Genomic DNA, 57,671 nt, shown 5'->3' with positions numbered 1-57,671 from the left:
GCCATGGCGGTGTTACCGCCCAGCGGGATCGCCACCACCCGGGCCAGGAACGGGTAGAGCAGCGGGAAGCCGAAGCCCCCCTTCCACTCGCCGGTGAGCGGCTGCCGGCTCAGGCCGTCGTAGATCAGCGCGTCCCAGGCGAACCACATCGAGATCCAGCGGTGCGGCGAGATCTCCGTCTGGTCGAGGCGCGTGTTGATCTCGTCCGCCGGGGGCGCGGCGGGCGCCCCCGCCCAGGCGGTCAGGGCGATCACCCCGACCAGGGCGAGGACGACCTTCGCGCCGACGAACACGGCGAGCACGTACCGCCAGCGCTCGGGCACCCGGACGACGAGGTCGCCGGCGTGGCCGAGCACGCGGTCCCAGCGCCCGGGGAGACCGGTCGCGGGCGCGCGGCCGTCCGCTGCGGTGTCCCGCGGCCCGTCGGTCATCTGGCGCTTCCTCACGGAGTCGGTCCGACCCGCGACCCACCCACGGCGGCCGCGAACCTGCCGGCCGGGCATCCCCCGCCTACGCCGGCTGACACCTCCGCGCCCCCCACCGCCCGACCCCGAGCAGCATGATCAGGAGTTCCGGGCCGGCGGATGTGAGACAGCGCAGAGAACGGGTAACCGCGCCTGTCCGACGGACCCGAGGGCAGGGAGCGGCGTGAGGATGGACGAGCGTCACGGCACGGTGGTCATCGGCGCGGGCCCGGCGGGCCTGACCGCCGCGTACGAGCTGCTCAGGCACGGCGCGACGGTACGGGTGTTCGAGGCCGACGACGTGGTCGGCGGGATCAGTCGCACCGTCGAGCGGGACGGCTGGCGCTTCGACATCGGCGGGCACCGGTTCTTCACCAAGGTCGGCCGGGTCGAGGAGTTCTGGCACGAGATCCTGCCCGACGAGGAGTTCCTGCTCCGACCCCGGATGAGCCGCATCTTCTACCGGGGCGCGCTCTACGACTACCCGCTCAACGCCGGCAACGCCCTGCGCAACCTCGGCGTCCGGGAGGCGGCCCGCTGCATGGGCTCGTACGCCCGGGCGCGGCTGCGCCCGCCGAAGGACCAGTCGCACTTCGAGGGCTGGGTGTCGGCGCGCTTCGGCTGGCGGCTCTACTCGATCTTCTTCAAGACCTACACCGAGAAGGTCTGGGGGATGCCGGCCGACCAGTTGCAGGCCGACTGGGCCGCCCAGCGGATCAAGAACCTGTCGCTGGCCCGCGCGGTGCTCAACGCGCTGCTGCCCCGCCGCAACCGCAAGGACGTGACCAGCCTGATCGAGGAGTTCCAGTACCCGAAGTTCGGCCCCGGCATGATGTGGGAGCGCTGCACGGAAGAGGTCCGCAAGCGCGGCGGCGAGGTCAGCACCGGCACCTGGGTGAAGGCCGTGCACCACGAGGGCAGGCGGGCGGTGGCGGTCACCGTCGACGGGCCGGGCGGGGAACGCCGGCTCCCCGTCGACCACGTCATCTCGTCCATGCCGATCTCCGAGCTGGTGGCGGCGGTGCGCCCGGCCGCCCCGCCCGAGGTGCTCGAATGCGCCGCCGACCTGCGCTACCGGGATTTTTTGACCGTGGCGCTGGTGGTGCCGGAGGAGTTCTCCTTCCCGGACAACTGGATCTACGTGCACGACCCGGCGGTGAACGTGGGCCGGATCCAGAACTTCGGCTCCTGGTCGCCGTACCTGGTCAAGGACGGCCGCACCTGCCTGGGCCTGGAGTACTTCGTGTTCGAGGACGACGAGACCTGGCGGACCTCCGACGCCGACCTCATCGCGCGGGCCACCGCCGAGCTGCAGCAGCTCGGCCTGGTGCGGCCCGGCGCGGTGGAGAGCGGGTACGTGGTGCGGATGCCGAAGGCCTACCCGGTGTACGACGACCGCTACCAGCACAACGTCGACACCATCCGGGCGTGGCTGGCGCGGGAGCTGCCCAACGTGCACCCCGTCGGGCGCAACGGGATGCACCGCTACAACAACCAGGACCACTCCATGCTGACCGCCATGCTGACCGCCGAGAACATCGTGCACGGCGCCGGCCACGACGTCTGGACGGTCAACGTCGAGCAGGACTACCACGAGCAGAGCACCGACAAGGGCGGCGACGGGCGGCGGGGCACCGGCCGGGACGCGCCGACCGTGCCGGCACGCACCGTCGCCACGACGACCGCCGACCGCCCTGCGGAGCGTCGACCGACCGGGGTCAACTGAATCGTCAGCAGTCCACCCGGTCGGCGAGCCGGCGAAACACCTCCCGGGTGGGCGAGCCGGGCGCGGCGGTGTAGACGATCAGCCGCTGGTCGGTCTCCGGCACCAGCAGCACCCGGCACTCGAACTCCAGCAGCCCCAGCTCGGCGTGCGTCACCCGCTTCACCACCGGACGACGCTCGGCGACGTCGTGCTCGGCCCAGAGCGCGGCGAACCGGGGCGAGACGCCGAGCAGCTCGGTGACCAGCTCGGCCAGGCCCCGGTCGCCGGGATAGCGGCCATAGGCGGCGCGCAGATCCGCCACCGAGTCACGCACGAAGCGCAGCATCTCCGGGTCGTCCGGACGCGGGGCGGGCTGGCGGAACATCCAGCGGATCATGTTGCGCTCCCCCGCCGACAGGTCCCCGACGAACTGCGCGGCCAGCCGGTTCACGGCCAGCACGTCGTACTTGGCGTCCACCACGTACGCCGGGGTTTCGGTCATCGCGTCGATCAGGTGGCGCAGTCCGGGGGTGACCTCCCGGCTCGGCCCGGGCACCGGCGGCGGGCTCTGGCCGGCCACCCGGAACAGGTACTCCCGCTCGTCGCGGGTGAGCACCAGGGCCCGGGCCAGCGCGGCGAGCACCTGCCGGGACGGGTGCGGCCCCCGGCCCTGCTCCAGCCGCACGTAGTAGTCGACCGACAGCCCGGCGAGCTGGGCGACCTCCTGGCGGCGCAGGCCCGGCGTGCGGCGGCGTACCCCGTCGGGGAGGCCGACGTCGGCGGGGCGCAACCGGGCCCGACGGGTGCGCAGGAAGGTGGCCAGTTCGTCGCGGCGCAACCCGGGTGCGGTCATGCCCCCAGCCTGCCGCACGCGCGGACGCCGAGGGTGGTACCGCCGGTCCCAGTCCCGGCCGGTCTCTCCCGGCCGGCGCGGCCCGCCGGCAGGCTCGACGCCATGACCACGACGAACATCGCCCTGATCACCGGGGCCAACAAGGGAATCGGGTACGCCACGGCACGGGAGCTCGCCGCTCGCGGGATGACCGTGCTGGTCGGCGCGCGGGACGCCGGGCGCGGCCGGGAGGCGGTGGCGGCGCTGCGCGCCGGCGGCGCGGACGCCCACCCGGTGCCGCTGGAGGTGACCGACCCGGCGTCGGTCGCCGCCGCCGCGCGGCACGTCGAGGAAGCGTACGGCCGGCTGGACGTGCTGGTGAACAACGCCGGGATCGCCCGGGCGGACGGGTCGGCGCTGCCCAGCGAGACCACCCTGGCCAACCTGCGTGAGGTGTTCGAGACGAACGTCTTCGCGGTGGTGACGGTGACGAACGCGTTCCTGCCGCTGCTGCGCCGCGCCCCCGCCGCGCGGATCGTCAACGTCTCCAGCGAGGTCGGCTCGATCACCGCGATGACCGACCCGGAGAGCTTCCTCTGGCCGCTGACCTCGGTGCCCTACCCGTCGTCGAAGACGGCGCTGAACATGGTCACCGCCATGTACGCCAAGGAGCTGCGGGACACCCCGATCCTGGTCAACGCCGCGAACCCGGGCTACTGCGCGACGGACCTCAACGGTTCCTCCGGCTACCGCACACCGGCGCAGGGGGCCGAGGTGAGCGTGCACCTGGCGACGCTGCCGGCGGGCGGGCCGAGCGGTCAGCTCTGGGGGCACCTCGCCGCCGACGACTCGTACGGGGTGCTGCCCTGGTGAGCCCTTGACTTCGAGTGCGCTCGAACGTCCAGGGTGGAGGTTCCACGTCGAATGGGAGACCTCATGCGCTACCGCACGATCGGCACGGACCCGCGGACCCGGCGCGAGGTGAGCGTGCTCAGCCTCGGCGCGATGCTCTTCGGCACCGCCACCGACGAAGCCACCTCGTACGCCATCCTCGACCGGTACGTCGAGGCCGGTGGCACCTTCGTCGATACCTCGGACAACTACGCGTTCTGGATGAACGGCGGGCAGGGCGGCGAGAGCGAGGAGCTGCTCGGCCGCTGGCGGCGCAGCCGGGGCGTCGGGGACGAGATCGTCGTCGCCACCAAGCTGGGGGCGCGTCCGCTCACCCCCGGCACCAGCTACACCGACAACGCCGAGGGGCTGTCGGCCAAGGTGATCCGGGAGTCGGCGGAGCGCAGCCGCGAGCGGCTCGGAATGGCGAAGCTGGACCTGCTGTACGCGCACATCGAGGACCGCACGGTGCCGCTGGAGGAGACGGTGGCGGCCTTCGGCGAGCTGGTCGCCGAGGGCGCCGTGGGGCTGCTGGGGGCCAGCAACCACCGGGCGTGGCGGGTGGAGCGGGCCCGCGCGCTGGCCGCCGCCGCCGGCCTGCCCGGGTACGAGGTGCTCCAGTACCACCACACCTACCTCCAGCGCCGCACCGACCTGCCCAGCGAGCTGGACCCGGACGGCGACCCCGGCTCGGTCGGCGGTGACCTGGCCAGCTACCTGCGGGCGGAGCCGGCGCTGACGCTGGTCGCGTACTCGCCGCTGGTGAAGGGCGGCTACACCCGGCCGGACAAGCCGCTGGGCCCGGAGTACGACCTGCCGAGCGCGCCCGGCCGGCTGGCCGCGCTGCGGGAGGTGGCCGCCGAGACGGGCGCGACGGTCAACCAGGTGGTGCTGGCCTGGCTGATGGGCGGCGAGACGCCGTCGATCCCACTGGTCGGCGCCTCCTCGGTGGCCCAGCTCGACGAGAGCCTCGAAGCGGTGGAGCTGGAGCTGACCGCCGCGCAGCGGGAACGGCTGGACGCCGCGCGCTGACCGGCCTCGTCAGGCCTTCAGGTCGAGCCGCCAGTCGTTGGAGCGCATCAGGTGCCCGGGCGGATACTCGAACTCGGTCTCGCCCAGCAGGGTGAACCCGGCCTTGCGGCAGACCGCGTTCGAGGCCGGGTGGTCCACCGACGGGTACGCATGCGCCCACCGGTGCCGGCCGTGGGCGCGGGCCTCGGCCACCACAGCGCGTACGGCGGCGGTGGCCAGGCCCCGCCCCTGGTGCTCGGGGAGGATCGCCCAGCCCATCTCGTAGACCGGCTCGTCGTGCCAGACACGTTCCCAGTAGCCGACGCTGCCGACCTTCACCCCGTCGGGCAGCGCCACGGTGAACATCGAGCCGCTGCGGGGACCGGGCCCCTGCAGGTACCGCTCGTGCCGGGCGAGCACCTCCTCGTCGGTCTCCGGGCCGCCGGTGTGGTGTCGGACCTCCGGCGCGTTGAGGCGACGCAGCAGGTCCAGGTCGTCCTCGTCCCACCGCGCGATGCGCACCTCGGTCATCCGTCTCCCCCGTCCGTTGTGGGCGCTCATTGAAGCAACCCGCACCGACGTTCCGGGGTCACGAGCCGGCTGACGTGCGCGGCCGGCCGGCGGTGCGTGGTGCGGTCGCTCTGGAGCTGATGTCGCAAACGATTCAGCGCGACGATCGGTTCAGGGGGTGGGGTGCTGCCGGGGGACCTGCCGGTTGAAGCGCGGCTTCAGGGCCACCACCAGTGCGTCCTCGTCGGCCTCCGGGTGGTCGCTCTCCCGCCAGCGGACGATGCACCGGCCGAGCCAGCTCGCGATGTCGGCGGCCGACGCCACCGGCCCGGACCGGTCGAGCAGCTGGCCAACCTGGTCGTGCAGCACGGAGGAAGCGCGGCTGCCGGTCAGGTGCTGGCGCAGCCGGTCCTTCAGATTCGAGGTCTGCCCCACATAGATAACCGTGTCGCCGGCGACCACCACGTGCACGCCGGCGGCGCGGGGCGCATCCGCGACAACATCCATCGTGTACGGGCGGGAAACGGTGAAGCCCGTCAGCAGGTCCTCATGGGTGATCTCGGTCATCCCCGGACGGTACCGAGGCGGGGCCACGGTCGGCAGCCTCGGCGAAAGTTCGCGGGGACGCCGCAGGTCTCTTCATGCATCGGGCCGCCACGTCTTCGTGCAGGCGAGCCGGACCAGCCAGCGGGCGATCCGGCAGAACACGAGGTCCACACGCGGGTAATCTCACCCCAAGCCGCACCCCGGGGTGACGTGGTCGGAGACGGTACGGGCGAGTTGTCGAACCGTCTCGCTGCCGCTGCGGAACGGGCCGGTGGTGAGGAACGCGACGGCTGTCTCCGCGCCCGGGGTGAGGCAGTAGCCGACGTCGTGGGAGGCGTCGGTATCGTCGCCGGTCTTGTGCGCGAGGGGGGTACCGGGCGGCAGGGCGGCGGGGATCTTGGAGTTGCGGGTCTGGTTGCGCATGAAGCCGATCATCAGGTCACGGGACGGCTCGGTGAGGATCCTGGCGTCCCAGACCGCGCCGAGCAGCGAGATGACGTCGTCCGGGCTGGTGTAGTTCTCCTTGCCGGGGTCGGCGCCGCCGTCGAAGAGCTTGTGGGCCAGGACGGTGTCGCGCTGGTTCATCGAGTCGATCAGGGCGTTGACGGGCGCGAACCCGCCGAGCTGGTCGATCAGCACGTTGGCGGCGGTGTTGTCGCTGTACTCGATCATGTATTCGGCCAGCCGGTGAGTGGTCACGAGCTGCGGGATCGGCTCGGACTTCAGCTTGCCCGCGCCGCCGACCACGTCGGCGCGAGTGACCCGCACCCCCCGGTCGAGCGACAGCTGCCCGCAGTCGACCCGGCGCAGCAGCTCGACCAGGATCCACAGCTTGATCACGCTGGCCGCCTTCGGCCGGAACGTGCCGTTGACCGCGATCTGCTGGTTGCCGTACCGGCCGGAGAGGTCGCGCACGGTGACGCCGGCCCGGTTGTCGGTCGCGGCGGCCACGACCCGGGCGAGCTGCCCGGTCAGCGGGGGCAGCCGGCGGCCGGCGGCGGGGTCGGTGGGCGGCTGCGGGTCGGTGACCACCTCGCCGACCAGCCGGTGGGGTTGCTGATGTGGGCGGACCACTTCGACAAAGCCCCGGGTGCGGCCGACCAGTGGCACCCGGTAGGTGTAGGTCTTGCCTGCGGCGGTGACCAGGCCGCTCGCCGTGCCGCCGGCGACCCGCATCCTCGGGTCGGCGATCCGGCCGGTGTCGCCGTCGCAGGCCCGGTAGCGGACGGTGCGGTCGGCCGTGTCGACCGAGAAGACCCCGCTGGGGAAGGCCAGCCACGCCGCAGCGCTGCCCGGCGCCCGCACCGGCCCCCACGCGGGCGCCGGCCCGCTGCCGTCCACCGGGGTCGGCTCCAACGTGCCGAGCAGCGCGAGTAACGCGACGGCCCCGACCGCCGTCCATCGCCGCCTCTTCGGTGGTACGCGAACAGCCCCCTCCCGTGACCGCGAAGACGAGTGCCCGGGTCGCATCTTCGTCATTTCCGTACGATATGTAGCTCGCCATCCCGCCGGCGGCGGCGGTGCCGGTGTCACCCGTCCGGACCGAGGAGTTCCAGGAACGGGCCGGGGCGCTGGACCAGGCTACGTCGCGCCCAGGCGCGAGAGCATCGTCTGGTTCGCGGCCCAGCCGTCCGGGAACTTGACCGGAACGTCGAGGTGCACCGATTCCGTCGACGGATGGCCGTCCAGCAGCTCGCCGATACCCGCCCGCGCCACCACGATGCAGGCGTGCCGGTGCCGGGACGCCAACACGCAGAGCCGCCCCGACTCTAGGTGGAAGGCCGTGGCGTCCCGCCGCCCCGACAGCGGGTGCAGCACGATCGTCACGTCGTACTCGCGGCCCTGGAGCCGGTTGGCGGTGTCGACGGTGACGCCCGCCCCGGCCTCGCCGAGGTGGGCGCGGATGGCCGCGACCTGGTCGCGGTGCGCGGCCCCGACTGCGATCCGGTCGGCGGTGACCGGCGCGCCGGCCGGCGCGTGCTCGGAGACGGCGACCGCGCCGCGTTGCAACACGCGCAGCGCCAGCGCGGCGCACGCCGAGGCCGCCTCCGCGTCGGTGCGCAGGGTGTGCCGGGCCGGCAGTTCGTGCAGCGCCCACCCGGTGGTGGCGGCAAACTCGACGGCCGCGTCGAGCGCATCGCCCGGTCCGGATTCGGTGAACGACAGCGCCCGGTCGCCCGCGCCGGTGCCGGCGCGGAAGCCGGTGAACGGGTAGAACGCCGCCGCGACCACTGGTGCCGCGGAGGCAGGTAGCCGCCACGAGACGGGCAGGCGGTGGACGGGCAGCTCGGGGTTGTGCCGCAGCAGCACCGCCACCGCCGACTGCATGGGGTCCCAGGTCAGGCCGGTCCAGCGCGCGGTGTCGACGGTGGAGAACGGGTCGAGCTGGCCGGGATCGCCCACGAACAGCGCCCGCTCGAACCGGGCGGCCACGCGCAGCAGGGCGTCCGACCGCATCTGGTACGCCTCGTCGACGATCGCCCACGGCCAGGAGCCCTCGGTGACCGTGGCCCACTTCGCGGCCGTACCGATGATGACGGCCGGGCCGCCGAGGTCGGCGACCTTGGCGGCGACCTTGACCGTCTCGTGCTCCTTCACCCGGTCGGACGGTCGGTAGTCGGCGGCGGAAAGGCGGCCGATGCGCACCTCGGGGGCCTTGCGGGCGAGGCGGTCGATGAGGTCGTCGACCTGCTCGTTGGTCTGCGCGATGATGATCAGCGGCTCGCCGGCGGTGGCGAGTTCGGCGGCGGCGCGGACGACGAGGGTGGACTTGCCGGCGCCGGGCGGGGAGTCGACGACCACGCCGCGGTGGTCGCCGGAGCGAAGGTCGGCCAGCACGGCGGTGATCACCCGCTCCGCTTCGACGGCGGGCGGCACCTCCAGCCCAGCAAGCATCGAGCACACCTCCCGACAAGGGTCTCCGGGACCCTACCGGCAATCCTCCGGCTACCTCACGCCCGCTCCTGTTCTCGGCACGGCGCCGTCCGGGGCTCCACGGCGGCTGACCCCGCCCGTTGCCGCCGCCCCGCCGTGAGAATGCCGGAAGCGGGCACTGACCTGCAGGAGCGGGCACTAGCGTGGGCGTAGGCGAGTAGGTACGGCACCTCCGCCCGGTAGCCGGCCATGTCGATCATGGGGGTGTCCATGCGCGGGCCGAGACGTGGTCCGGTCTGGGCGGCCCAGCTGTGGTTACGCCAGCGCCGGCGCAGGTGGCGGACCCGACGGGAACGCCAGGCCGAACGGAGCCGCCGCCGGCGGACGGACGAGCGGTCCGACCACCGGATGAGCTGGCGGCACCATCGCGGGCTGCGGTGGGCGATCGTCGGCACCGCCGGGGTGCTCGTGGTGTGGACCCTCTTCTCCCTGGTCCTGACGGTCCTCAACACCGAGCCCGGTTTCCTGCCGATGTCGAAGTGGTGCGCGGCGCAAGCGCCCCGGTCGTACTACTGCGGGCAGGTGGAGGGCTTCGTCAAGGGCCCGCTGATCCTGGCGCTGGGCCTGGCGGTCTTCCTGTTCTGGCGGTACGTCCCGGTCCGTCGCTGGTACGACCGCAACGCCCTGCGCAACCTCCGGATGGTGCTACCCACCGCCGAACGCGACACCAGCGCCAGCTGTGTCGTCGGCCGGGACGAACTGTGCGAACTCATGATCCAGCGGCTCCGGAACGAACCAACCCGGCGCCCGCTGCTGCTGGTGGGAGGCATCGGCACCGGCAAGACCGCCACGCTGGTCCGGCTCGCGGAGATGCTGATGGCCACCGACGTCGTACCGATCGGGATCGACCTGCGAAGCGTCACGGACCCGGAGAAGCTGAACTTCCACCAGCTCGCCCTCGACCAGTTCACCCGCACCATCGACACCCAGTTGCACTCCGCCGGCGAGGCCGACAAGGTGTGGCGGCGGCTCTGGCTGGAAAACCGCATCGTGGTGCTCGCCGACGGCCTGGAGGAGGTCCTCGCCGACTCCGCCCAGCCCGCCGACCGGGACAGCGTGCTCCGCGAGGCCGTCCGGGGCGCGGTCCGCGAGCGGCTCCCCCTGGTGGTCGCGTCGCGGCCCGACGACCCGCTGCGTGGGCTGGACGCGCTGCTGCTGCAACTGGAGCCGCTCTCCCAGGGAGCCGCGTTGGAGTACGTGCAGGCCCGCAGCCGCCGCTCCGACGCCGGTCACCAGTGGGACCGGATCACCGGACTCGTCACGGCCGCCGACGTCGCCGACTCGCCGTTCTTCCTGCGGGTCATCAGCCAGCTCCACGAGGTGGACCGCCTGAACCGGGTCGGGCCGACGGACCAGGGCAGATCCGCGATGCGCTGGTCTCTGCTGGAGGAGTGGTGGGCCGCCATCGTCGCCGGGGACCTCTACGAGGACTATGGCATGCCGCAGATCGAGCGGTCCGACGCGATCGAGGTGCTTTCCGCGCTCGCCTGTATCGGACTGCGCGACAACCGGCTGTCGGTCCGTACCAGCGAACTCACCGGCGGCAACGGCGCGAAGGACGCCGGCCGCCAGTGGATCCTGGCCGAGCTCCGGGCCCGGCTGCACAAGCTCAGCGCCGACAACCCGCAGGACCTCGGGCTCGCCGAGACCACCGGGGACGCGCTGCACATCGTGGTGAAGCGGCAGGACGGGGTCCGTTTCCAGCACGGGGTGATCCAGGCATACCTCGGCTCCCGCTACCTCACCGCCGCCCTGCGCGACGACGACTTCCTGCAGCATGCCTTCACCCGCAACCACGGCCCCGGACGGGAACTGCTCTCCGCCCTCACGCTCTACACCCGCAGCGCGGGCGCGTTCGAACGGCTGGACGGGCGGCGGAAGCCACCCGTGCGGCGCGGGACCCTGCTCCGCCTCGGCGACGCCGTCCGGCAGACGGGGGGACTGTCCGTGACTGCCGGGGACGCGAAGGCCACCCGGGCCCGGTCGGTCGCTCTCGTACACCGGCTCTGCGACGCGGCGATCCGGACGCCCAACCGCACCCGGGCCCTGGAGATGTTCGGCGCCGCGCTGGAGATGGACGCCGCCAGCGGGCACACGACCCACAAGAAACTGGCCGACGCCATCCGCCAGGCCTGGCCGCAGTACCAGGGGGACGGCTCCGTCACCGACCGCCCCCTCGAGGACGCCAAGATCGCCCTCGTGCACCGGTACGGCGACGCCGCGCGGCAGCTGCGGGACCGACCCCCGGAACCCGCCGGACTGCGGGGACAGCAACCGACCCCGCAGTACCGGCAGCTGTTCCAGATGATGGCGTACGAGACGTCGTACCTGCCCCGACTGACCGCGGCCCGCCAGATAGCCAGCGGCGGCAACGCGGCCGTCCGCGCGCTGCGCGACCTCCTCGACCAGCCACCGCAGGCGGCCAACACGCAGGGCCGGGAGCGCCTGGAGGAGCTGCGGACCTGGATCGCGCCGTCGCTGTTCCTCTTCGCCGACGCCGCACCCGGCCCCGGCGAGCCGGACTGGCAGGGAGTAGCCCGGGAGACCCTGCGGCGCTGGGTCGACCGCCTGGCCACCGACTTCCGCGAGGGGGCTCGCGTCTACGAACTCACCCTGGCGCAGGGATTCCGGCTGGCGGCCAACTGCCGAACGTACCCGGCGCACCGCAGTGTGCTGATCGAGGAAGCCGAGAAGGCGCTGCGGCACTCCCGGTTCTGGTACTCCCACCTGGTGCTCATCCAGGCGCTCACCCTGCTCGCCCTTCCCCAGGATCCCGGGGAGACGCTGCGCGAGCGGGGTCACGGTTCGGACCCGCGCGGGCTGGTCGGCTTCTGGACCTCCATCGCCGGGGGTGGAAACCCCGCCCCGCAGCCCGGCAGCGGTACCGCCCACCCGCTCGTCCTGGAGGTCGCGGACCTGTGCGTCGAGGCGCTCATCGACCGCCATCCCGAGCGGCACTGCTGGCTGGACGAGCGGGAGATCGTCGGGCGGGTCGGGTCGGTCAGCCCCCAGCCGGGCATTCGCCGGCTCCAGAGATCCTGGCTGCCGCCCTCGCACGGCTGGGCCGTCCTGGAACCGCGGGCCCAACGGCTGCTGGCCGACGTGATGCTGCTGCTCAACCTCGCCGACCGGGGACGGGACAACGACCAGCGCGCGCGCCGGCTCAGCCGGGCCAGCCGCGCCGAGCTGCCGCCGTGCCTCACCATCGACCGCAGCGCCATGCGGGTCACCCTGAGCCGCCGCCAGGCCCACGACGTGCAACCGGGGGCCACGTGCATCGACGACTGCCCGTTCCGGCTGTGCCCGCTGCCGCCGAAGGGGGACGAGTTGCCGTACCAGATGGACGAGGCGTTCTGCGCCCACCAGGTCGACCTCGTCGGGCGCTGGCTGCGGTCCCCGGGGCGGGCGGACTGGCAGGCGGTCAACCGGAACGATTTGCGGACGTTCTGGCGGGAGATGTCCGAGCGGATGGCCCCCGCCTGGCGGAAGTGACCAGAAGCGGCGGGCAGGCCGGCCACGACCGGTCGACGGTCAGCCATCCTCCGCAGTAGCGCGGTCGCAGCCGTCGACGGGCTGGCCCGAGAGCACCGACAGCACCCCGGCCAGGGCATCGACCTCTGTGCAGAAGGCGCGGATGATCGACAGGTGCAGGTGCCAGAGATGGCTCGTGTCCCGGCCCGGGTCGGGGCCGGCATCGGCACCGACGCCCAGCGGACAGCCGCCCATGAGGACGTAGCAGTACACGACGCTCCCGTCCTTCGTGCCAATGAATTCGCGCAACACCGGCCCATCGGGGGTGTAGAGGCGCGGATCACGGGCGCGTGCGGCGTCGTCGAGGCGCTTGGTGTACTTCATCATGGCGGCGGTCGACATGGTCAGGTCGATCGCGCTGGCCTTGTCGCCCGGACCCCGCTTGTCGGCAGCCACGTCGCGGCCGGTGGAGTAGTCGGTGCTGGGCAGCCTGTCGCGGTAGGAGTGGTAGCCGGGCTTGACCGCGTAGACGCCCCCGAGCAGGACGGTGGGCTCGAGGGCCTTGAAGCCGAGCCAGAACCGCCAGATCGCGTCGGTGATCCGCTGCGGGTCCGGGTTGCCCGCCCCATCCGCCATCCCCGCGTCCGGCAGGGCCATCACGTCCCAACCCTCGCTCAGCGCCGTGGTGACGGCGCGGTCGGGGTCGAGCTGGCGGGCTTGCTGATCGCGTACGTGGAACTCGCCCTCGCGACGGTCGTAGAGCCACGCCCGGCCGGTGGGCCGGTCAGCCACCAGCACCCCGTCGGGGCAGCGGACGGTGATGGTGTGGCCGTCCAGCGGCCCACCAACGCAGGTGCCCTCGTACACCCTAGGTCTCCTTTCAGGATGCGGGAACGCACACCGCGCCCCCGCGGGTGCTGATGGTCGGATCGGCCGAGTCCTGCTGGGGCCCCTGCCGAGGTGTCTCGCCGCCGCCCGCCTGAACCGCGCCGGTCAGAAGACTGGGCCACCGGTAGCGGGCCCGAGGTGGAGATCGCCGTGCGGATCGAGGTTGGCTCGTAGCCGTACTCGACCGCCGCCGCTGGCATCCACGCGGAGGACCGCTGCCGCACCGCGTGCCCGGACCTCGACGGCGGGCGAGCCGGAGGCGGGCGCGGTTACCCGCACGACGTCGGCGATGCCCACCGACCAGTTGGTCGAGACGTTGTCTTGCCGCCAGAGCTCCTGCCCATCGACGAGAACCGTGACATCGTCGTCGGTAAATCCCTCGCCGAGCTCGATCTCCACCTCGCTCGGCCCATTCATCGAGGCCGTCATGGGTGACACCCCACTTTCATCCGCCGGCCGTCCCGCCGGGGGCATGGGGAAGCCGGGTGGGGGCGTCTTCCATCCTCCCCCCGTGACGGCCGAGAGCCCCATCACGCGCCGGGCGTCTCGGTCTGGATCGACTCCAGCACGGCGGCGGGGGCGTTCTTCTCACGCGCCAGCCCGAGAGCTTCCTGGCGCAGCGACCGGGCACCGAACTGGTCGTCCTCCGCGGCGTGCTGGTTGGCCAGGTAGGCCAGGGCTTGGAACACCGTGAGGTCGTCGAGGCCCTCGGTGCCGCGGGAGGCGTCAACCGCCTCGCGCAGCAACGTATCGGCCTCCTGGAGATTCCGGTTGCGGATGCCCACCGACCCGTCGGGCCGTACGCCCGTGAACAGGCGTGCCGCACTCATCCCGAGGGCGAGTCGCGCGTAGACGGCGTTCGAGTGGTCGGCGTACTCGGTCTGGATCGTCCGCAGGGCCTCGGTGCCCTCGCGCAGGTAGCCCGAGTCGCTGCCGAGCAGGGTGAGCACCATGCCGGTCTGGTCCTTGAGCATCAGGTCGGCCACCCGCTCGTCCCGGTCGTCGTGGGGCCCGCCGATCCGCACCTTGGCGATGTTGGACAGCACGATTGTGCCCTCTGGGGCGACGTAGGAGACGCGGATCCGGTAAGTCCCCACGTCCTCGAAGATCTGCCCCACCACCGCGTCGTATCCGATGTAGGCGCTGACCGGGTAGACCTGCTCTCGCCCGCCGGGTACAAGGTCGGGCACCGCGCAGTGGCGGACCGGCGGGCGGTGCACGACCACGTCGCCGCGCGGCCGGCCGATCACGACCTCGACGAAGCCGTACTTCGGGTGGAGCTGCTCGGGCCGGTGCACGAACTGCTGCCGATCGACGGCGAGCTCAATGGTCAGCACGACCGGCGTGCCCAGGATCGGCCGCTCGGGGGAAGTCGAGATGCGCAGCCTCAGCCCGCTGCGGTCCAACACCGGGTCGGAGAACGCGTCGGCTACTTTCAGTGCGGCGTCGGTGCCGAACGGGTTCCCGCCCATGACGATGGCGTCGCGGAACCCGTGCCGCAGGTGCGCCAGCTCAAGATCGTCGAACTGAAACGGGAACGCCTCCCAGAACGCCGCCTCGCCGCCTGGCGCCCCGCTACCGGGCTCATAGTTGCGGGGGTAGTTCATCCAGGACAGTGCGTCCAAGCGGTTGGGCATGGGCGGGGTCATGTGCGACTTGTGGAAGGAATGGAACAGGTTGAAGCAGTGGCCCAACTCGTGGACGTTGACGTACAGCTGGTTGCGCAGATCCACCGCCGACCCGGACGAGATTCTCTGGTAGAAACTGGCACACCCCTGCCGTTGCGGTCCCTTCCGGTCGAACATTATGCCGCGCAGGTCCGTGCCGAACTCGTGCGCATTCGCGTGCAGCAGCCACGCCTTGAACTGCGGCCGGTCGGCCCAGCGCGAAAAGTGGGCCTCCATCGCGTGGTGCAGGCTGTCATCCGTCCACACCCCGCCGGCCGGCGCCGGTACGACATTCCCCGCCCCGGTGTCGAGCATCTGGATGCCAGCTTCCCGGTATGCCGCACCGACGGTGAGCAACCGGCCCGGGCCGCCGCTGGGCAGCGACGACGTGTCGTACGAGTTGAACGCGGTGACCCCCTGGTCGAAGTCCTGCTCGAGTTCCACCGTGCGGTAGGCAGACGACGCGAAGGCGCACACGTAGGTGGCGCCCTGGGCGCCGCTCGGCGTGGACCACGTGATGGTGGCCGGCGCGGACGGCTGGGACGGCGACCGGCGACCCACAGTCACGGTGGCGACCGTGTAGGTGCTCAACCACGTGGTACGGGCGGTACCCACAATGATGATCTTCGTCGGCGTCCGCGTGACTGTCACCGCGTCCACGGTCCACGAACCGTAGTAGGTGGTCGTCCCGCCGACCACCGAGTAGTAGTCCCCGCTCAGCCGGCCCAGCGGTCGGCTGCCGTCGACATCCACCCGCAGCTCAAGCTGGAAGCCGATCGCGGGCGATCGGTAGCGGCCGCTCACCGTGCCCAGGCGGGTGGCGAAGACCCCCGGTACCGGTGTCGGTGGGGCCGCTGGCGGTGCGGCCTGCGGTGCCGCCCTCCCCCCGTCCCGCGCAGCCGGCTCCGCGGTGGCCATATACGCCGCCGTCGTCTCCATCGTCGCCGCCCCGGCCCTCGGTGCGCTCGGATCCATTCCCGGCGCGAACCCAGCCGACTCGAACGCGTATCCGCCTGCCTGGACCTCCGCCAGGACGTGCACCTCCGTGTCGATGCCGCCGTCGAGCCCGAGAACCGGCACGCCGGCGTTCGGTTCGGTGATGGTCATGCCTACTCAACCCTTCAACGAGGAGAACGTAGCGATTCTGTCACGCTGCGTAGTTGCCTTTGTCGTGAACGCGCGACATCGCCTCCCTCGACCGCCAGGTACATGGCGCCGGCCCTACGCGGCGCAACGGCGAGCTCAGCCGGGAGTCACGGAAGGACCAAGATGGCGCTCACCGGCATCCCGCCGATCCTCAAGGCGGGTTCGCACCAGGGTGCGTGAAGACCTCGGGTATCGCGCCGGCCTTTCGGACGTAGCGTCGGCGACCTGGACGGCCTACGGTCGGTCGGCATGACGAAGCTACGTGTGCTCGGGGTGGACGCGTGCAAGGACGGCTGGGTGGCCATCGAGCTGCATGACGGCGCCTTCTCGGCAGCGCACATCGCGGCCAGCCTGCCGGCGCTGCTCGCCGAGCGCTCGGACATCGATGTGGTGGGTCTCGACATGCCACTGGGCCTGGCCGAGACCGGATGGCGGCAGGCCGACATCGCAGCGGCCGGTGCTCTCGGCTCCGCACGCAGCACGGTGTTCCGCATACCGCCACAATCGGTCTGGCACGAGGAAGATCACGAGTCGGCGGTGGTGCGCTGCCGGGAGCTCACCGGCCAGGGCTTCAGCCGACAGGCGTGGGGGTTGCGCAACAAGTTGCTGGAGGCCAACGCATACCGGGAACACGGGCGACACCGACTGCACGAGGTCCACCCGGAAGTGTCGTTCCGCGCGATGGCACAGGGACGGACCGTGTTGTCGTCCAAGAAGACCTGGCGGGGCCAGATGCAGCGACGCGACCTGCTTCAAGAGGTCGGCATCGGGGTGCCGACCGAGCTTGGCGAGGCGGGACGAGCCGGTTCGGACGATGTGCTCGACGCCGCTGCCGCCGGCTGGACCGCCCACCGCATCGCGACGGACCGAGCCACCACCTACCCGAACCCGCCGGAGGAGTGCGCAGCCGGGGGCATCATGGCCATCTGGTGCTGATGATTGCGGGCCAGCCAGCGCTGAGCCCGATGAGGTACGGCGCCAGCTCGGCGTCCGCCGCGACGAGGCGCAACCAGCGGAGCACCACGCTGCATACCCGGCCGGGCCGCGCCAGTCGAACGTGAAGGCAGGCGAGCAGCCCCGTCGTCCGGACGCCCACGAGTGCGGATCGTCGACGATCATCAGTTCAGGGGATGCCGTTCGAGCTACCCACCACTCGCGCTGCATTGGGGACGGGTGACCAGCACCTGAGCCAATCGTCGTCGGGAGATGGCTCAGTGACCGCCCTGGACGGCCAGTAAGGGCGGGCGTCATTGCCGAGGACGGGATACCGATGCGGCTCACCGATTCGTCGTTCCGCGAACGCTGCACCACGCCCCGTAGCAGCACCCGTTCCGAGTACGGGCTCGCGCGACTGGTAGTCCGAAGGTTCAATCCAGGCAAGCGATTGGCCGAGCGACACCGGCCGTAACGCCTCATATCGTCAGGACACCTTGCAGTAGACAGCCGGATCGGCGTCGGCGGCCAGCCGTACCGACGCTGGCAGGCAGCGTCAGAAGAACGGCAACGGGGAGATCGACATGGACGTGCTCTCGGAGGAGCTCCGTCGCGAGCAGAAGTACTTCGACGCGGCGTGGGATCACCGGGAGCGGATGCGTACCAACCTGGGCCTCGCCGCCGGAGCCGCGGCCAACAGTGGTGCCGCTGCTCGTATTAAGCAGGACACTCAGGCTCGGCTCGATCGCATCGGCGGGTCGGACGAGCCCGTCGCGTTCGGCCGGATGGATGACGAGAGCGGCGAGCGCTTCTACATCGGCCACCATGCGATCTTTGACGACGACTCCGAGGTCCTCGTCATGAACTGGCAGGCACCGGCGGCGGCCCGCTACTACGAGGCCAGTCACGCCGACCCCCGGAGCCTGCGCCTCAAGCGCACCTACGACTGCTCGATGAACCGGATCGTCGCGTTCAGCGACACGGTCTTCGCCCAGCTCGCCGAGGCGGTCGAGGAGCTGGAGGCGTACGAGGAGATCAGCGACTCGCTGCTCAGCGACCTGGAGAGCAACCGCACCGGCACGATGCGGGACATCGTGCGGACGATCCAAGCGTCGCAGTTCGATCTCATCCGCGCCGACGCCGATCAGCTGACGGTCATCCAGGGTGGCCCCGGAACCGGCAAGACGGCCATCGCCCTGCACCGGGTCTCCTGGTTGCTGTTCAACAGCCTCGGAACCCTGACCGCCGACGACATCCTCGTGGTGGGACCGAGCCCGACCTTCACCCGCTACACCCGGCTGGTGTTGCCCAGCCTCGGCGACACCAGCGTCACCCAGATCGACGTGCACCAGTTGCACCCGCCGGTGAAGCGGGGCCGGCAGGACGATCCCGCAGTCGTCAAGCTCAAGGGGGACGGCCGGATGGCCGGGCTGGTGCGGCGAGCCCTGTATGGCCGGGTGGGCCCCGCGGAGGGCCAGCAGTGGGTCGAGGTGCAGATCGGGAATCGCACGTTGAGCCTTGCCGCCGAGGAGGTGAAGCGGATCGTCGGCCGCGCTCGCGCGAGCGCCGGAACCTACTCCGAACGACGGTTGCTCTTCCGGGATCTGTTGACCCAGCTCGTCGGTTCCCGGGTACGCATGGACCGCAGCCGTCTGCGCCTGGCTCTCGATCCGGTGATGGACCGGCTCTGGCCGTCCTACACTCCGGCATCATTCCTCCGGGAGCTCTACGGCTCCCGGGATCGGCTGATCACGGCGGCCGGGGACGAGTTCACGGCACGAGAAGTGTCCGTGCTGAACCGGCGCCCCGCCGAACGGCTTTCAGACGAAACGTGGAGCGACTCCGACCTCGCCGTGCTCGACGAACTCGACCACCTGATCAACGGCGTGGAGGCGGGTTACCTGCACGTCGTGGTGGACGAGGCACAGGACCTCTCCCCCATGCAACTCCGCGCGATCGCGCGCCGGTCCCGCAACGGCTCGATGACGGTGGTCGGGGACATCGCGCAGTCGACCGGGCATTGGGCGCGCGACGACTGGGATGACCTGCTGGATCACCTGCCGGCCGATCTCCCACACGTGATGGAAAAGCTGCACTACGGCTACCGGGTCCCCCGGCAGGTCTTCGACCTCGCGGCCAGGCTCCTGCCGATCGCCGCGCCCGACGTCGAAGCACCCCAGGTCGTGCGGGACGGGCCGGCGGATCCCGCCATCCACCGGGTGGAGGACGAGGATGAGCGGGCCTCGACGGCGGTCAGGGTGGCCATGGACCACGCCTCGCATGGTCGGTCCGTGGCCATCATCTGCCCCGAGTCCGGCCGGGCGGACATCGAGCGGCAGCTCACCGTCAGGGACGTCGTTTGGCGGGCGGCCTCCGCTGGCGACCTGGGTCCGGGCGTGAACGTCGTCAGCCCGCAGGAGTCCAAGGGGCTCGAGTTCGACGCGATCGTGGTCGTGGAGCCGGACGACATCATCGCCGAGGACGATCGCGGCCACCGACTTCTCTATGTCGCTCTCACCCGCACCACGAGGTACCTCGACATCGTCTGCGTCCGTCTGCCGGCGGAACTGAGCGACGGTTCCGACGACATCTCAGGGAATCCCGGCTCGGGCGAGGCTCCAGCGGAAGGCCGCACGTCCGCAGACGTGCCCGTCACTGTCGACGAGCCTCAGGGCCGACAACTTCCGGACCAGTCGGTCACCACCCTTAGCGGGCACAACATGGCCAGCGACCCACAGCCGTCACCGCGTCCGGCCTCCCGGCGCTTCGTCGACCTCGGGGCGGAGGAGGTCGTGGCGCTGCTCAGGGAGACGGTCGCACCGAGCCTATGGCACGCGGTGCTCAGCCGGGCCGGCGAGCTGCTCGATCAGGAGTAGCGGTGACGACGGGCCGGATCCCGGCTCCATGCTCCCGCCTGGTCGTCCTGCCATGCGCGGAGGCGCTGTTGATCCGCTGGCTCTCACGGGGATACCCGCCTTATTGCTTCGCTCCGGTGGCGAGCCAACGCTTCCTTGTCCGGTCGGTCGTCGGTGAGCGGAAGCGAAAGCCGCTGGCCGTCCAGCTTGGCGTAGTGGTCGAGCCCGGTCGCCACCCGCACCCGGTAGGACCCGTCGATCCAGAGATAGCCCCGGTCAAAGAGATTGTGCAGGTCGGCGCGGAGCAGTAGACCGTTCGTGACTCGGTTGGTGGCGGGTCCGTCGTACGGGGAGATGTGAGCCGCCTGGAGCACGGCCTCCACGTCGCAGCCGGTGATGGCGCACCGCCCGTCGTACGCCGTGAGGAGCCGCCGGCGGAAGTCGGCCTGGCCCTGCCGGGCGGTGACCTCTGCAAGTCGGCGCCGCCGACCCTCGGGCAGCCCCTCCGGCTCGGGGGCTCGGCGGCCGGTCAGGATCTTCGCCAGGTTGTCGGACTCCCCCGGCTGCATTGCCCGCACCCGCTGTACCCCCACCTGCAGCACGTCGGACGCGGAGACGACGGTCGACAGCAAAGAGCGGGTCAGTGGAAGATCCCACCGGATCTCCAACGCCCAGTAGACGCTGCCGCCGTCGACACGTTGGCACGGGTTCGACCAGGCGACACCGGCGGCGACGAGACGCTGGTGGGGTGCCGTGGCGTTAGACCCATATCCGGTCGCCAGCTTTGATCTGGTGGAAACAGGAGGACAGCTGCCACTCGGCGACGTCGCCCTCGCGGATGCCACGGAAGGTCTCTAGGACTCCCGGATCATCCCCCCATGCCGCACTCCGCTCGTTGGCCGGGTAGATCCATTCGGCGGGGTGAGAGGCCCGGCTCAGCACGTGGTCGACCAACGAATAACTGTGGCCGGCACCATGCATCGTCCGCACGGTGAGCAGTGGCGCAACAAGGTCACGCACCGCAGCGGCGAAGCGCTCGTCCGCGAGGGCGGCGATCAGCTCGTCGTGCCGGCCGTTGACCCGAACCTGGTCCGGTCCCGGATCCTCGTAGTCGCAATCCTCGAGGGTCAGCCCAGGGAACGCTTTTTCGAAGGCCCGACGCTTGGGCCAGTACCGATTCAAGACCGACTGCCGGACGATCACGAATCCCTCGGCCATCCCGTCTTCCGCCGGCCCGGTGGGCTCGTGCAGGACGAAGGTCTCCATCCTCTTCATGGAGACCGCCGAGAGGCGACGCGGGTTCGTTGTCGTGTTCGGCAAGCAGGAGAGCGTCCAGTACTCCCGTTCCGTGGCGGACGCGTCGGGAACGGCCACCTTGAGGTAAGCCCGGTTCGCAGCCACCACCGCGGAGTAGTACGGGCCGGCCATCAACCGTTCGAACTGGCCCTTGCCACCGTGCTCGTCAGGCATCTCACCGGCTCCTCATCCGACCCAGGGCTGCATGGCTCGCAATTTGCGCGTGGCCGAGGAAGCGTGATGTTAGTGAATCTTCGGGCCCGGCACCGCCCCGCCGGCTCCGGCTCGTGAGGATCGGTCCAATCGTCTGACCAGCGTCGGCCGGGGTAGGCAGTGTGATCGACCGGCCGGCCCGGCAGCAGCCCCGGCTGGGGGCAGCGCCCGCCCGCTGGAGCCCGATACGGTCTGCGACATGACGACAGTCGACGGGGCAAAAGGTCTACCGATGCTGGGCAAGCTCGACAACGTCGATGTCCGCGACGTCTGGAAGCACGAGGCGCACACCTTCACGCCGTGGCTGCTCGCCAACGCCGAGGTTCTCGGTGATGTACTGGGAATGGAGCTGGCGCTCTCGGCCGCCGAGCACCCGGTGGGCGGCTTTTCGCTGGACCTCATCGGCATCGACGAGGCGACCAACGAGACGGTGATTATCGAGAACCAGCTGGAGAGAACGGACCACAGCCACCTGGGCCAACTGCTCACCTACGCGGGCGGGACCGACCCGGTGAACGTGGTGTGGATCGCGACCAGCTTCCGGGAGGAGCATCGCGCGGCCCTGGACTGGTTGAACACCAGGACCGACGAGAACACCCGCTTTTTTGGCATCGAGATCAGCGCCGTACGGATCGGCCAGTCCGTTCCCGCACCGCTCATGCGCTTGGTCGTGCAGCCCAACGACTGGGGCAAGAGGGTAAGGGCGAGCACCCACGACGCCGCGACGAGCGGCCGCAACCAGGCCTACCAGTCGTTCTGGACGATGTTTCTGGCGGCTATCCAGCAGCGCCAGCTCCAGTGGACGACCTCAACCAAGGGGTACCCGCAGAACTGGTACTCGTTGCCGAGCGGCATGAGCGGGGTGTCCTACGCCTGCACGTTCGGTCGCGCCGGGTTGTCCAGCGAAATCTTCTTCCAGCATCCCGATCCGGCCGTCAATGACACTCGCTTCGCGGCGGCACAATCGAAGATCGAACCGGCCTACCCGGCGCCCCTGTCCTTCGAACCACTGACCGGCAGGAAGGGGTGCCGCATCGCCGAATACCGGGAAGGCGACATCGGGAACACCGACGAGTGGGACGACTACGTCGAGTGGTTCATCGCTGCTCAGCTCCGCCTCCGCCAGGCGGTCGCCGCCGCTGGCGGCCTGCCCTCCCTCATTTCCTAGCCACACCAAGGAGGACGCATGCCGTTGTACGAGATCCATGGGGACCGGCTACGCCGGCATGACACCGCGCGGTTCGCGGCTCTCGGCATCTACGAGCGCAACGATCTGCAGCGACTTCTCCGCGACGACATCGCTGTGCTCAGTCCGGATCTGCTCGTCATCGCCGAGGAGTTCGGGAACTGGGAGGACTCCCGGCGTCGCATCGACCTGCTCGCTGTGGACAAAGCCGGGCACCTGGTGGTCATCGAGCTGAAGCGCACCGACGACGGCGGCCACATGGAGCTGCAAGCTCTGCGGTACGCCGCGATGGTGTCCGCGATGAGCTTCGACGAGGTTGTCGCCGCCTTTGAGGTGCACCTGTCGAAGGTGCGACCGGATGCGGATGTCGACGCGCGGACCGAGCTCATCAGCTGGCTGGACCTGAGCGACAGCGACGACGCGCCGATCATCTCCTCCGACGTGCGGATCCTGCTCGTCTCGGCGGATTTCGGCCGGGAACTCACTACCGCGGTGCTGTGGCTGAACCGCTTCGAGGGCATGGACGTGCGCTGTGTCCGGCTGATTCCCTACGAGATCGACGAGCGGGTCCTGCTGGACATTCAGCAGGTCATCCCGCTCCCCGAGGCCGCCGATTATCAGATCCGGGTGGGCCGGAAGGTCACCGAACAGGAGCGGCGCAGCACCGACGGCCGGGACTGGACGCGCTACCACATCATTGTCGACGGTCAGGTACTGCCGGACGAGAACAAGCGCCGTACGGTGCGGCTGATGATCGAGAAGTTGGTAGATCGCGGGGTGACTGCCGCGGCCATCGGGAAGGTCCTCACTCCAGGGCGCTTCCGGCCTCTCGAGGGAGAGCATCACAGTGACGAGGAGGTCCAGGCCGCGTTAGCTGAGCAGTACCCCGGGGTGGAGGTCAGCCGGTGGTTCACCGGTCAGGCGATGGTCGAGGACGGCATGACCTGGGTGGTGCGCAAGATGTGGGGACGCAACACCGAGCCAACCCTCTCTGCCCTGCGGGACGCATTTCCCGCTGCCGGAGTCAGTTTCCAGCGATCATCGAAGATCCCCTGACCCCCTTCATCGCATATTGTCAGACGCCCTGGTCGCGGGTGTTAGGTGGCCCTCAGTCGCGCCGGCTGTCCCTGGGATCGCCATGCGCGGCCGGGGCGGGGTTGCAGGTTCAGGGGTGGCGAACTCCCCGACGCAGATCACCCGGCCGTCCGCGGGCGGGTGGTCGTAGAGGTCCAGGATCCGGCGCATCTTCGACGTGAAGTCGGGGTCCGTGCTGGCCTTCCAGGTCTTGGTGGCCTGCCAGGACACCCCGCGCTCGTGCAGGATCCGCGGCAAACGGATGGCCGCCGGAATACGAGTAAGAAGTAATCGCTAAGAACAGAGGGAATTCCCACAAAACCGGCGGATTTTGCAGGCGCAAAAATGCGCCTAAGGGCATGGGTCCGGCTGCGCTAGCCACCAAAGTTCTGACCCGCCCTCCCCCGTTCGGGTATGCAGATCGTTAGCTACGCTCCCGCCGTAGCAACCGGGGGGACCACGAAGGGAACGACCACCAAAGTGACCGAGCAGAGCCAGCCGCAGCCCTCGGGATTCGACCCGAATCCTGTTGTGCCACAACAGAACCAGCCCAACCCCGAAAACCCGACTCAGCCCGTAACCGGACCGCCCTACCCGACACAGCAACTCGATCCGGTGCAGCAGCCCTACGGACAGCCGCCCGTGACCGGACAGCCGTACCCGTACCCGCCTCAGCAGCCCTACGGACAGCAGCCCTACCCGCCCCAGCAGCAGCCCTACGGACAGTCGTACCCGTACCCGCCTCAGCAGCCCTATGGACAGCAGCCGAATCAGCCGTACGGGGCGCCTCAGCAGCCCTATGGGCAGCCGTTCGGGCAGCAGGCCCCTCAGATCGTTGTGAACACTTCCGCCGTCGCCTCCGCCTCCGGCGGCCTGGCTGTCGTCGGCCGAGGACTAGGCTTCTCGGGTCACCTTCTCCACGGGAGTCTGACCCTGTGCAGCGGGGGCCTGTGGGCCCCGGTTTGGATTTGGATGGCGTACCGCGCGAAGCGGGTAGTCATCCGCTGACCCCCGATGGCTGGACGGACCCTCCGGTTGATCCCGGAGGGCTTCGTTGTCCCCTCCCTTTGCTCCACTAATGGCATGGCATTACCATTCCGCTCAGCAGGGGCCCTCAAGGGCCCCTTCCCCCTTTCTTAGGGGTGGCAGAGCGTGTAAACGGAAGGGATCGCATGGGGTATTGGGTCGCCATCGACGCCGACGCGGTCAGCGGTAAGCCGCTTGATCTGGTGAAAGGTGACGGGGCCGGGGGTCGGTTGGCCGAAGCCGACCTATCTCCGGGCATGATTGCAAGCCAAACCCGGCCCCGCGTGACGGTCACCGTGTACGCCGAGACTGCCGTAGTAGCCGAGGCCGTCAGCGTTGCTCTCCCGGCCGTGCTGGACGCTTTCGCCTCCGCTGGTGAGCCGCTGGAGTTCCGAGGCGTCACGGTGCAGACCGAGGCCGAGTGGGAGCGGATCAACTTCCCCGAGGGCCTCCCGGAGGATTAGTCGGGGCGTCGGCCCAAGGGCCCGAGGTATGCCCTCATACCTCCGGGCCCTCTACCCGACCTGACAGGCTCACAGCGTCCTCCGACGCTTAGAGGTCGCGCAATTTGGCGGGTTCATGGTCGGCGGGTGGTGCGGGTGTCCCAGCGGTAGAGGGTCCAGGCCTGGCGGATGAGGCTACGGATGGTGATGATCGTGTCGGCGAGGTCGAAGTACGCGTGGATCACGTCTTCCTTGCGTTCGTAGCAGCGTTGGAGCCGGTTGAAGGCGTTGTGCCAGGCGTTCGTGCGCTCGACGTGCCACCGCTGGGTGGCCTGGACGGGGGCCTTGACGCCTTTGCGGGCGATCTGGCCAGTCAGGCCACGTTCGGCGAGTAGGTCGCGGGTCGCGGCGGAGTCATAGCCGGCGTCCAGGTGCACAGTGATGTCGTCGGGCAGCTGACCGAGGTCTTCGAGCCGGTCGAGGGTGGTTTCCATCAGCGGGGAATCGTGGCGGTTGGCGCCGGCCAGGACGCGTCCCAGCGGGATACCCCGGGCCTCGACCATCAACGAGCGTTTCATGCCTTGCTTGCCGCGGTCGACCGGAGACCTGCCGGCGACCTCGCCGCCGGGAAACCACCGCGGGTCGGTGTTCCGCCTCCATGTCGGTGCCGCACTGCTTGCCTCGCAGTCCTATCCGCCTGAGGCCCTTGCCGCCTGGCTGGCGCCAAAGCCATCAGATGGGAGCCTCGTAGTCGAGGCCGAAGTCGAGCGGGCGGTGAGCAGTCACATAGGCGGTATGCCTGTGCTTTGGGTGGAGGTGCCGACGCGCTCCGATGGCAGCAGCGACCGCGGGTACCTCGAGGCGAACGCTATTGCGCTCCTCTCTATTCGGGCTGGCGGCACCGACCCGCCGTCACGAGGTTGGCTGGGGCACTGGGCGAGAAGTGAAAAGATCCGGACCTCCGGATTGTGGAACGTGAACCACGTTGATGGGGGCTACGAGCCAAGGTTCTAGGACGTGCTCGACAGCTACGTCGTGAGGGGCTGACAATCGACGCGGCCGTCGCGAAGGTCACCGACGACCTGGATGTGCTGCTGAGGTTCTACGACTACCCGGCTGAGCACTGGTGCACCTGCGCACCTACTCGAATGCTCGCCCATCCCGACCCGGCAGTCCGCCGCACCGCGGCCGAGGCCCTAACCGAGCTGCCCTCGCACCGGCCCAGCCAGTCGGCGATGTCGGCGGCCGACGCCGCGTTGCCCGGGGTGTCGAGGAGCTGTCCGACCTGGTCGTGCAGCACCGATGAGCCGCGGTTGCCGGTCAGGTGCCGCCGGAGGCGATCCTGCAGACCCCGCCTGGTCCGACCGACGTAGATGACCACACCGCCGTCGAGGACCACGTGGACGCCGGGGGCGGCGGGGCGCGTCGGCGACGGCCTCCATGGTGTACGGACGGCTGGGGAGCCGTGAAGCCGGCCAGCAGATCGTCGTGCGCGGCGTCTGGCATGGCCGGGAGGCTACCGGCGTGGGCCCTCATCCCTGGCCCCGCACGAGCCGTCGTGGTCGTCGCGGCGTCGGCATCGGCCGGCCCCGTGGAGCTTGGCGTCGCACCAGATTCGGGTACGCAGGAACTGCTGATCCTCCTCGCTCAGGGTGGACTCGCCGAAGTCGATGGCGGTGACGTGGCCGAGCGAGTCGCGTAGGGCTGCGGCGAGGGCGATGGCCCCGTCGAGGCTGGTCAAGGTGGTGGGAAGGTGGATGATCCAGCGGGGTGCGGTCATCGCTGCCACCGGCTGTTCGGTGAACCTGGATCTGCGTGGCGGCAGCCGGTGTGCCGAGACTGCCACTGCCGCAGCGCCTGGCGGATGCGTTCGGCCTCGGTGTTCGCGGTGGTCAGCTCGCGGTGCAGTCGTTCGAGCTCGTCTGCTATCCGGTTGAGGTAGTCGTGCACCTGAGCGGGATCCAGGCCGCGCCAGCGGGTGTCGAAGGAGGCGACGCGGGCGTGGTGCGGGTGCAGGCGGTCCCCGGTCACGTAGATCATGGCTGCGGCGCATTCTGCTCGGCGATCAGCGCGCGGATCTGCCGGTCGGTGAGGCCGCGTTGGTCGAGGACCCGGCGGCCCCAGCGGTGCAGCCGGCAGGGGTGGGGGGCCCGGTCGTTGCGGCAGCGCGGGCCCCCGGGCCACTGCTCGGAGGCGTGCACGGTGATCGCCTTGACTGCGAAGGTGATGTCTTCGGCGGTGACGTAGGGCGGTAGAGGTAGTTCACCGAGGATCTCGTCGATGGAATCCATGATTCTTCCTGGTTGTCGGGTTCGGCGCCGAGGCGGGCGGGGACGGCGGCTCGCCGTTCGGGGTACGACGGGATACCGGAGCCCAGCACCCGCCCCGGGCCATGCCCCAAGCTTCGGCAAGAAGCTGACCAGGAACTACAGCGTCTCAGGGGCCTCGGTGACGCAGAAATGAGGCGTCTCCGTACCCGCCTGATCGACGAACTGTTACTACAGTGGCGGCAGACGGAGGGAGATTGGGTCGTGGCCTTGAAGCGACACCTGCTCTGCCAGCGGCGCAAGGCCCTCGGGTACAGCCAGGAGCGCCTGGCCGAGATTCTGGGCGTGGAGCGGTCGACCGTGGTGCGCTGGGAGAACGCCGAGACGGATCCTCAGCCCTGGCATCGAACCCGGATCGCCTCCGCGTTAGGAGTTACGCTCGAACATCTCGACGACATGCTCGTCGACGTGTCGGTGGCAGCGCATCGAGGGCAGGCCATGGGAGATGAGACTCGTAATCCCGTTTCCGGCGCCGCCCGGCCGGAGCTGCTGAACGACCTTCGGGCGTTCCTCACCGGCTACCTGACGCCGCCCGCCGCGCCAGCTCAGTCGCTCGTCGAGGTGCGGCGGAGCGTAGGCCGAATGCACAACCTCTACCAACGGGCGAGCTACACATCCGTCGCCCGCTTGCTGCCGGACGTGCTCGGCCAGGCGACGGATGTATCCAGCAGGTCCACCGGGATACTTCGCAGCAGGGCCTTCCGGCTACTCGCCGCCGCCTACATCGCGGCGTCAAAGCTGGCGGCCAAGGTGGGTGACGGCGGCACCGCCCTACTGACCGCCGACCGGGCTTCCACCGCCGCGCGACTCGCCGACGACCAGGCGGTGGCGGCCGTTGCGGCGTACCAGGCTGCATGCGGTCTCATGCGGCTGCCTGGGAGGGCGACCGAAGGCGAGCAGGTCGTGCGGACCAGCATCGAACGATTGACCTCCGCTGCCTCAGCGAGGGATCCCGGCCTGCTTTCCGCTCAGGGGGCATTGCTGCTACTGGCTGCCGTGATGACTGCCGGGCAGGGCAACTCAAAGGAAGCCGGTCAGCTCCTGGCACAGGCCGGAAGACTGGCAACGACGCTGGGCTCTGACCGCAACCGGTTGTGGACTGGTTTCGGCCCGACAAACGTCGTCATCCATGAAGTCTCCGCCGCGGTTCGGGCCGGCAACGCGGACCGGGCGCTGGAAATCGGAGCGCGGCTCGACACCTCGCGTCTGCCGTCGGTGCTGGTTGGGCGAAGGGCACAGGTGCACGTCGACCTGGCCGCAGCGGCGATGATGTCGTCCGGCGATAGGTCTGCCTCGGTGCTGCACCTGCTCGAGGCCGAGCGGATAGCCGCAGAGGTGGTCCACGCCAACGTCCAGGCCCGCACCCTCCTGCTCGACCTGCTGGCGAAGGAGCGACGAGCGGCGACACCGGGGCTGCGGCCGCTGGCTGAACGGGCCGGACTGCTCGCATGAAACAGCGGGGCGTGCTGTCTCTGGTCGCCTGCGCCGCTCCACCCGCGCTGCGCATCGCCGAGCTGATCGAGTTGCTACAGAATGACGGCTGGACTGTCTGCCTCACCGCTACGCCGACCGCTGCCGCCTGGATCGACAGGAAAGCACTCGCGCGGCAGACCAGGTATCCGGTCCGGGTCGAGTGGCGGATGCCCGGTGACCCGGAACCCCACCCTCCGGCGACCGCCGTTGCCGTCGTACCGGCCACGTTCAACGTCATCAACAAGTGGGCCCAGGGAATCAACGACACCCTCGCGCTCGGCATCCTCAACGAGGCGCTCGGTGCTGACATCCCGGTGTACGCGTTCCCGAACGTCAAGGCACAGCTTGCCGCCCACCCGAGCTACGACCGGCACCTGCGGTTACTTCAGGGGGCGAATGTCATCGTGTCGCCACTGCCCGCCGAGCTGGACTGGCGGATGGTCGCGGACCAACTCCAAGTGCCCGTGTAGCCCCTGCCGACATGTCCGCGGCCTCCTGCCAACGGCGACGTCCGGACCCGCTTGCCCCAAGAGCTCGGGCTGAACCGCTCGATCCTCGCCGAGGCGTCCTGACCTTGCGGGTGAAGTTGTGCATTTGCTTCACGCGGACAGCCACCTTCGTGCTGCCGATTAAAGCGCTGAACCACCATTGCCACTCACCAGCGGGACCGTTTCGGATGATGGGGCGGGCTGCAGCCTCCACGACAACGGATGCAGCACGATCGTCACGTCGCAATCCCGCCCCTGAAGGCAATTCCGGTACCGGCCGTAATGCCCGCACCGGGCGCGCTGCACGTGGGTGGCCGCAACCTGGTCGCGGTGAACCGCTCTGATAGCGATGCAGTCCGCCGTAATCGGCGCACCGGTCAGAGCATGCTGGGAGACAGCGACGCCCCGACGGAGGCAACGCCTGTCAACGACCAGTTGCAGCCCGACGGTCTCTCTTGGCATGTACTGGAACATCGCGGCAAAGCTCAGCCAGGTCACATTTCCCGCAATGTTCGCTCCACACCGGCAACCGAGGCAGATGGTTGTCTCGCAGCGAGTCTCCGGCCTCCTTGATTCTGGCTCGCACACGCACCAGGAGCGGGTCCTCCACCTCCTCTCGGATCGTCTTTCCTTCCTCGTCGAGGTTTAGGACCTCGATGAGATCAGCCCGGTTTCCGGTTAGTTCCTCGTATCCCACTGCGTACACATGCAGCTGATCACGCGTGACATCTTCGTCTTGGGCTCGCGCAGTCGACTTGAAGTCGACGATCGCTAGCTCGTCCGTGTCAAGCCGTCGAACAAGGTCGATGCGCCCGTCGACGGTGATCCCGGGGGCAACGTGGACTTGGATCTGCTTCTCACTGTGGACCGTCCGCTCGAGATCAGACTCGTGATCCTTGAGGTAGCGCTCGACCGCCTTCACAGCCGCCCGATGAAGCGTCGCCTTCAACTCTGGGTAAGCGTAGGGGGTGTGCAAGTGACGGGTGACGAGATCTCCAGCAGCCTCCTGCCCGACCAGGTCACCTGTAATTGCCCGCTTGTGCACCTCGGCGAGTGCGTCGTGCAGCCCCTTGCCGTAGCCCAACGCCTCGTGAAGTGGCGGGTTGAAGCCATACAGGAATCGCAACTTGAACTGGTACGGACACTCGAACAGGTACTTCAGCTCTGAGAATGACAGCGTGACGTTCGGAGTTTCGTGACGGGCGCGAGGCTCGAGACGGGCCGTATCCGTTGCGACACCGCTGTCGCGCGTCGAGAACCACTGCTGGGCTGCGCAGTGATCGAAGAAGGCCGATCGCCTGCGGTAGAGTTGACTCCTACCCGGGGAAAACGAGACGAACAGGTACTTCTGTGCGCGGGTGACCGCGACGTAGAACAGGCGAGTTTCGTCGTCCAACGTTCCCCTGTAGCGATCAGCGTCGGCCACCGCAGTTTGGGGGATGATGTGGAACAGGCCAAGTCCGCCTTGTCGTTTGGCCGGGAAGCGGTTCGCGCGAAGACAAGGCAGGAAGACTGCCGGCCACTGCATGCCTTTTGCTTGGTGGACCGTGGTTAGTGTGACCGCGTCGGGCATCGCGTAGCCCACGTCTGCGTCCGACTCCGCGTAGTAGCCAGGCGCCTGATGCTCGAGCCAAGCGGCGAACGTCTCGTACTTCTGCTTGGGCGCGGTGTTGAAGTAGATCTGCTCGAAATCCGAGATCGCCTGACTGAACTTGCCCAGCTGGTAAAAGACCAGTTCACGTCGAACCGGCTGCCCTGGAAGAGTCTCCTCCCGCAGACCGAGGGCCTCCATGAACTCAAGGTAGAGGCGCTGGATGTTGTACACGCCCCATCGCTTGCCGCGGTCGAAGTCGCGCCCTTCGTCCAGCACCGCCATCGCGCCATCCCAGTCTCCCGTTGACGGGAGAAGCTTCGCGTCCGCCCAGAGGTCGCGCAGGTCCGACGCATCCATCAGCCCGGCCATGTAGCGGAACACGCCGACGACTGCCTGAATCTCGGGGCTGTCGAAGAGCCGGTTCAGGCCCTTCACCACGTACGGGATCTCGCGCCGGCGCATCTCCTCCACGAGAGGACCAGCGTCATTCGCCACCGACCGATAGAGGACCGCGAAGTCCGACCACGAGAGCCCTCGTGCTTCCGCGTCGGCCGTGTCCTGGAAAGCGAGACCTCTCATGGCCTCGATGCGGTCGCAGATCCACGCAGCCTCGTCGTTCTCGTCTGCGAACTCGCGCGCGATCATGTCGCCTCGCTGCCACCGTTGATGCCCGGCACGGACCATTGCCTTGGGTAGCCGGTGCGCGTCGGGGATGCGCTCGGCGACGGACCGGCCGACCTCCACGACGCCTTCGCTAGACCGGAAGTTCTCGGCCAGCGTGACCTGGCGGACGCCTTCGTACCGGTCCTTGAAGGTGACGATGTTGGAGACTTCACTACCCCGCCACTGGTAGATCGTCTGGTCGTCGTCACCCACCACGCAAAGGTTGGCGCCGAACTGGGTCAGGCCGCGGACCAGCCGTTCCTGCAGCGGGTTCACGTCCTGGTACTCGTCGACCACGACGTATCGGATGTCGTCCCGAATGTGCTGCTGGACCACGCCGGCGCTCTCATCCTCGTCGACATCGCCCTCGAGGAACTGGACCGCCAGGTGGATCATCTCGGTGAAGTCGAAGTAGGCATGCGCGTAGAGGAGTTTCATGTAGTCCTCGAAGGATGCCACCACGCCGCCTGGGACAAGGTCCCAGTCGACGGTGTCTTCCCGCAGAACACTCGTGGCCTGCAGGAAGAGGCGCGAGTGCAGGAACCGCCGCAGGTGCGGCGTGCCGCTGCTGAGCGTTGGGCAGATGGTCAGGCCCGACTTGCGGCTGTTGCGATCGACGAACATCCGAGATGTGATCTCAGTGAGCACCGAGAACTTGAAGGTCTCGGGGACCAGCCGCTGAAGAAGGTCCAGCGCATACCCGTGCATCGTGCCGACGTACATCTCGGCAAGGCCGAGTGTGTCGAGGCCCTCCTTCTTCAGGATCGAGAGGATGCGTTCCTTCAGCTCAGCGGCCGCCTTTTCGGTGAACGTGAAGGCGATCAGGTTCCGAGGCGCCACGCCCGGTTGGGCCAGGATGGCAGCGATCCGCTGCGAGATGACCTGCGTCTTACCCGAGCCGGCACAAGCGATGATCTGCAGGGGCTCATCGAGGCAAACGATTGCTTCCTTCTGTGCCTCTGTGTAGGACGTCATGCGCGCCTTCCCAGCCTAGGGGAACCACCTTGGATAACCGCCCGGGTGCCCGACCTGGCGCCTCGGGCAACCCGCTTGCCTTTGCTCACCTTGGCCCGCTCGATGCCTGCCTCGGGTCAGTCGATAGCAAACAGAGTTCTGTGCACTGCACCGCTCTCTCTGGCGCGGATGGCCCCAGGGGCCTCAACCTCCCGGGCTCTGGGCCAGCTTGGGGAACGCGCGATTGACGTCGGGAAGCTCTGCCTGTTGGAGGGCGGCGCCGGGCTTCCTTCTCCCACCGCGAGAACCGTCAGACCTCGAAGACCTTCATGACCTCGTCGCCATAGTCGTTGATGACCTTGACCGCGATCTTGCCGGTCTCCGGTTTAGGGAACGGCCGCGACACAGTCTGGTAGAGCGAGCCCCACGCGCCGGGGTCGATGTCAGCCTTGAGCGCCGTCTTGAGTCGCTTGTACGGGTCGTTGTCGCCTGTGAAGTAGCAGTGGCGGACGAAGAACGACTCCTCGTTGTAGTCGGTGTCAATCATCCACAGTGCGACCCGACTGGTGTCGTTGCTGCGGACCTCGCCGGTTGTGGGGTCATAGACGTCCACACCGTTGAGGTTCACGACCAAGCCGTCGGTAGTCTCATCGATGTCGATGTCGGGCTCGCCGAAGACCGTGAACAGGTTGCCCGCTCCGGTCTTCTTGAGCTCCTCCCCCATTAGAAGGTCAGCGTTCATCCGGACCATGAGGACCGGGATGCGGCCGAGCTTTCGGGCGCCGGCGACCTTGGCGAAGCCCTCGTCGGAGGCCTCGACCGTGACGCCATCGTCCTCGGTCACCCCGGTGACCTGGGCGTCGAAGGCGAAGCCGAGGATGCAGAGCAGGTCAACATCCTCAGCGTTGATGGCCTCGCGAGCAGCCTTCTTGACGTACGACGCGCTAACCGTGCCGTACTGCGGTCCGACCGCGATCGCCACGCGCGTCGGCCCGTCACCGTCCGACTCGCCCGTTCGCTCGCCGATCGCCTGGAGGTACTCACCTGCGTAGGTCTCGAACGACGCGAAGGTGATCCGCTCCTTGCGTCGACCGTTCTGGATGCCGGCCTTCGCCAGGTTCTCCAGGATTGACTGCTCGAAGTTCGGCGCGTCCGCGTCCTTGGCGGCCTCGGTCTCGGTCCCGGACTCGGCGGCCGCTCCGTCTGGACCGCCGCTGAAGGCGAGCGAGCGGTGCGGGCTCAGGGACTCGACCGTGAACGGGCCGGCGACACGGACCTTCTTCGTGTCCTCGAACGGCTTGTCGTAGAGCAGCTCGAAGTCGGCATGCCGCTTGATGGCGGCGTCGATCTCGGGTCGTGACATGCCCCCCTTGATGTCGGGGTTGTTCGCGATGGACTTGAGCGTTACATGCTGCACTCGCTCATATACGAACCCTTGTCGGATATCGCCATTGAACTGCTGCCGCGGTAGCCCGAGCGCGGTCAGCGACTGCTCCTTCCTGTGACCTTCAGGAGTGTCGGCAAGCAGGTACCACGGGTAGCGGGCGCCCATCAGGCGCTGGCGGGCGAGGGCCAACGCCACGCGCGAGGTGTCGATCGTGATCCACCGCCGACCCCATAGCTCAGCCACGTAAGCCGTCGTCCCCGAGCCGCAGGTCGGGTCGACAACTAGATCACCCGGATCGGTGCACATCAACATGCAGCGTTCGATAACGCGGGCATTCGTCTGCACCACGTACACCTTCGGATCCGCGAAGCCGGACGTGACGGTGTCGTCCCAAAGGTTGTTGATCGGGAAGACAGCAAAATCGTCCAGATATCGCACGTACGTGAGCGTATTTCCGATCGGTGCAACGCGATTGGCCGCGAGAAGGCGTTGCATGCCCGATTCACCAGTCTTCCAAACACCCTTGGACGGAACGAATGTTTTTCCGCCGATCGTGACTGGGTATCTTGTCTTGTCTACGCCACTCTGAGACGTGAGTTGGTCGTAACGAAAGATCCTGTCTCGCTCACCCGCCACCTCTCCCTTGTGAGGCTCTCGTCGCCCGTCTTCGCGCTCGACGTATCGGTACTGGCCGCCGCCCGCTCCGTCGACGGACTTGGCGAAATAGAGCTGCCGGTACTTGATGCTCGCTCTGTCTCTGGCAAACCACACAATGTGATCTGTTACGCCTGCAAGCGTGTCGGTGCCACCACTTGGAGATCCCGCACCGCTGGTGGTCTTAAAGCTGACTTGGCTCACGAAGTTCTCACTCCCGAAGACCTCGTCCATCAGAGACCGCACGAGATGAACGTTTTCGTCCCCGATCTGAACGAAACAGGAGCCGGACTTGGTGAGCATCTCCCGCGCTACGAGCAACCGGTCGCGCAAGTAAGACAGGTACGAGTGAATCCCGCGTTCCCAGGTGTCACGGAAGGCCTTGATTTGCTCGGCTTCGCGTGCGGCATCCTCGAGTTTGCCGTCGCGCACGGTCCGGTTCCGAGCTGAGACCTGCCAGTTGGAGCCGAACTTGATGCCGTAGGGCGGGTCGATGTAGACCATCTGCACCTTGCCGCGCAGCCGTTCGCGCTCGGCAAGGGAGGCCATCACCTGGAGCGAGTCACCGAGGATCATCCGGTTCGACCAATTGGCGTTGTGCTTGTAGAAGTCGACCTGGTCGAGCTCATCGAGGCCGTCGAAGGTGTCGAAGAGGGTGAGTTCGGGCTCGTCCTCGGGCCGCCCCGCTGTGCGGCGAAGGTTCTCGATCAGCACCCGCGGGTCGATCTTCTCCTGAATGTAGATCGGCGGTGCGTCCGTCACGAGGTCGTTGTCGACCGACTCGGCCTCATCGGCCGAGGGGTACTTGCCCCGCCAGACAAGCTGGGGGTCGAGGCTTTCGTCGCGGGCGTAGCGAACCTTCCGAGCCTCTTCGATGCTCGGGTCGACGAACTCATGAGCATCTGCGGTGGGGATGTTGGTCCGCTTGTCGCCGTGCTTGATGGCGTCGACCGGGGTCCGGCCTTGCTGCGTGCTACGCGCCACGAGCGCTCCTCAAGTTTTCAGTCTGGAAATCGAGCAAGTCCGGGTCGCCGATGATCGGCGCGTCGTCGCACAGAAGCTGGATCGACTCGGCGAGCCGGGTCTTGAACGTCAGCGGGTTCGACATCTCGACGTAGCCCCAGCGGCCGAAGCCGCCGTGGTTATTCACCGAGGCACACCAGGAGTCCCTGGCCGTGGTGGCTTTCGCCTGCGTAGGGCCGGGGCTCTTCTGGCTACCGGACACCTCCACGATGAGGGTGCGGTCGAACTCCTCATCCCCGGAGCGCTTGAGGCGGACGAGGAAGTCAGGGATGTAGGAATGAGTACGGCCCTTGTGGACGTACGGGATCGTAAAGCCGAGGTGGTCGTTTTTGACGTACGCGGCAACGTTCGGGTTGAGCTCGAGTTCGGCGGCTAGCAGCTGCTCCCAGGTGTTGCCGTCCTTGCCGTCGAGGGTCACGTGGGAGACCTCGGACTTCTCCGTGGGCACGGTGGCTTTGCGGGTAGGAAAGTCGACGTCGCCCGTCGAGCCTTGCGGGTCGAAGCGGTTGAGCATCGGTCGGAGTCGGCCCCGCCGGTCGGCCAGGCGGGTGATGGCGTCCCAGACTCGCTCGGCTGCTTCGGCCTGGGCCTCTGTGATCGTCATGAGGTAACCGAGGTCGTACCCGTCGGCCAGGAAGACCCGCTGCTCGATCCAGTCCTTGCACATGCCGACGAGTCGCGGGAACAGCCAGGGCCGCTTGTCGTCGACGGTGTTGAAGTTGGTGTCGAGGACGCGCTTCGCGAGCGCGAACGCGACCTCCTTCGGGCGGTAGCCCCGGTCCTCGCCACGTTCGCGCTCTCCCGAGCCAACGACACCCTGCATCTCGACCCAGCGCGGGACCGTGTTCGGGCCAATCTCGAAGACAGTTGCGGCATCGAGGTCGAGCCAGATCTCCTCGTCTGGCAGCTCGACCCGATAGCCGGTCAACTTGGGGAAAGTGATCCGCAGGTGCTCGCGGCCCTCGAGGGCTGCCACCTGCTGAACCGGCTTGGGCGGCAGCGGGTCCTTGATCGGTTTGTCGGAGGAGATGAACTGGAAGGGGATGCCGTAGACGTTGGCGTACTCAGCCTCGAAGTGGCCATCGTCGTTGACGGCGTATGAGCGCCGTCGCAGGCCTCGTCCGACGACCTGCTCACAGAGCAGCTGGCTCCGGAAAGCACGGACACCGAGGATATGGGTAACGGTGTTGGCGTCCCAGCCCTCGGTGAGCATCGAGACGCTGACGACACAGCGGACCTGCTCGCCGAGCTTGTCCTTCTTGCCGACGGTGTTCATCACTTCGCGCAGCAGCTCGTCGTCGGTAATCTTCTCGACGTCGGCGCCCGGGTTGCGGCGGCGGTACTCCGCCTTGAACGCCGCGATTTCCGCTCCGGCGGCCTGTTTGAAGTCAGCCTTGATCCCCTCCCCCGACTCGAGCTGGGCGGAGTCGATGAGAATGGTGCGCGGCCGCGGCAGCGGCTGGCCATCGACGACATTGCTGAGGAGTGTCAGGTTGCCGGGCTTGTGGGCGATGACCTCGCCGTCCTCAGCGACCTGTTCGCCCGCGATCCAGTCGTAGACCAGCTTGCTGACGACCGTGTTGGGGCAAACCACGATGAAGACCGGCGGCGTCTCGCCGTACTGCTTGAGCTCGGACTCCCAATGCGCGAATGCCTTCTCGTAACTACGGTGCAGGCTGCGCAAGGCACCTTCGAGCTCCGGCGGCGGCAGCCAGTCGTCAACCTTGCCCTTCGCTGCGCGCTTCGGCAGCTTGTCACCGACGAAGTCCCAAAGGCGCAGGTACGTGACCAGCTCGTGATCGGCGTCATCGTTGACCGGCGTGCGGGGCACCTTCACGATGCCGGACTCGATCGCGTCCATCAGCGAGAAGTCGCTGACCGTCCACGGGAAGATGTAGCCCTCGTTGTATCCCGAACCCTTCAGGTAAAACGGCGTCGCCGAGAGGTCGAAGACCTGCTTGAGCCCGACGTGCTTCGCTATCGCCTGCAGGCCCTTGAACCAGACCCGGGCCTCCTCGTTGGCCTCCCTCTCCTCGGCGTCGAGCTTCTCGCCGGCTGGGATCGGGCGATCCTGGTAGCAGTGGTGCGCCTCGTCGTTGAAAACGACGATCTGCTGCTTGTCGGTGCCCAGGTCACGGAGCACCCGGCTGACCATCGCTTGCGGGGTCTCCCTAAAAGCGTCCTCCTTTCGGTCGCCCTTGAGGAGAAGCCGGGTGTTCTTTGCGACGCCCCTGATCTCCTTCGCGTCCTTGAGCTGGAAGGCGTGGTAGTTCGTGATCACGATGCGGGCGTGCTCAAGGCTGCCTTTGAGGTCAGTCGGGATCAGGTCACGCAGGTCGTAGTAGTTCTCCGGGTCCTCCGGCAGCAGGACCCGGAGACGGTCGCGGATCGTGATGCCGGGGGCGACGATGAGGAACCGGTTGGTGAACCTCGCGTCGCGCGGCGACTGGACCTTGTTGAGGGTCTGCCAAGCGATGAGCATCGCCATCACCACGGTCTTACCTGAGCCTGTTGCCATCTTTAGGGCAGCCCTGGGAAGGCCGTCATTGTGCGCCTTATTCTGCGGCTCGAGTCGCTGCCGCCAGTCGGCATAGCCGTGGGTGCGACCCGCCACCTCCGTCAGGAAGATGGCCGTCTCGGCTGCCTCGCGCTGAGCGAAGATGACGCGGTTCTCCCGCTGCGGATCCGCCCAGTGCTGAAGCAGTTTCCGGGTGATCGGAGTTACGCCCGCGTACTCGCCGCCGCGACGCCACTTCGCCACATCCCGGCGGATCTCGTTGATGAGAGTGTTCTTCTCCCGCCGCTCACCGGTGGCGTCGAAGTCGAACGCGCCCTGCTGAAACTGATCCTGCCCCTTCTTGCCCTTCCTGGTGATTGCGATCGGAATGAACGATTCGCTCGGCCGGCGTCCGTCCTTGATCTCCCCCGTCGGGCCCTGCGGACCAATCTCGTAGTAGCGGTCCGGCTGCTCATACGGGGAGTTCAGGATTGGGTTTTCGATCGTCCCCGTCATGCGCGTTCCCTCCGGCGTGCACCTATAGATGACGAGCAGTGTGAGGCATGCAACCGTGTAGCTGCGGTCACGGCTAGATTGGGCGGTCCCCCCGCCCACGGTCTTTCGCAACGGCTCGCCACCGTCAGCTCCTCACTCCGTGGGCCAGCAAATGAGCCAGGACTGACTGGTTGGCCTCCCAGCCGTCGGGGAATTTGACCGGCACGTTGAGGTGCACCGGCTCGGTGCTCGGGTGGGCGTCGAGCAGCTCGGCGATCCCCGCCCGCGCCACCACGATGCAGGCCTGCCGGTGTCGGGACGTCAGCACGCAGAGCCGTCCCGACTCTAGGTGGAACGCGGTCGCGTCCCGCCGCCCCGACAGCGGGTGCAGCACGATCGTCACGTCGTACTCCCGGCCCTGCAGCCGGTTAGCGGTATCCACGGTGATGCCCGCTCCGGCCTCGCCGAGCTGCGCGCGGATCGCCGCCACCTGGTCGCGGTGCGCGGCCCCAATGGCGATCCGGTCCGCGGTGACCTGCGCGCCACCCGGCTCGCGTTCCGAGACCGCAACCGCTCCCCGCTCCAACACCCGGCGGGCCAGGGCCGCGCATGCCGCAGCCGCCTCCGCGTCGGTCCGCAGCGTGTGCCGGGCCGGCAGCTCATACAGCGCCCATCCGGTCGCCGCCGCCGTCTCCACGGCCGCGTCGACCGGCCCATGCCCGAACCCGGCGGTGGTGAACGACAGCGACCGCTCGCCAGCGGTCGTGCCGGCCTGGAACCCGGTGAAGGGGTAGAACGCCTGGGCCACCACCGGCGCTGCCGAGGGAGGCAGTCGCCACGACACCGGCAGGCGGTGCACCGGCAGGTCGGGGTTGTGCCGCAGCAGTGCCGCCACCGCGGACTGCATCGGGTCCCAGGTCAGCCCGGTCCACCGCTCGGTGTCAACGGTGGAGAACGGGTCGAGCTGACCGGGATCACCGACGAACAGCGCCCGCTCGAACCGGCCGGCCACGCGCAGCAGGGCGTCCGACCGCATCTGATACGCCTCGTCGACGATGGCCCACTGCCAGCAGCCCTCGGACACCATCGCCCACTTGGCGGCCGTACCGATGATGACGGACGGACCACCGAGGTCGGCGACCTTGGCGGCGACCCGGACCGTGGCGTACTGCTTGATCCGCTCGGTCGCCGCGTAGTCGGTCGCCGAGAGACGCCCGATGTGCAGCTCGGGCGCCTTCTGCGCCAGTCGGTCGATCAGGTCGTCGACCTGCTCGTTGGTCTGCGCGATCACGATCAGCGGCTCGCCGGCGCGGGCCAGTTCGGCGGCGGCGCGGACGACGAGGGTCGACTTGCCGGCCCCGGGCGGCGAGTCGACGACGACGCCGCGGTGCAGCCCAGAACGCAGGTCGGCCAGCACGTCGGTGATGACGCGCTCGGCCTGAACCGACGGCGGGTCCGCCGGCGCATCCGGCAATAGCAGGGTGGTCACGGTGCTCACCGCCGCGCCGGGATCTCGAAGTCGAACTGCCGCAGTCGGTGCCGGGCCATGTCGAGCTCGTCGAGCGTGAAGAGCGACTCGTACTCCGGCTTGGCCACCAGCGCCTCCACCGTCAGGTCGAGTCGCCCGCGCTCCCACAACGCCGCGAACCCGTCGGACACGACCGGGCTGGCGAGCAGCTTCTTGGCAGTGGCGAGCCCACCGTGAGCGGCGATCATGCCAAGGAAGTAGGTGGCGTTGTAGCCGGCCTCGCGCCGCGCCGTCTCGTACACCCCGCGCATCGCCCGCTCGAAGTCCGCGACCGTCCCCTGATCGCCGCCGGGCTGGGCCGGCACGACCGGCGCATCCGTTGAACCGTTGGTCGTCTCGGCGTCGGCGTCCGGCTCCTCGACGAGCGGCTCAGCGTCAACGAGTCCAGCCGCCTGCTCGTTGCGCCGGGCCACGTAACCGCGCAGGGCGTCGACGGAGGTGAAGACCTCGTAGCCGAGCTCCTCCATCCGGGCGAGCTCCGGGTTGGCGTCCAGCTCCAGCACGACCGGGTTACCCAACCCCGGCTGCAACCCGTCCGGCCAGTACGCCTCCGCCACGCCCAGCAACCGACCGGTGGCGGGGTCGGCGATCTCACTGTCGAGGGCAGGCTCGGCGCAGCCCGCGGTGAGCAGCTCCTCGACGAGGGCCTTCACCTGCCCGGCGCGGACGTCGTCGACCTCCTCCTCGGCGACCACGACCACCGGCCGCAGCGGCTCGGCGGCCGGCTTCGTGCCGTCCCGGAGGCCGGCGAGGAATCCGTTGGCGGCGTTGGCCAGCAGCTCCCGGCGGGCGGCGAGGAAGTCCAGGTAACGGTCGGGCCGCCAGAGCTGCGGGTCGGTCGGAATCCACTGGGATTCGAGCGCGCCCGGGTGCTTCTGCTCGGTCTCGGCGAAGTAGTCCTCCGGCGGCCGCTTGCCGATCGCGAGGTTGGTCTGCTGAGTCAGGAAGGAGAAGTTGGCGACGGCGTTGACCTCGGACCGGCCGTAGCCGTGCTTGTAGAGCAGCGCCTTGGGGAAGATGTGGTGGACCTGCAGCGAGGTGAGGTAGCCCAGCATCTCGCTCTTGAGTTCCAGGCCGGAGCCGAAGTCGCGGGCGCCGAGCACCCGGGTGAGCAGGTAGAGCAGGGGGTAGAAGCGGGAGCCGCGGCCGAAGCCCTCGAAGTCCTGGCCGTCGATCACCAGGTTGCCACCGCGCCAGCGGGTCAGGCTGGTAATCAGGCCGTCGATGCCGCCGCGGGCTACCGTCTCGTAGTCCTGGGTCAGAATCGTCTCGGTCGACCCGGCGAAGCGTCCCCACAGCGCGGCGTGGATGTACCAGAAGAGCATCCGGTCACGCTGGGTGGCGTCGGCGAACGTGCCGCCGTTGAGGTGCAGGAAGCGGGAGACCACCGGGAAGGCGTAGCGACCCATCAGCACTCGGTCGTGGTCCAGGCCGAGCCGCCCGGAGATCACGTCGAGGAAGCCGCTGAGGTAGCGCTCGCTCGAGGTGAGCGCCTGGGCGAAGTCGGCCGAGCCGACCCCCTCCAGGGACTCGAACTGGGCCCGACCCGTCGCTACCGCGTTGACGTTGCGCAGCAGCCAGTCGAGGTTGAACTCGAACCCGGCGGTCGACCAGGTGCCCAGGTGCTTGCGCATCGTCGAGCGGGCCTCGGGCCAGTCGGCGCAGATCTTCGCCAGCGCCAGGTCGCCCTTGGAGAGCTTCGTGCCGCCCGAGTTGACCCGGTTGAAGATGTCGACGACGACGTCGACGCCCTTGTCCGCGCCGGTGATCTTCTCCTGGTGGAACTCGCGCTCGAGGATGTTCCGCAGCCGGATGAGCCGACCCATGTACGTCGCAAAGTGCGGCATGGTGTCCGGGTGCGCCGTGAGGTTCCCGATCTGCGGTTCGATGCCGTCGATGAAAAGCTCGGTGACGTCGACCCAGGTGGGGTCGTCCCTCATCTTCGCCGGCGCGTAGAACTCGAAGGTCTCTTCCTCGACGTTGAACCGCAGGCCGGTGAAGGCGGCCGGGTCACCCTCGAAGAACGCCGGCGGCTTGCCGCGGACCACCCCGTAGAGAGAGGTGATCCGCTGCTGCCCGTCGAGGAGTAGCTGCTTCACCCCACCGCCGACGTGGTCGCTGCCCCGGACCGAGCCGTGGTCGGCTTCCGTCTCCCACACCAGCAGCCCGCCGACGGGGAAGCCGAGGTAGAGCGAGCGCATCAGGCCGCGTACCTGATCCCGGTTCCACACGTAGCCGCGCTGGAACTCCGGCAGCAGCACGGTGCCGGAGTCGATCTGGTCGAGGATGGTGCCCAACTTGCTCATGTCAGTTCCCCCGCGGATCTGAGCGTTTGGTCATCGAGTGCTGGTGCGGCGGGCGGAAGTAGATCACGACCACTCCTCGCGGGCGTCCTCGGTCGTCGGTGCGCTGTCCTCGTACGGCGCCGGCGGGCCCCCGTGGGTCCATGGCGTTTCCTCGCGGGACGGGAAGGCGCCCGGCGGCATGAAGGTGTCGCTGAGCGTGGTGTAGCAGATCCGCTTCCCCACCTCCGGCACGGTGCCGGGGGCCGGGGTGAGCGAGCGACCCATCCCGCCGGTCAGCTCCAGCACGACCGCGGTCGTCCCGTCGTCGCGCGGAGTCACCGACATCACCCGTGCCTTCTGCCCGCTGGGTTGCTCGGGTGAGAACAGCGTCGTGCCCGGTGTGACCAGCACCGGGTCGGTGGTGGTCACCGCGATCCAGGGCCGCAGGGCACGCCGCTTCCCGCTGGTGTCGATCCGCGTCGGGTGGGCGGCGGTCACGTCGCCCACGAACGCCTCGCCGGTGAGCCGGTAGTCGGCCATCACCACCGGGTCGTCGTAAGCCCGCTGCACGTCGTACGAGGTCAGCGCCCGCTCCATGCGGTGCAGCTTCCTGGCGGCGGCGACCGCTCCGTCGCGACGCGGCTGCGGGAATCCCCCCTCTTCGAGATGCGCGGTGAAGTTCGTGAAAGCGTCCCGGTCCTCCGCCCACCGTTTGGGCACGTGCGCTCCGGCGGGCAGCTCCCGCAGCAGCGAGATGGCCTGCCACATCAGCCGCCAGGTCGGCTCCAGCTGCGAGCGCAGAATGTCCTCCAGCTCGTCGCGACGCCGGGCCACCTGCGAGTCGGTGGCCACCGCCCGGTCGTACGCGGTCATGGCCGGGGCCAGCACCTCGTTGTCGAAGGTCGGGTCGGTGGCCGGACCGGCCGGGGGCCAGGTCACCGGATCCTCGGCTGCGGCGGCCGCTTCGGCGCCCGTCATGCCCGGCGGCGGCGTGATCCAGGCCAGGAGTGCGGCCAGCTGCGCGTCCTCGAGCGGGCTCTGCCCGGTGGCCCAGTGCATGGAGGCCGCCTGGGTCATCGCGACCAGCGCCGAGGAACCGGGGTGCTCGGCTCGCTCGGCGAAGTACGTCAGCCAGCGACCGAGCAGCGGCACCGACGGGTGGACAGGGTAGTCGCCGTCGGTGCGGCGGAACCGGGTGGACCGGCCGAAGAGCCGGGTGAAGCCGACGCCGCCGGGGTTCGGCACGAGCAGCTGCGGCGCGTCGGCGTACCGGTGGCGCACGTCCTTGCCCTTGTTCGTCCGCACCTCTTCTATATCGCTGCGGAAGCTATCGATGTAACAGACGAGGATGTCTGCCAGCTCGGCGGCGAACGCGAACCGCTGGTCGCGGTTCCGGGGCTGCGGCACGATCAGCAACGTCGGATCGTCTGGGTCGTCGCCCACCATCGCGGCGAGCGGTGCGTTGGCCTCGCCCGCCATGGTCAGCGGGATGAAGGCCAGGGGTCGTTCGGCGATGTGCACGTGACGCACGGTGGTGATCCGCTGAGCGACGCCCTCGACCACGGCCTCGGCCCTTGCCAACGTCGTCAGGGTGCTCATCCGGCTACCCGGCTCATCAGCTCGGCCCGCAACCGCGCGGCGGCGCGCAGCAGCTCGGCGGCCTCCTGTTGATCCTCTGCCGGCGCGAGCTGGTTGCGGGCGATGGCCAACGCCGTTTCCACCCGCTCGATGCCGCCCATCTCATCCCGCGCGGACTTGCCGAGCGCCGCAGTGCAGCCGCGAGCCTCGTGCCGGCAGAAGTACGCCAGCTCACAGCTGGCCAGACACTCCGGGGAGTACCGCGCCTCGACGGCTTCGAGGGCGGCGACCAACGAGGCCGGCGAGCGGGTGGGCACCCCGTTGTCGTCGGGCGCGAAGTCGAAGCTGAGGGTGGCCGGCAGATCGGCCAGCAGCGCGTCGATCCGGGTCATCCGGGACAGCTGCCGACGCAGCACGGCGAGCTGCTTGCGAACGTCGATCCGGACCGCCATCGGCTGGTTGGAGAAGTCGCGGGGACAGACCAACACGACGTCGTGCGAGACGATCTCCGGGTCGTACCCGGCCTCGCCGAGCAGCTCGCGCATGGCCAGCACGTAGACGGCCGCCTGGATCGCGGCGGCCGCGACCTTGCCCGAGTCGGCCTGGCCGTCGATGACCGCGAACGACTTGATCTCCACGACGTGGAACTGCCCGTCGTGCTGGAACGCGATCAGGTCCGGCTCCAGGTAGGCCTGCTGGCCGGCGACTTCGAGCCGCAGCAGCGGGTGGTCGAAGAGCGTGCCGGCCCCTTCGGCCTGGGCGGCGGCCCGGGTGAGCAGGGCACGCGAGCGGGCGTACCGGAGATCTTGGCTCTCGTGGCCGGCGACCGACTCCAGGTCGTCGTACGAGACCTCGGGGATCTCGAGGTCGAGCCGCTCCCGCAGCAGCCGCAGCAGCTCGGCGCAGCCGTTGGCCTTGACCTGCGCCTCGAAGGCGTTGCCGCGGGTGATCGCAAACTGCGACTGACCGAAGCGGGCCGGGTAATCGACGTAGGCGGCCAGCCGCTGCTTGTCGACGCCCGCGCAGTCCAGGACCGCCCGGCGGGCGCAGCCCGGGTTGGTGGTCAGGGCGGCGATGGTCCGGGCGTTGTGCCTGCTCGCGACGCCCCCACCGCGAATCGCGGCCAGCCGCTGGCCAACGTTGGTCATGCCGTCCCCCTGAGTACGCGCAGCTTGCTGCCGAAGAGCTGCTCGGCCTCGTCCATCTGCCGGCGGGCACGCTCGGCCGCCGCTTCCCGCTGCGACTGGTCGGCCGCCACGTGCACGTCGAGTTCGGCCTGGGCGGCCTTGATAACGGTGGCCGCGTCTACCGCCCCGCGCGGTTGGGCCGCTCCCGGAATGGTGGTGGCGAACCGCCAGAGCAGCCGGGTAACGCCCGAATCTTCCTCAAGCATCCTGACTGCCCGTTCCGCCACCTTGATGGCGGCTGTCAGAAAGTCGACACGGAGGCTCAGCGGCCCGATGATGCGCCGCTCGAGTGGCCAGGTGGAGATCGCGAGCAGGCCCCGGGCCGGGGCCAGGTGCTCGGCGGTGAGCGCGGAGCAGAGGTAGTACGGCCGGGAGTGTCGTGCCGTACGGAAGGACCGCTCCTCGTCCCGACGCAGGTGGGTGAGCTTGCCCGGCGCGATCCCGGTGGCACTCGCGCCGTAGAACGCGGCATGCACCTCGGCGATCAGCTTCGGCGCAGCCGGCACCGACAGCAGGGTGAGCGCATGCTGGACCTGCTCGCGTACCGGCACCAGCGGCGCTGCGGGCTTCATCGGCTCGGTATCGACCGCCGCCTCGTCGGCGAGGTCCGTGAGGGCCTGCTCCCATTCCCGTTCGGCCCTTCGCAGCTCAGCCCGCATCGCCGTGGCTCGGGCAGGGTCGCGGGCCATCACCGCCCGGCGGACCGCTGCTCGCAGCTCTTCGATCCGGCGCTCGAGGTTCTCTATGGACTCGGCCACGAAAGGCATGGTACAAGTTCCAGTGTTTCCCAGCAATCCCCCGCGACGGGAGTTGTTTGATGACGCAACAATACTTAGCGTCTTGCCTGGAAGGGAGACCCGTATGGCCCCGGACCAGTCCCTACTTGACCAGGTTTTCGACCAGTTGGCCGAGGACAACGTCGGCGACGATGTCGTAGATCTTGTGCTCGCCGCATACGTCGGGGACGACCAGCTCGCCGCCGTCCTCGCCGGAGAGCCCGTCGATCTGCCGGAGCGGGACCCCTCCACTCGACCGCGTCCCCAGCCGCTGTACCTGGAGTCCATCACCGTCGCGGGTTTCCGGGGCGTCGGTCCACAGCAGAGCCTTCGGTTGCAGCCGCACGCCGGGCTCACCCTCGTCGTCGGCCGCAACGGCTCCGGCAAGTCGAGCTATGCGGAGGCCGTCGAGCTGGCCCTCACCGGGGATAGCGCGCGCTGGGCCGACCGCAACAGCGTCTTCAAAGACGGCTGGCGCAACCTGCACTGCGGTTCGCCCTGTCAGATCGAGATCCAGCTCCGGGCCGAAGGATCCGCGAAACCCATTCGAGTACGCCGTTCCTGGCGCGATGACCACACCGAGGCGCACCAGGGGGTCGGCCACGTCCTGGCGGATGACGGGAACCGCTACGGGGACACCGCGGAACTGGGGTGGCAGCAGCCCCTCGATGCCTACCGTCCATTCCTCACCGCGAGCGACCTCGCTCGGCTCGTCACCTCCACGCCCAGCGGGCTCTTCGACGCCATGGCTCCGATCCTCGGCATGGACCCGATCGTCGACGCCGACAAGCGGCTGATGCGGGTTCGTAAGGATCTGAGTGACCAGATCTCGGGGGTCAAGGCATTGCGCGAAGCGTTGCGTACCGCGCTCGCCGGTGTCGACGACCAGCGGGCGCAGGCCGCGGTGGCGCTCCTCGCGAAGCGAGCGCCCGACCTCGAGGCACTCGACCAGCTGCTCGCCGACGCCGGTAGCGACACCAACGACCCGGGCGCCGTCGCGGCCCGCCGCCTGGTCGCCGTCGCGCTGCCAGACGCGGCATACGCCACCGAGGTGGCCGACGAACTCACCGCTGCGGCGGCGCAAATCGCCGACCTTTCCGCCACCCGCGCCGGCACGGCCGAGCAGGCAGCCCAGCTGCTCCGGATGGCGGTCACCTTCCACGACGAACACGGCGACCGGCCGTGCCCCGTCTGCGGGACCGGCACCCTGGACGCCGCCTGGCGCACTCGCGCCGGCGACACGATCCACCAGATCCAGCGCGAAACCGTCGCTGTCGAGGAGGGGCACCGGCGGCTCCAGGAGGCGCAGGCCCGAGCCGCTCGGCTGCTCGACCTGGACCGGCGAATCAGTAGCGACGACCTCGAGGCGTTGGCCGGCGCGCTCCACCAGCCGGATGTGGTGAAGCGGTTCCGCACGAAAGCGGACGACCTGCGCTCCGCCGCAGCCGAGCTCTCCCCCGACCAGCTCGCCGCGCACCTCCGGGCCAGCTATCCGCCGCTGCTCGAGGCGTTCACCGAACTGCAGGACGAGACGAGCGCCTGGCTGCGGCAGCGCCACGACGCCTGGCGTGAGCATGCCGTCTCGCTGCAGGACTGGCTGAATCGGGCGCGGGTCGGTGTGCAGAACGACGCGAAGCTCAAGCGGGTCAACGCCGCCCGGGACTGGTTGAAGACCGCGATCACCAAGCTGCGGGACCAGCGGTTCGAACCCTTCGCCCAGCGCTCGCAGGAGATCTGGGACGAGCTCCGTCAGGAGAGCAACGTCGAGCTGAGCGGGATGCGGCTCGACGGCACCAACACCCGCCGCAAGATATCCTTCCCCGCCCGGGTCGATGGCACCACCACTTCCGCGATGGCGGTCATGAGCCAGGGCGAGCTCCAAGCCCTCGGCCTGTCAGTGTTCCTGCCCCGCGCCTGCGTCGACGACAGCCCGTTCCGGTTTCTCATCATCGACGACCCGGTGCAGAGCATGGACCCGTCGAAGGTCGACGGCCTGGCCCAGGTGCTCGCCAGCCTGGCCGAGACCCGACAGGTCGTTGTCTTCACCCACGACAACCGGCTTCCCGAGGCGGTACGGCGGCTGCGCATCGAGGCCACCATCTGGGCAGTGACCCGACGCGACGAGTCGGTGGTGGAAATCCGGAAGAACAGCGACCCGATCGAGCGGTACCTCAACGACGCCACCTCGATCCTGAAGGCGGAGGAGCTCGCCGCCAACGCCCGCTATCCCCTGGTGTCCGGCTTCTGCCGTTCGGCGCTTGAGGCCGCCTGCCATGAGCGAATCCGGCGGGAGCGCATCGCGCGCGGTGAGCGGCACGGTGCGGTGGAAGAGCTCATCGAGAAGGCGCTGACGCTCAACCAGGTGACCGCGCTGGCGCTCTTCGGCGACATGCACCAGGGCGGCAAGGTGCTCCCGAGGATCAACCAGTTCGGCAGGTGGGCCGGCGACGCGTTCCAGGCCTGCAAGCAGGGCGTGCATGGACCGGGCTCGTTCGATCTCGAGGTGCTGGTCCGTGACGCACGCCGGCTGGCGGAGTCCCTGCGATGACCGCCGGTCCGCTGGTGACGATGCCGCAGAGTTGCCTGGACGCCGCCGATCAACTGCTGTCCAACGTCGTACGGGGCACCCGTGGCGCCTGGCCACGCGCCTGCGCGTGGTTGCTCCGGCTCGCACTCGAGGCCGCCATGGACGACTACTGGCAGCGCTGCCACCCCGAGGTGTTGCCGATGCGCGCCCGCTCGCCACAATTCCTGATCCTCGACCGCTACGCTGGCCGGCGCATCGCCGCCCGGGCCGGATACGCCTGGTCGGCGCTGTCCCGCGCCGGCCACCACCACTGCTACGAGCTCGGTCTCACGGCAGGGGAACTGCACCGGCTGCGGGAAATGGTGGCGACAATCATCAGCGACCTCGCTGCCGAGCAGGTCGTGCGGCGACGGGGGGTCGATGAGGATGCTTGACGTAGAGCGCCTGCGCCGTGTGGCGGCGGCCGCCGACCGCTGGGCCAAGTCGCTGATCGACACCTCCGGCAATAACCGGCTGCTGTACTACCGGGATCTCAAGGCAGGGACCCTCGCCCTGGCCGCGGCCGACCCGACGGCGGTCATGCGGCTGCTATCCGGCAAGCCGCAGACCCTCGGCCAGCTCTTCCCGTTTCAGGAATCGCGTGCGGACGCCCAGCGTCGCCTTCGGAATATCCGCGCCAAGATGCGGGAGCTGTCCGAGGAGCGCGGCCTCGACGCCGGCTACGTCGTCACCGGCATGGCCAACTGGCGTGAGCCGGACCGCACGCCCCACGCTCCAGTGATCATGCACCCGCTGCAGATTGACGCAACGAGCGCTACCGAGACCGACTTCCGGCTACGGGTCGAGGCCTCGCCCATCGTCAACCCGGTGCTGCTGTTCAAGCTGGCCCGCGACTACGGCGTGACCATCACCGAGGGCGAACTACTGGCCGAACTGCCCGAAACCGGTTTCGCGCCGGACGCACTGCTCAGTCGACTCAACGCGGCGGCAGCACGGGTGCCAGAGTTCGTGGCCGCCTCGACGCAGGTCGTCGGCACGTTCCTCTACGAGAAGCTGCCGATGGTGCAGGACATCGAAAAGAACGGCGAGCTGCTGGCCGACAGCGATGTGATCGCCGCGCTCGCCGGCGACGTCGCGGCCGGCACCTCGCTGGCCTCGCCGGTCTCAGTCACTCCCTCCACTCCGAACACCGTCCCGCTCGGTGACGAGTTCCTGGTGCTGGACGCCGACTCGTCGCAGAGCTACGCCATCAACGCGGTCGTCGCCGGCCAGCATCTCGTCATCAAGGGTCCGCCCGGCACCGGCAAGAGCCAGACGATCGCGAACATCATCGCCGCGCTCGCTGCCCGTGGACGCACCACGCTCTTCGTCGCCGAAAAGCGGGCTGCCATCGACGCGGTGCTCAACCGTCTCACCTCCGTCGACCTGGACGACCTCGTCATCAACCTGCACGGCGGCGGAACGAGCCGCCGCGAGTTGGCCCAGGCGCTGGGCAGCCGACTGCAGCGCATCGCGCAGGAGCGGCAGCCGCAGCTGCAGGACCTCGGCCGGCAACTACTCGCCCGGCGGGAGCAGCTCGTCGCCCACGACAACATGCTGCACCGGCGGCACGCGCCGTGGGACCTGTCGGCGTATGAGATTCAGGAGCGGCTGATCGCCCTCGGGACCAGCGCCCGCACGGCGTTCCGTTGGCGGGCGCCGATGCTTCAGCGGCTGGACCCGGCCGCGGCCGAGCAGCTCTGGCGCGCCGTGGGCGAGCTGGCGCGTCTTGGCGCCTTCGACGGGTCCATGCCGTCCAGCCCGTGGCAGGCCGCGACCATCGGGGCGTCGGCAGCGGTCCCGGAGGTCATGACGGCGGCCGGGCGGGCGGCGTACGAGATCCTTCCCGAAGCTCAGCAGCTGCTACGCACGCTGACCGGTGAGTGCGGGCTCCGCCCGCCGCAGACTCGGACGGCCTGGCGGGACCTGCTCGTTCTCGTCCATGACGTCACCGGGTCTCTGGATCGCTTCGCGCCGGCGGTGTTCGCGGGCGACCTCGACCGCTGGATCGCTGCCACCGCGGACCGGCGCGGACGGAAGTCGGCCGCGGTGACGCTCGGCTGGCTGGAGCGACGAGCGGCATTGAAGGAGGTCCGGGCGCTCTGGGTCGGCCCAGACAAGCCCGCCCGCAAGGATTTGCACGCCGGGCTGCTCGCCGTGGCCGATCAACGGGACCGCTGGCAGCGGTGCTGCCAGCACGGTAGCCAGCCCCGCGGGGCCGATTGCCTTCCGGCGGCGCTCGCCAACGCGGATCATCTGGACCGGTCCCTGGCCGTGCTGGAAGCGGTTCTGCCCGCCACGTTCACCGATGCTCCGGAACGGCTGCAGCAACAGCTATCCGCTCTGGCGAGCGACCAGTTGGGGTTGCAGCGGGTGGCCCGGCACAACGAGCTACGGGCGGCATTGCTGGGGTGGAACCTTCACGCGCTACTGGCCGAACTGGCGGAGCGCCGGGCCGGCGCCATCGAGGCCGAGCACGTGCTGGAGTACGCCTGGCTGCACTCCATCCTCGATCACATCGCCCTCACTGACGCCCGCTATGCAGGGCTGAACGCCGAGCTGCTCACAGCGGCGGTCATCGACTTCCAACGGGCGGATCACCAGCACATCGAGGCGACCCCTGGTCGGATCCGCCGCGCCGCGGCGGCACACCTGGTCGCCACGCTCGACGCCAACCCGGAGCAGCAACAGCTCGTCCGCAAGGAGGCTGCCAAGAAGGCCCGGCACCTGCCCGTCCGAGAGCTGTTCCGAGCTGCGCCGGAAGTGTTGCTGGCCGTCAAGCCCTGCTGGGCGATGAGCCCGCTACTGGTGAGCCAGGTGCTCCCGGCGCAGCGCCTCTTCGACGTCGTCATCTTCGACGAGGCGAGCCAGGTCGAGCCCGTCGACGGCATAACCTCGATCATGCGCGGTCGGCAGATCGTGGTTGCCGGCGACGAGCACCAGCTGCCGCCGACCCGGTTTTTCGACAGCGACGACGACTCCGCCGCTGACGAAGACGGCGAAACGGCGCTGACCGACGACGTGGAGTCACTGCTCCAGGCCTTCGCCACCGCGCTCCCGCTGTCGCAGAACAAGCACCTCGCCTGGCACTACCGCAGCCGGGACGAGCGACTGATCGCCTTCTCCAACCTGCACATCTACGCGCCGAACGGCAACGAGCTGGTCACCTTCCCGGGCGCCGCCACGGAGGGCTGCCTGACCCACGTCCTGGTCGACAACAACCCGGTCGGCTACGGCCCGGGCGACCGGGTGGGCGCCGAGGTGGACCGGGTCGTCGATCTGATCCTGGAGCACGCGGAGAAGCGCCCGGAGGAATCGCTGGGCGTCATCACCATGGGCATCAAGCACGCCGAGCGGATCGAAGCGGCCCTCCGTCGTGCGCTGATTGATCGCGGCGGCTTCGACGAGTTCTTCCAGGAACGGAGCGAGGAGCCCTTCTTCGTCAAGAGCATCGAGCGGGTGCAGGGCGACGAGCGGGACGCGATCATCCTGTCCGTTGGCTACGGCAAGGGCCCGGATGGCCGGATGCTCTACCGATTCGGGCCGATCAACAACAACGGTGGCCATCGGCGCCTCAATGTGGCGGTAACCCGGGCACGGCAGCGCGCCACGGTGGTCAGCTCGTTCAGCGCCCGGGACCTGGACCCGAACAAGCTCAACGCCCTTGGCGCCAAGCTGCTGCGCAGCTACCTGGAGTACGCCGAGAGCCAGGGCGAGCGGCTCTCCACCGTCGGCACCGCACCCACACTCAATCCGTTTGAGGCGGACGTGCGGGACCGGCTGACGGCGGCTGGGATTCCACTCGTCGCTCAGTACGGTGCCAGTGGTTACCGGATCGACTTCGCCGCCCAGCATCCCGATCGGCCGGGCGAGATGGTGCTGGCGATCGAGGCGGACGGTGCCACCTACCACTCGTCGGCGACCGCCCGCGACCGCGACCGGCTGCGGCAGGAGCACCTCGAGCGGCTTGGTTGGCGCTTCCATCGCATCTGGTCCACCGCCTGGTTCCGCGATCGGGACCAGGAGGTCGCGCGGGTGAAGGCGGCCTACGACGCAGCCGTCGCCGAGGCGAGCCGACCGGCGTCGGTGAAGCGGCCGGTGGTGCGGCCGCGGTCGGAAAGCGTACCGCCGTCGTCCACTGAACCAATCCGCAGCATGCTGAAGCCTCCGCTCTATCCGGGAGCTCCCATCACCGAGTACAGCCGACGTCAGCTCGCCGCCTTGGTGGCGTGGATCAATAGCGACGGCTGTCTGCGTACCGAGGAGCAGATCATCACGGAGGCGATGCAGGAGCTGGGCTTCCGCCGGCGGGGTCAGCGCATCAACGCCGCCATCCGGCTAGCGATCCAGGACGCCCGCCAAAGTGGGACGCCTCGCTAGGACACCGGAGAGACGCGGGGAGCTGGTGGGCGGGCCGCCTGCCAAACAGTCATCGGGTTAGCGTTCGCGCCTCGCGTGTTGGAGGCAACGGGGACGCCTGCGAGAAGGTTAGGTTGCCGGCATGACGGATCTTGAGCGGGGCATCTACGAGCACCTGATCACGCAGCAGCTCGCCGACCAGCTCCACCGCGTCGATCCCGCCCTGATCCAGCACCGCGCCCTAGACGCTGCTGACTCGCACGGCCCCCTCACCCGTCACCTCGCCGCCCAAATCAGCCGCGCTCTCCAAGCCGTCCCCGGCGGCGACGACAAGCTGCACCGCCAAGTCGAGCTGACCAACCGCATCGCCGATGCCATCGCCGCCCTCAGCCCGGCCGCGACACACCACGGCGACCAGGTAGCCGACGCGAAGAACCTCCTGCACGCCATCGCCGCCCCACCCACCCCACCGGCCCAACCGGCCTTCCCGCAGCGCCCGACGACCCCGCTCTCCACCGGCGCGCTCCTGGTGAACGGCAAGCACCAGCCGCGGATCGGCCACGAGGTCACTTACGAGATGGCCTCCGCGGAACACGTCGACCTGCTCTGCGCGTTCATCAAATGGCACGGCCTGCGCATCGTCGAGCCCGCCCTCCGCGACCTGATCCGGCGCGGCGGCCGACTCCGCGTCATCACCACGACCTACATGGGCGCGACCGACCAACGAGCGCTTGATCGGCTCGCCGAGCTGGGCGCCGACATCAAGGTCTCCTACGAAACCAGGACGACCCGGCTGCACGCCAAGGCGTGGCTGTTCCGCCGAACCAACGGCACCACCACCGCGTACGTCGGCTCCTCGAACCTGTCGAAGTCGGCCCTGGTGGACGGGGTGGAGTGGAACGTCCGGATCTCCAACATCGAGCAGCCGCACGTCATCGACACCTTCACCGCGACGTTCGAGGACTACTGGAACGACCCGGCGTTCGAGGACTACGACGCCACCAAGGACGCGGAGCGGCTCCGGCAGGCGCTCAGCGGTGAGCGGGCTGCCGATGCACCGACGCAGATCGCAAACCTAGATGTGCGGCCATACCCGTATCAGGCGGAGATCCTGGCCGACCTGGATGCGGAACGGCAGGTGCACGGCCGGCACCGCAATCTGGTGGTGATGGCGACGGGCACCGGCAAGACGGTGGTGGCAGCGCTGGACTACCGCCGCTTACACCGGGCTGGCCAAGTTGACTCGCTGCTCTTCGTCGCCCACCAGGAGCAAATCCTTAAGCAGAGCATGTCGACGTTCCGCCAGGTCATGAATGACGGCAGCTTCGGCGAGATGCTGGTCGGGGGCAAGGAGCCAACCCACTGGGCCCACGTCTTCGCCTCGATCCAATCGCTGCACCGGCGGGAGATCAACCCCGACGCGTACGACATGGTGATCGTCGACGAGTTCCACCACGCGGAGGCGCCGACGTACGCGCGGTTGCTGGAGCGGCTGCGGCCGTGCGTACTGCTGGGGCTGACGGCGACTCCAGACCGGGCCGACGGCGGTGATGTGCGTCGGTGGTTCGACGGCCACGCGGCGGTGGAGCTACACCTGTGGGAGGCGCTGGAGCGGCAGCTGCTGGCGCCGTTCCAGTACTTCGGAGTGCACGACGACGTGGATCTGTCGCACCTGCGGTGGAAGCGCGGGCAAGGGTACGACCCGGCGGAGCTGGACGGCCTCTACACCGGCAACCACGCGCGGGCACGAATGGTGCTGAAGGCGGTACAGGACACGGTCGATGTGGGTCGGATGCGGGCGCTCGGGTTCTGCGTGAGCATCGGGCACGCCGAGTTCATGGCGGACTGGTTCAGCCGGCACGGCGTACCGTCGGCGGCGGTGACCTCGCGGGCGGACCGCGCGGGCCGGACCCGCGACGGCCTGCTGCGGGAGTTCAAGGCCGGCAAACTCCGCGTGCTGTTCACCGTCGACCTGTTCAACGAGGGTGTCGACCTGCCGATGGTCGACACGATCCTGATGCTGCGGCCCACCGAGAGCGCCTCGATCTTCCTGCAGCAGCTCGGTCGCGGCCTGCGCCTAGACGATGACAAGCCGTGCCTGACCGTGCTCGACTTCATCGGCGGCCAGAACGCCAACTTCCGGTTCGACCTGCGCTGGCGGGCGCTGACCGGGGTGAGCCGTCGGGCCGTCGAGGCGGCCGTCCGGGATGACTTCCCGTCGCTGCCGAGTGGCTGCCACGTTGAGCTGGACCGGGTGGCGAAGGAGGTCGTGCTCGCCAACCTGAAGTCGGCGCTGCCGACCTCAAAGAACGGCCTGGTGGCGGAGCTGCGGCAGCTCGGGGACGCGAGCCTGGCCGAATTCCTGCGGGAGACCGGTCTGGAGATCGAGGACGTCTACCGGTCGGCGAGCATCGGCGGGTGGGCCGGCCTGCGGCGCCTGGCGGGCATCGACGCCTCGGCCGGCGGGCCGGACGACCGCGAGCTCGGCCGGGCGATCGGGCGGATGCTGCACATCGACGACGTCGACCGGCTGGACCTCCTCGCTCGGGTCGCGAGTGGCGAGCAGCCCGGCGGCGGACGGCTGCTGGACATGTTGCACTTCAGCCTCTGGGGGCCGTCGGTGCCGCTGACCGAGCGCGATGCCCGGCTGAAGCGGCTCTGGGCCGAGCCAGCGCGCTGCACGGAGCTGCGCCAGGTCGCCGCGGTGCTGCGAGACCGCATCCACCGGGTCACGGCGGAGCCGGAGTCGGCGCGGGTGCCGCTGCGGGTGCACGCGCGCTACAACCGCAACGAGGCGTGCGCGGCCTTCGGGATGACGAACCCGGGATCCCTGCGCGAAGGCGTGAAGTGGCTGCCAGACGAGCAGGCCGACCTCTTCTTCGTCACCTTGGTCAAGTCCGAGGAGCACTACTCCCCCACGACGATGTACGCCGACCGGGCCATCACCGACAGCCTGTTCCAGTGGGAGTCGCAGAGCACCACGTCGTCGGCGTCGGGGACCGGGCAGCGCTACATCAACCACGTCGAGCGCGGGTCGACGGTGCACCTCTTCGTTCGGGAGAGCAGGGTGGCCGACCGCGACCTGGGCGCGCCGCCCTACCTGTACGCCGGGCCAATGACGTACCAGGAGCACACCGGCGACCGGCCGATGCGGATCCTCTGGCGGCTGCACCACCCGCTCCCCGCCGACACGTACGCCGCCGCCCGGGCGATCGCAGCATGACCTCCTGCCAACGGCCATCGGGAGGCGGGGACGGACTTGCTTAGCTCCGCCTCCATCAACGCCGTGGCGGCGCGCGCCGCACCAGCCACCGCTATGCCAGGAGCGGGCGGCAGCCACACCTCGCCCGGCGCTGCTCAACCGGTCCATTGATTGCTGCCAGCATGACTCGTCTGCCAGCAGCCACCGTCCGAATGGGGGCTATCTCTCTGTCTGAAAGATCGCTAGATTTCGCTCGTGCAAATGTGTCTGCGGCCTGCCCGACTCCTGGTTGCCGGCCTGCTGCTCGTACCCGGCACGTCGTGTTCCAGCAGCACCAACCGAGTCGGGGGCTTCCCGAACACTTGGGTAGGGGCGGACACCACGAGCGCCGTCATGATTCAAATTACCCGACAGGCAGGCGCCCTCTCGGGAACCCTGGACCAGAGCAGCCTGAACAACGCCGACCCGACCACGACGAAGTCGACGCACGCGGCATTCACGGGCACGATGGACGGCGAGGCAATGACCCTGAGCTTCCCTCAGGGGCTCGGATTCGTCACCAACCTTTCCGGCACGGTTTCCGGCTCAAAGATGACGCTGCAGGTGCCGCAAGAAGACGGCTCGATCGCCCCTTTTGCGCTGGCACCGGGGTCGACCGACACCTATAACCGAAAAGTGGCGGTGGTACAAGCGAAGGCTGACGCCAACCTGTCTGCTCGCGAGGCGGCTGCTGCGAGTTCAGCCGCAGCAGCTTCTCTACAAGAGAGGCGGCAGCAGGTCGCAAAGGCAGCTGAATCTGTGATGCAGGACGCCGCGGCTGTGCGGGCTGGGCTTGCGAACCCACCCTCCTTCTCAGACTTTGAAAGGGACTTGGCCGCCGCAAAGGAGAACCTTGCGAACGCGAAGACCAACGCTGCGAAGGCCGACAGAGAGCAAGACGAATCGTCGGCGTGCAGCGACGCATACAGTGCAGAGAGCGATGCCTACAGCGTCGAAAGCGACTCTTACAGCATCGACAGCGACATGAGCGGCCTGGCCAGTGAAATTCAAGCTCTTAAGGACGCTGCCGCCCAGCTCGACCGCAATCTGTCTGAATATCAGCAGGCCGCAGCTGCACTACCCGGGTACACACCGCCTAACGCACCAGACGCCAACCGAATCCAAGACCTTTCAAATCAGGTGTCGACAAAGACTGCTGCCTGGAAGAAGAAGGGGGCCGGTTATCAGACTGAGGTTGCCAAGCTACTGAAGGAGGCTAGGGCCGTCGCGGCCCAGGCCCAGAAGGACCACTGTTAGCTAGTGCTCTGACCACAAACGTTGGCCGGGTTGGTTATGCGGCTCGGCTGGCGGGTTGGCCCCAGCGGCGGTGTCGTTCACTGCGGACGCGGGCGCGGTGGCGGCGTTGGGCGGCCAGGACGTCGGGGTGGCGGGCGTTGGCGTTGCGCCAGCGCGCAGGTAGGCGTGTAGGCCGCGGGCCAGGACGGTGTGGTTGGGGTGGTCCGAGCCGGCGATGACAAAGGTGCGCAGCGGCCCGAAGTGCGCCT

Annotated in this window: 38 protein-coding genes and 2 pseudogenes (1 of these 40 running past the window's edge); 16 read left to right on the top strand and 24 right to left on the bottom strand. The window is 68.8% G+C overall.

All coding sequences use genetic code 11. The features are described 5' to 3' along the window. Nucleotides 1–431, bottom strand: the 5' portion of a protein-coding gene (locus M2302_RS14655) for a hypothetical protein (RefSeq protein WP_280838454.1). 823 nt of this gene lie to the left of the window's left edge; only the first 431 of its 1,254 coding nucleotides appear in the window; its start codon is at nucleotides 429–431; its stop codon lies beyond the left edge, outside the window. A 223-nt stretch (nucleotides 432–654) separates the two neighbouring features. Between M2302_RS14655 and M2302_RS14650 the strand changes: the two genes are divergently transcribed. Then, the gene (locus M2302_RS14650; protein WP_280838453.1) at nucleotides 655–2,190 is read left to right on the top strand and encodes an NAD(P)/FAD-dependent oxidoreductase; all 1,536 of its coding nucleotides are present in this window, start codon (nucleotides 655–657) and stop codon (nucleotides 2,188–2,190) included. A gap of 4 nt (nucleotides 2,191–2,194) precedes the next feature. On the opposite strand, the gene M2302_RS14645 is transcribed toward M2302_RS14650, so the two are convergent. Next, nucleotides 2,195–3,022, bottom strand: a complete 828-nt coding sequence (locus tag M2302_RS14645; RefSeq protein ID WP_280838452.1) for a helix-turn-helix transcriptional regulator — start codon at nucleotides 3,020–3,022, stop codon at nucleotides 2,195–2,197. 102 nt (nucleotides 3,023–3,124) lie between these two features. Here M2302_RS14645 and M2302_RS14640 point away from each other — a divergent pair, with 102 nt between their 5' ends. Both M2302_RS14640 and M2302_RS14635 read left to right on the top strand, forming a co-directional pair. After that, the gene (locus M2302_RS14640; protein WP_280838451.1) at nucleotides 3,125–3,874 is read left to right on the top strand and encodes an SDR family oxidoreductase; all 750 of its coding nucleotides are present in this window, start codon (nucleotides 3,125–3,127) and stop codon (nucleotides 3,872–3,874) included. A gap of 63 nt (nucleotides 3,875–3,937) precedes the next feature. Next, nucleotides 3,938–4,924, top strand: a complete 987-nt coding sequence (locus M2302_RS14635; protein ID WP_280838450.1) for an aldo/keto reductase — start codon at nucleotides 3,938–3,940, stop codon at nucleotides 4,922–4,924. A gap of 9 nt (nucleotides 4,925–4,933) precedes the next feature. On the opposite strand, the gene M2302_RS14630 is transcribed toward M2302_RS14635, so the two are convergent. The 4 genes from M2302_RS14630 to M2302_RS14615 form a co-directional block, all read right to left on the bottom strand. Beyond that, on the bottom strand, nucleotides 4,934–5,434 hold the full coding sequence (locus tag M2302_RS14630; RefSeq protein WP_280838449.1) for a GNAT family N-acetyltransferase: 501 nt from the start codon (nucleotides 5,432–5,434) through the stop codon (nucleotides 4,934–4,936). 150 nt (nucleotides 5,435–5,584) lie between these two features. Beyond that, nucleotides 5,585–5,980, bottom strand: a complete 396-nt coding sequence (locus tag M2302_RS14625; RefSeq protein ID WP_280838448.1) for a GIY-YIG nuclease family protein — start codon at nucleotides 5,978–5,980, stop codon at nucleotides 5,585–5,587. A 162-nt stretch (nucleotides 5,981–6,142) separates the two neighbouring features. After that, nucleotides 6,143–7,300, bottom strand: a complete 1,158-nt coding sequence (locus M2302_RS14620; protein ID WP_280838447.1) for a class A beta-lactamase-related serine hydrolase — start codon at nucleotides 7,298–7,300, stop codon at nucleotides 6,143–6,145. A 240-nt stretch (nucleotides 7,301–7,540) separates the two neighbouring features. After that, on the bottom strand, nucleotides 7,541–8,854 hold the full coding sequence (locus tag M2302_RS14615; protein ID WP_280838446.1) for an AAA family ATPase: 1,314 nt from the start codon (nucleotides 8,852–8,854) through the stop codon (nucleotides 7,541–7,543). A 249-nt stretch (nucleotides 8,855–9,103) separates the two neighbouring features. Here M2302_RS14615 and M2302_RS14610 point away from each other — a divergent pair, with 249 nt between their 5' ends. Then, nucleotides 9,104–12,385 (top strand): NACHT domain-containing protein, encoded by a 3,282-nt coding sequence (locus M2302_RS14610; protein ID WP_280838445.1) that lies wholly within the window; start codon nucleotides 9,104–9,106, stop codon nucleotides 12,383–12,385. A 39-nt stretch (nucleotides 12,386–12,424) separates the two neighbouring features. Here M2302_RS14610 and M2302_RS14605 read toward each other — a convergent pair whose 3' ends face one another. The 3 genes from M2302_RS14605 to M2302_RS14595 form a co-directional block, all read right to left on the bottom strand. Beyond that, on the bottom strand, nucleotides 12,425–13,231 hold the full coding sequence (locus tag M2302_RS14605) for a hypothetical protein (RefSeq protein ID WP_280838444.1): 807 nt from the start codon (nucleotides 13,229–13,231) through the stop codon (nucleotides 12,425–12,427). Between the two features lie 126 nt (nucleotides 13,232–13,357). After that, complete coding sequence (locus M2302_RS14600; protein ID WP_280838443.1) at nucleotides 13,358–13,681, bottom strand: hypothetical protein; 324 nt, start codon at nucleotides 13,679–13,681, stop codon at nucleotides 13,358–13,360. Between the two features lie 101 nt (nucleotides 13,682–13,782). Beyond that, nucleotides 13,783–16,026 carry a hypothetical protein gene (locus M2302_RS14595; protein ID WP_280838442.1) on the bottom strand — a complete coding sequence of 748 codons (2,244 nt, stop codon included), beginning with the start codon at nucleotides 16,024–16,026 and terminating at the stop codon, nucleotides 13,783–13,785. Between the two features lie 288 nt (nucleotides 16,027–16,314). Here M2302_RS14595 and M2302_RS14590 point away from each other — a divergent pair, with 288 nt between their 5' ends. Together M2302_RS14590 and M2302_RS14585 are read left to right on the top strand one after the other, a co-directional pair. Continuing rightward, a complete protein-coding gene (locus tag M2302_RS14590) occupies nucleotides 16,315–17,001 on the top strand; it encodes a DUF429 domain-containing protein (protein ID WP_280838441.1) in 687 nt (228 codons plus the stop codon). Between the two features lie 581 nt (nucleotides 17,002–17,582). Further along, nucleotides 17,583–19,874 carry an ATP-binding domain-containing protein gene (locus M2302_RS14585; RefSeq protein ID WP_280838440.1) on the top strand — a complete coding sequence of 764 codons (2,292 nt, stop codon included), beginning with the start codon at nucleotides 17,583–17,585 and terminating at the stop codon, nucleotides 19,872–19,874. A gap of 83 nt (nucleotides 19,875–19,957) precedes the next feature. Here the strand turns inward: M2302_RS14585 and M2302_RS14580 are convergent, their stop codons facing one another. Then, on the bottom strand, nucleotides 19,958–20,521 hold the full coding sequence (locus M2302_RS14580; RefSeq protein ID WP_280838439.1) for an HNH endonuclease: 564 nt from the start codon (nucleotides 20,519–20,521) through the stop codon (nucleotides 19,958–19,960). 91 nt (nucleotides 20,522–20,612) lie between these two features. Beyond that, nucleotides 20,613–21,323, bottom strand: coding sequence for a hypothetical protein (locus M2302_RS14575; RefSeq protein WP_280838438.1), 711 nt, complete (start codon nucleotides 21,321–21,323; stop codon nucleotides 20,613–20,615). Between the two features lie 238 nt (nucleotides 21,324–21,561). Between M2302_RS14575 and M2302_RS14570 the strand changes: the two genes are divergently transcribed. The 3 genes from M2302_RS14570 to M2302_RS14560 all read left to right on the top strand — a co-directional run bounded on the left by M2302_RS14570 (nucleotide 21,562) and on the right by M2302_RS14560 (nucleotide 25,112). After that, nucleotides 21,562–22,530 (top strand): DUF4268 domain-containing protein, encoded by a 969-nt coding sequence (locus tag M2302_RS14570; protein ID WP_280838437.1) that lies wholly within the window; start codon nucleotides 21,562–21,564, stop codon nucleotides 22,528–22,530. Between the two features lie 18 nt (nucleotides 22,531–22,548). Beyond that, nucleotides 22,549–23,604 (top strand): hypothetical protein, encoded by a 1,056-nt coding sequence (locus M2302_RS14565; RefSeq protein ID WP_280838436.1) that lies wholly within the window; start codon nucleotides 22,549–22,551, stop codon nucleotides 23,602–23,604. A 1,328-nt stretch (nucleotides 23,605–24,932) separates the two neighbouring features. Then, the gene (locus tag M2302_RS14560) at nucleotides 24,933–25,112 is read left to right on the top strand and encodes a hypothetical protein (protein ID WP_280838435.1); all 180 of its coding nucleotides are present in this window, start codon (nucleotides 24,933–24,935) and stop codon (nucleotides 25,110–25,112) included. A 113-nt stretch (nucleotides 25,113–25,225) separates the two neighbouring features. On the opposite strand, the pseudogene M2302_RS14555 reads toward M2302_RS14560, so the two are convergent. From M2302_RS14555 to M2302_RS14540, 4 genes and pseudogenes are all read right to left on the bottom strand, one after another. Continuing rightward, nucleotides 25,226–25,717: pseudogene (locus M2302_RS14555) on the bottom strand (transposase); the annotation flags it as partial. Between the two features lie 890 nt (nucleotides 25,718–26,607). Further along, nucleotides 26,608–26,871, bottom strand: a complete 264-nt coding sequence (locus tag M2302_RS14550; protein WP_280838434.1) for a hypothetical protein — start codon at nucleotides 26,869–26,871, stop codon at nucleotides 26,608–26,610. Then, the gene (locus tag M2302_RS14545; protein ID WP_280838433.1) at nucleotides 26,868–27,131 is read right to left on the bottom strand and encodes a DivIVA domain-containing protein; all 264 of its coding nucleotides are present in this window, start codon (nucleotides 27,129–27,131) and stop codon (nucleotides 26,868–26,870) included. The genes M2302_RS14550 and M2302_RS14545 overlap by 4 nt, the downstream gene beginning before the upstream one ends. Further along, nucleotides 27,128–27,382, bottom strand: a complete 255-nt coding sequence (locus tag M2302_RS14540; RefSeq protein WP_280838432.1) for a hypothetical protein — start codon at nucleotides 27,380–27,382, stop codon at nucleotides 27,128–27,130. Before M2302_RS14540 ends, M2302_RS14545 begins: the two co-directional genes overlap by 4 nt. Before the next feature lie 240 nt (nucleotides 27,383–27,622). On the opposite strand from M2302_RS14540, the gene M2302_RS14535 reads away from it, so the two are divergent. Both M2302_RS14535 and M2302_RS14530 read left to right on the top strand, forming a co-directional pair. After that, nucleotides 27,623–28,870 carry a helix-turn-helix transcriptional regulator gene (locus M2302_RS14535; protein WP_280838431.1) on the top strand — a complete coding sequence of 416 codons (1,248 nt, stop codon included), beginning with the start codon at nucleotides 27,623–27,625 and terminating at the stop codon, nucleotides 28,868–28,870. Beyond that, a complete protein-coding gene (locus M2302_RS14530; RefSeq protein ID WP_280838430.1) occupies nucleotides 28,867–29,361 on the top strand; it encodes a flavoprotein in 495 nt (164 codons plus the stop codon). Before M2302_RS14535 ends, M2302_RS14530 begins: the two co-directional genes overlap by 4 nt. 442 nt (nucleotides 29,362–29,803) lie before the next feature. Here the strand turns inward: M2302_RS14530 and M2302_RS14525 are convergent, their stop codons facing one another. The 8 genes from M2302_RS14525 to M2302_RS14490 all read right to left on the bottom strand — a co-directional run bounded on the left by M2302_RS14525 (nucleotide 29,804) and on the right by M2302_RS14490 (nucleotide 45,991). Beyond that, nucleotides 29,804–32,611 carry an ATP-dependent DNA helicase gene (locus tag M2302_RS14525; RefSeq protein ID WP_280838429.1) on the bottom strand — a complete coding sequence of 936 codons (2,808 nt, stop codon included), beginning with the start codon at nucleotides 32,609–32,611 and terminating at the stop codon, nucleotides 29,804–29,806. 289 nt (nucleotides 32,612–32,900) lie between these two features. Continuing rightward, nucleotides 32,901–35,615: a site-specific DNA-methyltransferase gene (locus M2302_RS14520; protein WP_280838428.1), complete on the bottom strand. Its 2,715-nt coding sequence runs from the start codon at nucleotides 35,613–35,615 to the stop codon at nucleotides 32,901–32,903. Then, complete coding sequence (locus M2302_RS14515; protein WP_280838427.1) at nucleotides 35,605–38,667, bottom strand: DEAD/DEAH box helicase family protein; 3,063 nt, start codon at nucleotides 38,665–38,667, stop codon at nucleotides 35,605–35,607. The genes M2302_RS14520 and M2302_RS14515 overlap by 11 nt, the downstream gene beginning before the upstream one ends. Before the next feature lie 124 nt (nucleotides 38,668–38,791). Next, a complete protein-coding gene (locus tag M2302_RS14510; protein WP_280838426.1) occupies nucleotides 38,792–40,135 on the bottom strand; it encodes an AAA domain-containing protein in 1,344 nt (447 codons plus the stop codon). Between the two features lie 5 nt (nucleotides 40,136–40,140). Beyond that, nucleotides 40,141–42,480 (bottom strand): DUF262 domain-containing protein, encoded by a 2,340-nt coding sequence (locus M2302_RS14505; protein WP_280838425.1) that lies wholly within the window; start codon nucleotides 42,478–42,480, stop codon nucleotides 40,141–40,143. Nucleotides 42,481–42,543: 63 nt separating this feature from the next. Beyond that, a complete protein-coding gene (locus M2302_RS14500) occupies nucleotides 42,544–44,058 on the bottom strand; it encodes a hypothetical protein (RefSeq protein ID WP_280838423.1) in 1,515 nt (504 codons plus the stop codon). After that, nucleotides 44,055–45,185: a hypothetical protein gene (locus tag M2302_RS14495; RefSeq protein ID WP_280838422.1), complete on the bottom strand. Its 1,131-nt coding sequence runs from the start codon at nucleotides 45,183–45,185 to the stop codon at nucleotides 44,055–44,057. Before M2302_RS14495 ends, M2302_RS14500 begins: the two co-directional genes overlap by 4 nt. Beyond that, complete coding sequence (locus M2302_RS14490) at nucleotides 45,182–45,991, bottom strand: hypothetical protein (RefSeq protein WP_280838421.1); 810 nt, start codon at nucleotides 45,989–45,991, stop codon at nucleotides 45,182–45,184. Before M2302_RS14490 ends, M2302_RS14495 begins: the two co-directional genes overlap by 4 nt. A gap of 13 nt (nucleotides 45,992–46,004) precedes the next feature. Between M2302_RS14490 and M2302_RS14485 the strand changes: the two genes are divergently transcribed. From M2302_RS14485 to M2302_RS14465, 5 genes are all read left to right on the top strand, one after another. Continuing rightward, on the top strand, nucleotides 46,005–48,548 hold the full coding sequence (locus M2302_RS14485) for an AAA family ATPase (protein WP_280838420.1): 2,544 nt from the start codon (nucleotides 46,005–46,007) through the stop codon (nucleotides 48,546–48,548). After that, nucleotides 48,545–48,961 carry a hypothetical protein gene (locus tag M2302_RS14480; RefSeq protein ID WP_280838418.1) on the top strand — a complete coding sequence of 139 codons (417 nt, stop codon included), beginning with the start codon at nucleotides 48,545–48,547 and terminating at the stop codon, nucleotides 48,959–48,961. The genes M2302_RS14485 and M2302_RS14480 overlap by 4 nt, the downstream gene beginning before the upstream one ends. Further along, on the top strand, nucleotides 48,954–52,946 hold the full coding sequence (locus M2302_RS14475) for an AAA domain-containing protein (RefSeq protein ID WP_280838417.1): 3,993 nt from the start codon (nucleotides 48,954–48,956) through the stop codon (nucleotides 52,944–52,946). The genes M2302_RS14480 and M2302_RS14475 overlap by 8 nt, the downstream gene beginning before the upstream one ends. Before the next feature lie 121 nt (nucleotides 52,947–53,067). Continuing rightward, nucleotides 53,068–56,148: a DEAD/DEAH box helicase gene (locus M2302_RS14470; protein ID WP_280838416.1), complete on the top strand. Its 3,081-nt coding sequence runs from the start codon at nucleotides 53,068–53,070 to the stop codon at nucleotides 56,146–56,148. Between the two features lie 372 nt (nucleotides 56,149–56,520). Then, nucleotides 56,521–57,423 carry a hypothetical protein gene (locus M2302_RS14465; RefSeq protein WP_280838415.1) on the top strand — a complete coding sequence of 301 codons (903 nt, stop codon included), beginning with the start codon at nucleotides 56,521–56,523 and terminating at the stop codon, nucleotides 57,421–57,423. A 34-nt stretch (nucleotides 57,424–57,457) separates the two neighbouring features. On the opposite strand, the pseudogene M2302_RS14460 reads toward M2302_RS14465, so the two are convergent. After that, nucleotides 57,458–57,671 (bottom strand): annotated as a pseudogene (locus M2302_RS14460) (hypothetical protein); the annotation flags it as partial.

Source organism: Micromonospora sp. A200, assembly GCF_029893845.1.
Lineage (GTDB): Bacteria > Actinomycetota > Actinomycetes > Mycobacteriales > Micromonosporaceae > Micromonospora > Micromonospora purpureochromogenes.
Note: the sequence above shows the minus strand (reverse complement) of the source record. Positions and strands in the feature narration are given on the sequence as shown.

Bases quoted from the DNA above. Each gene is read 5' to 3' on its own strand.
- M2302_RS14630 (WP_280838449.1), bottom strand. From the start codon at position 5,434: ATGACCGAGGTGCGCATCGCGCGGTGGGACGAGGACGACCTGGACCTG.
- M2302_RS14500 (WP_280838423.1), bottom strand. From the start codon at position 44,058: ATGAGCACCCTGACGACGTTGGCAAGGGCCGAGGCCGTGGTCGAGGGC.
- M2302_RS14590 (WP_280838441.1), top strand. From the start codon at position 16,315: ATGACGAAGCTACGTGTGCTCGGGGTGGACGCGTGCAAGGACGGCTGG.
- M2302_RS14550 (WP_280838434.1), bottom strand. From the start codon at position 26,871: ATGACCGCACCCCGCTGGATCATCCACCTTCCCACCACCTTGACCAGC.
- M2302_RS14470 (WP_280838416.1), top strand. From the start codon at position 53,068: ATGACGGATCTTGAGCGGGGCATCTACGAGCACCTGATCACGCAGCAG.
- M2302_RS14600 (WP_280838443.1), bottom strand. From the start codon at position 13,681: ATGACGGCCTCGATGAATGGGCCGAGCGAGGTGGAGATCGAGCTCGGC.
- M2302_RS14515 (WP_280838427.1), bottom strand. From the start codon at position 38,667: ATGACGGGGACGATCGAAAACCCAATCCTGAACTCCCCGTATGAGCAG.
- M2302_RS14505 (WP_280838425.1), bottom strand. From the start codon at position 42,480: ATGAGCAAGTTGGGCACCATCCTCGACCAGATCGACTCCGGCACCGTG.
- M2302_RS14495 (WP_280838422.1), bottom strand. From the start codon at position 45,185: ATGACCAACGTTGGCCAGCGGCTGGCCGCGATTCGCGGTGGGGGCGTC.
- M2302_RS14490 (WP_280838421.1), bottom strand. From the start codon at position 45,991: ATGCCTTTCGTGGCCGAGTCCATAGAGAACCTCGAGCGCCGGATCGAA.
- M2302_RS14570 (WP_280838437.1), top strand. From the start codon at position 21,562: ATGACGACAGTCGACGGGGCAAAAGGTCTACCGATGCTGGGCAAGCTC.
- M2302_RS14530 (WP_280838430.1), top strand. From the start codon at position 28,867: ATGAAACAGCGGGGCGTGCTGTCTCTGGTCGCCTGCGCCGCTCCACCC.
- M2302_RS14650 (WP_280838453.1), top strand. From the start codon at position 655: ATGGACGAGCGTCACGGCACGGTGGTCATCGGCGCGGGCCCGGCGGGC.
- M2302_RS14635 (WP_280838450.1), top strand. From the start codon at position 3,938: ATGCGCTACCGCACGATCGGCACGGACCCGCGGACCCGGCGCGAGGTG.
- M2302_RS14610 (WP_280838445.1), top strand. From the start codon at position 9,104: ATGCGCGGGCCGAGACGTGGTCCGGTCTGGGCGGCCCAGCTGTGGTTA.
- M2302_RS14585 (WP_280838440.1), top strand. From the start codon at position 17,583: ATGGACGTGCTCTCGGAGGAGCTCCGTCGCGAGCAGAAGTACTTCGAC.
- M2302_RS14465 (WP_280838415.1), top strand. From the start codon at position 56,521: ATGATTCAAATTACCCGACAGGCAGGCGCCCTCTCGGGAACCCTGGAC.
- M2302_RS14640 (WP_280838451.1), top strand. From the start codon at position 3,125: ATGACCACGACGAACATCGCCCTGATCACCGGGGCCAACAAGGGAATC.
- M2302_RS14540 (WP_280838432.1), bottom strand. From the start codon at position 27,382: ATGGATTCCATCGACGAGATCCTCGGTGAACTACCTCTACCGCCCTAC.
- M2302_RS14565 (WP_280838436.1), top strand. From the start codon at position 22,549: ATGCCGTTGTACGAGATCCATGGGGACCGGCTACGCCGGCATGACACC.
- M2302_RS14480 (WP_280838418.1), top strand. From the start codon at position 48,545: ATGACCGCCGGTCCGCTGGTGACGATGCCGCAGAGTTGCCTGGACGCC.
- M2302_RS14545 (WP_280838433.1), bottom strand. From the start codon at position 27,131: ATGATCTACGTGACCGGGGACCGCCTGCACCCGCACCACGCCCGCGTC.
- M2302_RS14475 (WP_280838417.1), top strand. From the start codon at position 48,954: ATGCTTGACGTAGAGCGCCTGCGCCGTGTGGCGGCGGCCGCCGACCGC.
- M2302_RS14595 (WP_280838442.1), bottom strand. From the start codon at position 16,026: ATGACCATCACCGAACCGAACGCCGGCGTGCCGGTTCTCGGGCTCGAC.
- M2302_RS14525 (WP_280838429.1), bottom strand. From the start codon at position 32,611: ATGACGTCCTACACAGAGGCACAGAAGGAAGCAATCGTTTGCCTCGAT.
- M2302_RS14575 (WP_280838438.1), bottom strand. From the start codon at position 21,323: ATGCCTGACGAGCACGGTGGCAAGGGCCAGTTCGAACGGTTGATGGCC.
- M2302_RS14615 (WP_280838446.1), bottom strand. From the start codon at position 8,854: ATGCTTGCTGGGCTGGAGGTGCCGCCCGCCGTCGAAGCGGAGCGGGTG.
- M2302_RS14645 (WP_280838452.1), bottom strand. From the start codon at position 3,022: ATGACCGCACCCGGGTTGCGCCGCGACGAACTGGCCACCTTCCTGCGC.
- M2302_RS14625 (WP_280838448.1), bottom strand. From the start codon at position 5,980: ATGACCGAGATCACCCATGAGGACCTGCTGACGGGCTTCACCGTTTCC.